The sequence below is a fragment of the Sphingomonas sp. genome (assembly GCF_023266535.1).
Taxonomy (GTDB): Bacteria; Pseudomonadota; Alphaproteobacteria; order Sphingomonadales; family Sphingomonadaceae; genus Sphingomicrobium.
The window spans coordinates 1-47,514 of record NZ_JAHFPY010000009.1 but is presented as its reverse complement, the minus strand read 5'-3'; the positions used below and the strand labels follow the sequence as shown (position 1 = coordinate 47,514).

Here is a 47,514-nt window from a genome sequence, read left to right as displayed (position 1 = left end):
AGGCCGATGACGATCGAAATCAGGACGATGACATATTCGAACATCTGCATGGCGGCCCCCGCGTTCGATCAGCGAGCGTAGCAGCATTTCTCCACCGCGACCGCAATCATCTGGTCAAGGTCGGGGAGCCGGATTTGAACGCTTGGGCAAAGTTGGAACGGGCAGGGGGCTAATTGGCCAGCATTCTCCTTCGACCCATTGCGGTCATTGTGGCGGCTGGTCAGATTATTTCAATTATCGAAACAGTGTCAGTCAAACGACGCCTATTCACTCGCATATAGGTGCGATCTAAATTGGCAAGCGGCGCAATTGGGCGTCAAATCGGTTCAATTTTGAGGTGCAGCTATGAGTGCCTTACAGAACACCGCCGAAATCCGCGCAAACCGTCGCTCGGAAGCCGCTGACCCTATCTTTGTGATGGCGCGGTTCCTCAGCAAATGGGGAGCGAGGCTTTTGGCGCCCCCCAATAATCATCAGCCAGGTTAGGCACCAGCCGATAGCGGGCTCCATCAGTCCGCGGCCGACTGCTCTGTGCCGCCGGTTGCGGCCCGAAATCAGCGATCGAGTTCTTGCCGTTATTGGGATTCCCTTTCCTTCTGCCGAGTTGCGTCCGAGACCAGTTGGTCATGGCCGCTTTTGTCGCTGAAGAAGGATGCCGCCATCAGGCCGCAGCCCAACACGACCGAAATGAAGACGCCGCCCAGGGTGGCGATGACCAGGTGAAGGTCAAGTCCGACGGTCAGTCCCAGGTACAGGATCGCTCCGCCGGCCATCAGCACGGCTATGAAGACGATCCAGTGGGCCATCCGCCAAAACTCTCCAAGCGCTTTTTCACGGTTGTTCATAGTTGGGGGCACCTCAACTGAATTGGACGTTGCTGACGTCGATGGAAACCATCAGCAGATCGAGGATTGGCTGGCCGTCGGCGCCGCGGGCATAGGCCCGGCGACGGGAGGGCAGGCGGATGCCGCCCGCCACGATCGGATCGGACACAAGCTGGGCAGCGCCGAAGCCGCCGGCGATGTCGACTTGATAGTCGTGGCGGCGAAGCAACCGATCTTCGCCGAAATAGAAATGCTGCACCCGGCTGTGGGTCTCCACACTCTCAGGGAAGGTGGCGCGGAGCACGCGCCAGGTTTCGGCTCCCTCCAGCCACGGCTCGACCTCTTCGACTTCAACGCCGTCACCGGCCAGCAGAAAGGGGGTCTTGAAATAGGTGGAGAGCGCCTCGCCGCTGAAATATGCCAGATGCAGCGGGTCCCACGGCGTGTTCATCTGGTGCCCGGCGAACGCCTCGCGGGGATTTGTCCGTTCGGCGAGGATGGCGCCGTCTGGCTGCTCGACCGCCACTCTTTCGGGGGTGAACAGCACTCGCGGGCCATCGCCCCCAATCGGAGCGATCACGGCGCGCTGCTCGTGAAGCCAAACCGTCAGCTGTCGGCGTCCGGCCAGCGGCACGCCCTTGAACGCAAAGAATCCGCCTCCGCTGTCGATTTCGGCCTCGACCTTTTCGAAGCCGTTCCAGCGATTGAGGCCGCCATGGGCCTCGATTGCCTGGCCAAGGAGTGGATTGCGGTGGGTCATTGTGGTTCTCGCGGATGGAAAAAGGGGCGGGCGCGGGCGGACCAGGGGGCAAGGTCCGGCCCGCGCCCATTCGCTCAGCGGAGCGGGCGGAAGGCCGCGCGCAGTTCCTGAGCGAAGATCCTCGGCTGTTCCCAGGCGGCGAAGTGACCGCCTTTTTCGGCCTGATGATAATAGATCAGGTTGGGATAGGCCAGTTTGGCCCAGCTGAGCGGCGCCTGATATTGCTCGCCGGGGAAGACGCTGACCGCGACCGGGATCTTGACGCCCTTCGGGTTGAAGAAGCCGCCCTTATACTCCCAGTAGAGCCGCGACGCCGACACGCCGGTATTGGTCAGCCAATAGAGCGTGATGTTGTCGAGGACCTCGTCGCGGGTGAGCTCGCCGGTGCCGCTGTAGTGGCGATTGAGCGCCTCGCTCACCGCCGCTGCAGGCTGGCCGCCACCGTCACCATGATCGAGCATGTAGGCAGCGAGGCCAACGGGTGAGTCCGCCAGCCCGTAGAGGGTCTGGGGCCGGTTCGCCATTAGCTGGTAGATGCCGATATGCCGGTAAGTGTAGGCGAGCCCGTCATAGGCGCGCTTCTCATCCGCCGACAGGCCGGCCGGGGCTGGAGTGCCGGTAAAGGCGGCCTGGTCGACGTTGGCCGGGACCACGCCTGGCATGTTGGTGTGGATGCCGAGCAGACCTTCCGGCGCCTGTACGCCCATATAATCAACCACGAACGCACCCCAGTCGCCGCCCTGGGCTACATAATGTTTGTAGCCGAGCCGTTTCATCAGCACGTCCCAGGCTTTGGCCATATGCTCCGGGCCCCAGCCGGTGGTGGTCGGCTTGCCCGAGAAACCATAGCCCGGCATCGACGGGATGATGACGTCGAAGCTGTCCTCGGCCTTACCGCCATAGGCGACCGGGTCGGTCAGCGGGCCGATCAGCTTGATCTGTTCCAGGATCGAACCCGGCCAGCCATGGTTGATGACCAGCGGCAGCGCGTTGGGGTTCTTCGACTTCACATGGATGAAATGAATGTCGACGCCGTCGATGTTGGTGACATATTGCGGGTAGCTGTTGAGCTTCTCCTCCGCGGCACGCCAGTCATATTGCGTCGCCCAATAACGGGCGAGCTCCTTCATCGTTGCCAGGGGCACGCCCTGCGACGTGTCGGTGACGGTTTCCTGTTCCGGCCACTGGGTCGCGACGATCCGGCGACGCAGATCGTTGATCGCCTTCTGCGAGAAATGGATTTTCGGGAATGGACGGATGGATTCGTCCTGGGCCGGCCGCTCGAGCGCGGCGGGCGCCGCATCGGTCGCGGCCAGCGCCGTGCCGGGCACGAAACCGAGGATCGCCCCGGCAAATGCGCTCGCGTTCAACAGTGTCCGCCGAGCGCGACGGACAGTCTGGATAGTCATCGAATTTGCTCCTGTTCCGATGACTCGCCACCATGGCGCTTGCATCGGGTTGCTATTGTCCGATGACTTGGTGTCGACCGATTGGCGGTTGAATAGCTTTGCGTCGGAAGACATTATTCCGGTTCGCGCAATAATCTCCCAAGGAGCCTGATTGGGAGTAACGTCCTCTTTTCGCCCAAAGCGGTCGTTAGCCACCCCCATTTGCCCCGCGCCTCATCGTTCCCCATATGGTCTCGATGCCGATTCAAATCCGCACCAGCCTCGCCGAGCCCGAGACTGGCGAGACGTTCGTCCCGCACCGCCCGGCGCGGCCGGACAAGGCCGAGGGCGGCAAGCGTTTCGAGCTGAAGTCCGATTATTCGCCGTCGGGCGACCAGCCGGCCGCGATCAAGGAACTGGTTGAGGGCATTTCGGACAATGGCGAAGTCAGCCAGGTGCTGCTCGGCGTCACTGGCTCCGGCAAGACCTACACCATGGCGCAGGTCATCCAGGCGACCCAGCGCCCGGCGCTGGTGCTGGCGCCCAACAAGATCCTCGCCGCCCAGCTCTACGGCGAGTTCAAGAATTTCTTCCCCGACAATGCGGTCGAATATTTCGTCAGCTACTACGATTATTACCAGCCCGAGGCCTATGTGCCGCGGTCCGACACCTACATCGAGAAGGAAAGCTCGGTGAACGAGGCGATCGACCGCATGCGCCATTCGGCAACCCGGTCGCTGCTGGAGCGCGACGACGTGATCATCGTCGCCTCGGTCAGCTGCCTCTACGGCATCGGCTCGGTCGAGACCTATTCGGCGATGATCTTCGACCTGAAGAAGGGCGAGAGCGTCGACCAGCGCGAGATCATCCGCAAGCTGGTCGCGCTGCAGTATAAGCGCAACGACCAGGCCTTCGCCCGCGGCAATTTCCGCGTGAAGGGCGACAATCTCGAAATTTTTCCGTCGCACTATGAGGACAGCGCCTGGCGGATCAGCTTCTTCGGCGACGAGCTGGAGGAGATCACCGAGTTCGATCCGCTGACCGGCAAGAAGACCGCCAGCCTCGACAGCGTCCGGGTGTTCGCCAATTCGCACTATGTAACGCCGGGGCCGACGCTCAAGCAGGCGATGGAGGCGATCAAGCTTGAGCTCGTGGAACGGCTCAAGGAACTGACCGCCGAGGGGCGGCTGCTCGAAGCGCAGCGGCTCGAGCAGCGGACCAATTTCGACCTCGAGATGATCGCCGCCACCGGCAGCTGCGCCGGCATCGAGAATTACTCGCGCTTCCTCACCGGCCGGCTGCCGGGCGAGCCGCCGCCGACCCTGTTCGAATATCTCCCCGACAATGCCTTGCTGTTCGTCGACGAAAGCCACCAGACGGTACCGCAGATCGGGGCGATGGCGCGCGGCGACCATCGGAGGAAGATTACCCTCGCGGAGTACGGATTCAGGCTGCCGAGCTGCATCGACAACCGCCCGCTACGCTTCAACGAATGGGACGCGATGCGCCCGCAATCGGTGTTCGTCTCGGCAACGCCCGGCCCGTGGGAAATGAACGAGACCGGCGGGGTGTTTTCGGAGCAGGTGATCCGCCCAACCGGCCTGATCGACCCGCCGGTCGAGATCAAGCCGGTCGAGGACCAGGTCGACGACCTCGTCCACGAAGCCAAGGAGACGGCGAGGCTGGGCTATCGCACTTTGGTCACCACGCTGACCAAGCGGATGGCCGAGGATCTGACCGAATATCTGCACGAGGCGGGGCTCAAGGTCCGCTACATGCACAGCGACGTCGAAACGCTGGAGCGCATCGAGCTAATCCGCGACCTGCGGCTCGGTGTTTATGACGTGCTGGTCGGCATCAACCTGCTGCGCGAAGGGCTCGACATCCCCGAATGCGGGCTGGTCGCGATCCTCGATGCCGACAAGGAAGGCTTCCTCCGCTCCGAGACCTCGCTGATCCAGACCATCGGCCGCGCCGCGCGCAACATCGACGGGCGGGTCATCCTCTACGCCGATACCGTCACCGGATCGATGGAGCGCGCGCTCAAGGAGACCGGCCGCAGGCGCGAAAAGCAGGTCGAGTATAATGAGGCGCACGGCATCACGCCGGCCTCGATCAAGAGCCACATCAACGACATTATGAGCGACGTGACGCTGCGCGACGGCGTGCTGGTCGAGACCGGCGACGAGGAGCGGCCGCACCTCGTCGGCCACAACCTCCGCGCCTACATCGGCGACCTGGAGGAGCGGATGCTCAAGGCCGCCGCCGACCTCGAGTTCGAAGAGGCTGCGCGGCTGCGCGACGAAATCCGCCGGCTGGAGGAGGACGAACTCGGCATTCCCGATCCCGACCGCGTCGCGCCGCGCCCTTCCGGCAACGCCACGCAGGGCAAGCCCGGTACGCGCCGCACCGGCTTCGGCAAGACGCAGCGCAGGTGGGGCGGCGGTCGGCGCTAGGAGCTAAGTGACCCAGTCACTGCACAATTGCTAACTCTTAAACGATCGCGCGTGTGATACGCCGACCAAATGAGAGCGGCTATTCAAACAACCCTGCAGCTTTTGCCCGGCACCCGTAAGGTGCGGCCATGACCCAGTTCGGCGCACCCTTTGACAATTCGCAGAATGTCCTTTATAAAGGACAGGCTATCGAAGTTCGGATGACCGAGCTTTTTGAGCGTTGGCTTATGCGGTTGCGTGATCGTGATGGCCGCGCCCGGATGCTCAATCAGATTCGCAAGCTCGGTGACGGCAATTTCGGTAGTGCCAAATCGGTGGGCGATGGCGTCCACGAGTTGCGGATGAATTTCGGGCCGGGCTACCGTGCCTATTTCGTCAATCGCGACGGTCGCCTGATCCTGCTGCTTTGCGGTGGTGACAAGTCGAGCCAGCAGCGCGACATTGAGCTGGCGAAGCGAATGGCGAAAGAAATCGATGGCAATCAGGACGAAGCCTTTTGACCCTGCGGATTTTCTCCAGACGGAAGAGGATATCATCGCCTACCTCGACGCGGCCATGGAGGACAACGATCCGGTATTCATTGCGCGTGCGCTTGGCGACGTGGCTCGATCCAAGGGCATGAGCGACATTGCCCGGAAGGCCAAGGTTGGCCGGCAGGCGCTGTACAATGCGCTGTCCGAGAACGGAAATCCGACACTCGAAACCTTGGTCGGCGTCCTCAAGGCCCTGGGGCTACAACTGACCGTGCAGAAGCGCGCCGCCTGATTGGGGCGCGTTCAGGCTCGCGCAACCCGAAGCCGCGCAATGTGTTTCATCTGAAAATTCCACAACGGAAGCGCCGCGAACGCGGCGCAAAATTTATGCGAATGAAGCTTGTCCTGATTGTTGGCGCGGCGGCGATGCTGGCCACCACCCCGCTTGCCGCCCAAAGCCCGCACGGCGACGAACCGGTCGCGGTGCCGCGCGCGATCAAGCAGGGCATCGACTTCGTCTATGTCGACCCGCAGATGTCGAGCGTCGCGCGGCGCAAGCAACGCCCGCAGAATTGGCTGTCGCGCCTGTTCAACCCGGGCGCCAGCCGCAGCGGCGCGCCCAACCCGATGTTCGACCAGCTGGCGCGCGGGTTGCAGCAATATCAGGCGAGCTGGGGCCGGCTGCCGCAAACCAGGATCCCGGCCGGGGCGGCATTGAAGCGCGGCTCGACCGGCAAGCGCGTCCAGCTGCTCCGCACCCGGCTGGGGCTCTACCCCGACGGTGGCTATGACGAGCAGCTGGCGCAGGCCGTGTCGTCCTACCAGTCGGTGCACGGGCTCGGCACGCCCGACGGGATCGCCGGCAAGGCGACCATCGCCTCGTTGAACCGCGGATCGACCTACTATGCGCGGCGGATCGCGATCAACATGGAGCGGGCCTATCGCCTGCCGGCGCAGCGCGCGTTCGACCGCTATGTGGTGGTCGATAGCGGCGCGGCCGAAGTCTATTTCTTCAACCGCGACCGCATGGCCGACAAGATGCGGGTGGTAGTCGGCGCGCCCCAGACCAAGACGCCGATGATGGCGGTGCTGATGCGCAACGCGCGGGTCGATCCTTACTGGAACGTGCCGCCCGAACTGGTGAAGAGCCTGACCGCCAGGAAGGTCGGCGAGATGGGTCTCTCCTACTTCAAGGACTTCCACTACGAAGTGCTGTCCGATTGGGGCCCCAACGCGCGGATCATCGATCCCAAGACGGTCAACTGGAAGGGTATTGCCTCGGGCAAGGTCAAGCCGACGATCCATGTCCGCCAGCTGCCGGGCCCGTGGAATTCGATGCGCAACATGAAGTTCGAAATGCCCAATGATTTCGGCATCTATCTGCACGATACGCCGCATGACGAGCTGTTCGTCCAGGACGGGCGGCACCTCAGCAACGGCTGCGTCCGGCTGGAGGATTACAAGCGCTTCGCCGGCTGGGTGTTCGGCTATGTCCCGCAGTCGCAGACCGGGCTGGAGGCGAAGGTCGACCTGCCGCGGCCGGTACCGGTCTATATGACCTATCTGACCGTCGCGGCGAGCCCCAATGGCGTGACCTTCCGCCCGGATCCTTACGGCTTCGACGCGCTGGCGATGCCGCAGATGTTCGGCGGCACCGCGGTCGGCTAAGGGCTTAGCGCAGCACCCCGGCCTTCTGCTGGCGATGCGCGTAGTAATAGAACAGACCGGTCGCGATGATGATCGCCGCCGACATCATCGCCATGCCACTGGGGTCGTCCATCGGCGGCGGCGCGGGCGGCGCTCCGAACGTCTGATAGCCGAGGCTGATCACCGCACCCAGGAACGACAACCCCAGCGCGGGGACCGCCCAGCGATGCCGGATCAACAGCAGGACCGCGCCGATCAGCCCTGTCCACACGCCCAACCCCCAGAAGAATTGCGCATAGAGCGGGAAAGCCTCGATCCAGTCCAGCATGGCTTGCGGGTCGCCGCCGCCTTGCGCCAGCCATTCCATGTTGTGCATCCGGGTCATTGTATAGTCGGTGCAGGCGAAGCCGTTCAAAAGCAGCGCCAATATGCCGACCGCCCATAAATGCCAGGGCGCCTTTGCGGTTTGAGCGTCATTCATGATGCAAACCCCCTCCATGTGCCGGCAATTGCCGCTGCCCCGGGGAACCTCACGCGGGCGCACCGCCAGCGGAGCGCATCAGCCGCCATTTGCCGGTCTCTGTCAATCGCTGAACCCTCGCCGCCCCGGCAATGCCGCGGCTGCCGCAAATCGGGTCATGTAACGCAAACCCAGCGGCGGGAACCTTTCATCGAAACCGGCATCCAATCGAGCGACGGTTGGCCGGACAGGCGGCTGGCCACAAGCACTTGGAAGGAATGTCATGATGATGCGTCGATTTGGCTTGATTGGTGCTGCGGCACTTCTCGCCGCCGCAGGAGCAGCTCCATTACTGGCCGGTAGCGGTCCCAGCGACGCCGAGATCGCGCACATCGCCTATACCGCCGGAGCGCTTGACGTCACCGCGGCCAAGCAGGCGCTGGCCAAGTCGCACAATGCGGCGGTGCGGTCGTTCGCCGAGGTCATGGTCCGCGACCATGAAGCAGTGAACGGACAGGCGCTGGCGCTGGTCAAGAAACTAGGCGTGACGCCGGTCGACAATGCGACCAGTCAGGCGCTGGCAAAACAGGCCTCGGCCACGCTCGATCGGCTGGACAAGCTCAACGGAGCCGCATTCGACCGCGCCTATGTGCAGAATGAGGCTGCCTATCATCAGGCGGTCAACGGCGCGCTGAGATCGACCCTGATTCCATCGGCCGACAATGGCGAATTGAAATCGCTGTTGGAAACCGGCCTGACCCTGTTCGGCGAGCATCAGATGCATGCCGAACAGCTCGCAAGGAAGCTGTAAGGGGCGATGCGGGTACGTACCCCGATTATCGCCCTCGCGGTGTTGTTGCTGTCATCGCCCCCGGCAGTGGCAGCACCGCAAACCCCAACACCGCAAACTCATGTCGTGGTAATCGACAAGATGAAGTTCGGAACCGTGCCGGCCTCGGTCCGCATTGGAGACCGCATTTTGTGGGTCAACAAGGACCTGTTCCGCCACACTGCAACGGCGAAGGACGGCAGCTTTGATGTCGACCTAGCGCCGGGAGCGAGGGCGACGAGCATCGTCCGAAAGGCTGGCGCATTGTTGGTCAATTGCCGCTATCATCCCGCCATGCGCGCGACCTTGAAGGTTTCGGCCTGATGGCAGCCCGTCCCGACATTGCGCTGGCGGTCCTCGGCGACGTTGATCTCGCCCGGCTTTGCGTGGCGCGCGATGCCGCTGCGCTGCGCCATGTCGTCACGGCCAATAACCAGCGGCTGTTTCGGGCGGCATGGAGTATCCTCAAGGATCGCGGTGAAGCCGAGGAGGCGGTCCAGGCGGCCTACCTCAAGGCGTTCGCCAAGATCGGCGAGTTCGCCGGCCGCTCGGCGCTGTCGACCTGGCTCACCCGGATCGCGATCAACGAGGCGCTCGGGCGACTCAGGGCAACCCGCCGCCGGAACGCGAAGTTCAAGGCGGATGGGGTGGCCGTGCTGGAGGCCTATCGGGAAACGCTGATGCGCGGGTCGGAGCCGGTCGCGCCAGACGCGGCCATGGCGCGGGAACAGCTGCGACAAATGATTGAGCGGGCAGTGGCAGGCCTGCCCATCGCATTCCGTTCCGTGTTCGTATTGCGCGAGGTCGAGGGGCTTGGCGTCGAGGAGACGGCCGAGGCGCTCGACATTCCGGCGGCAACGGTCAAGACGCGATTGCTCCGGGCCCGGAGCAAATTGCGGGAAGCACTGGCGCCGGACGTCCGGACCGCGCTCGACGGAGCGTTCCCATTCGCCGGCATGGATTGCGAGCGCATGACCGAGCGCGTCCTGGCGGCGCTTTTGGACCCTAACAAACGATAGCTACTTGCCTCGGCCCCGGGCGGGCTAGGAGGAGTCATGTCCGGCCACAGCCTGCGATTGATCCTCGGCAGCCTCGGCGTCGTGATCGTCATTTTCTTCCTCGCTTAAGCGGCGGGAGCGCCGGCAGGCGCCGGCAGGCGCCGGACTTATCGGCGGATTGGTTTGCTCGCTGCCCGATTACTACGCGGCACCGTCTCAGATTGGTGAGCGCCGCAAGCGCTGGACTAAGTAGGGGGGAAGAGCCTGTCCCATGGGATGGCATTGAGTACGGCAACCAGCCCGCCAATCAATGCCCCCACAACAGCACCGCCTCCGGCAAAAAGCGCAAGCTTGAGACGCATTCCGTCGATCTTGTCGCCTTGGGTTTTTACATCCTCGACCAGTCGTTCCACCTTCGCAGTCAGCACTCCAAGAGACTTTTGCATCTCAATCACTGCTGTCAGCGTATGGAGTCCGTAATCGGCACCATGTTGCGGCGGCGGAACATCGGGTAGATACCTAGGCGGAGTATCATGTTCCGGTGGGCCGGTTCGCGCCTTACTCATTGGACTCACCCGCGAATGACGCCGAGAGCCAATTCCAAAATTCTATTTTGGAATAACCGTAGTAATCTGCGCTTAGGCGGCAGACAAACAGGCTGCGCTTGAGGCCCGTGGCCTCTGAGAGTCGCAGCGTCAAAGCCTTCGCGCTTACATCCGGCGCTTGAACGATAAACGTCCTCTCGTTCCATTGCCTGCTGCCCGGAAATAGCTTTTCGATCTCGGAAGCGGTTGGCGTGATATCAGTCGAATAGACAATTACGTAGGTGGCCATGGCCGCTATGTAGTCGCCGAGTGGGACGATGTCATCGGGCTACTTGGGCCTTGCCGCAAGGCGGCTACTTTTGGCCTTGTGCGGCTTGTGCGGTGTCGCCAGCATCACCTTAAGCGTCGCTTCGGCTCGGCGCTTGGTTTCATCGTCGGAGTAAGTTTCGGTGCCCTTATCCGCAATTGTCATGCAGCACTCGCTCCTGATCCAGCTCGACAAACACCCGCAAGAGCGGGACTTAATCGGCAAGCTTATTCTGGCCTATGGCGAGCTGGAGTTCATGCTCCTGGACATGGTTCGCGCCACGTTGGGCGAGAATCACGATGAAGATCCAAACACTACCGTCACAGCAGTCCGAATTCTCTACCGGCTTCGCAGCGAAGCCAATCGCCTAAGCGTGGCTGACGCGATCATTCGTCCGAAGATGGCCGCGCATGACCTCCTGAAGCCATACTGCGAAGCCTTTCAGGCCATCTTTGCCTGCAAGAATATTCGCAATCGATACGCCCACGGGCAGTTCGTCAGTATCAAAGGCCACCTTCGGATTGGCGACCTTGATGCTGTCGCAAAAACGACCGGCCCAGAAGTTCAAATCAACTTTCAACTTCTGACGCTGGAGCATCTAAAGAAGGAATTCGAATACTTCGCCTATGCGGAACACACACTCATACACGCAACCAACCAGCTTAGGCTGAAGACAGGCCAAAAGCTTCCTCTCGGAGCGGTGATTCCAAAGCCTCAAAAAATACCAGCACCGAAGCTCGGTAATCGTCCAAAGGTACGCTCTCCCCAAGGGAAGAAGAAAGCGTAGAGGCCGCCTCGATCAAGGCAGCCCCCATGTCGCTGGCCTGCCCTAATTGGTTATGAGGCATGAGCCCTGCTCACTCAAGTACATGATTGTCTACAACTAACCAAATGGGTACATATTGCGCGACTCGGTCGAACCGGAGGAGCGCGCGATGGATGTGGACGAGCTGATCGATGAGTTGATCGAGCGCGAGGCTGGTTATGTGAACCATCCCGCCGACAAGGGCGGGCCGACCCGCTACGGCATTACCGAAGCGGTGGCGCGGGCGCATGGCTATGCCGGTGCAATGGCCGAGCTGTCGCGCGACGAGGCAGCGGCGATCTACCGCCGGCTCTACTGGCTGCGCCCGCGGTTCGACCAGGTTGCCAGGCGGGCGCCGCGGGTCGCCGCCGAGCTGTTCGACACCGGAGCCAATATGGGCCCGGCGGTCGCGGCCACCTTCCTCCAGCGCGCGCTGACCGCGCTCAACCGGGGCGGCAAGGATTATCCGGATTTGACGCCCGACGGACGCGTCGGCCCGGCGACCATCGCCGCGCTTGATGCATTCCTCACAGCTCGAGGGAAAAGCGGCGGCGAGACGGTGTTGTTGCGTGCGCTCGAAGCGCTGCAAGGCGAGCGCTACCTCCGCCTGGCCGAGAAGCGCCCGGCCAATGAGGCATTTCTCTATGGTTGGCTGGCGAACCGTATAGGTGAATTCAATTCGGATTGATGAACCGATAAATTCACAGAATTGGCGCCTGCCTCCATGAAATTAGCGAATCTAAGGAGCAAATGAATGGCTTTACTCGAAGCGATCGTCGGGCCGATCTCCAAGCTGCTCGACAAGATCATTCCCGACCCTGAGGCGCGCGACCGCGCCAAGCTCGAGCTGATCAAGCTGCAGGGCGACCAGGAAATGCAGGCGATCGGCGTGCAGATGCAGGCGATCGTCGCCGAGGCGCAGTCGTCCGATCCCTGGACCAGCCGCGCCCGGCCGAGCTTCCTTTATGTCATGTACACGCTGATCCTGTGGGCCATCCCGATGGGTCTGATCGCCGCGGTCGACCCCAAGCTGGCGCTGGGCATCGGCAATGGCATGACCAGCTATCTGCGCGGCCTGCCGGAGGAACTCTACATGCTCTTCGGCACCGGCTATCTCGGCTACACCGCGGCGCGGACCTGGGGTAAGGCGAAGGGAGTGGAAAGGTAAGCGCAGGGGGCAGACGCATGAAACCGGAACGGCTGAATGCCTTTACTGACGGCATCATGGCGGTGGCGATCACCATCATCGTGCTGGAATTGCCCATCCCCGCACGGCCGGGCCTCAAAGCGCTTATCCCGGAGTTGCCGTTACTTGGCCTTTACGCGCTCGCCTTCACCAAGGTCGGCATCTACTGGACCAATCACCATCACATGCTGCAGGCGGTCAAGAAGGTCGACGGCCGCGTCCTGCTGATGAACCTGCTGCTGCTGTTCTGGCTGAGCCTGATCCCGTTCGTGATCCGCTGGGTCGGGCAGGCCGGAATCACCCGTGACACGGTGGTCGCGTTCGGGACGATCATGCTGCTGTCCGCCCTGTCCTATGCGCTTCTCAAGCGCGCCCTGGTCCGCTGCGAAGGCGAGGATTCCCGTGTCGCGAAGGTAACCGGCCGCGACCTCAAGGGCCGCTTCAGCCTGATCGCTTATGCCGTCGCGCTGGTTGTTGCATTCATCACGCCGCTGGCCGCCATCTTGATCTATGTCGCCGTGTCGCTGATGTGGCTGATCCCGGACAAGAGGTTCGAGGCATTGGAATAGGGGACATCGATGAAGCCCGAACGACTGGCGGCCTTCACCGACGGCGTCATCGCCATCATCATCACCATCATGGTGCTGGAGCTGCCGACGCCGCACGGCACCGATCTCACCGCCCTGAAGCCGGTGCTGCCGCTGCTCGGCGCCTACCTCCTCGCCTTCATCAATGTCGGCATCTACTGGTCGAACCACCACCACATGCTGCAGGCCGCAAAGAAGGTCGACGGCCGCGTGCTCTGGGCCAATAACGCGATGCTGTTCGTGCTGTCGCTGGTCCCGTTCCTGATCCGCTGGATGGGGGAGGAGGGGATCCATCCGCTGCCGGTGGCGCTTTATGGCGTCGTGTTGGTGCTGGCGGCGATCGGCTATGTGCTTTTGGAACGCGCCCTGATCGCCGTCGAAGGAGAGGGATCGAAGCTCAAGGCGGCGGTCGGGTCGCGCCGCAAGGAATGGGTTAGCGTGAGCGGGTATCTGCTTGGCGCGGCGCTGGCCTTCATCTCGCCCTGGATTTCAGTCGCACTGTATGTCGCCGTGACATCGCTGTGGTTCGTTCCGGACAGCCGGATCGAGAGGCAGGCGAAAGGCCGCGGGGAGCTCTAGGCGCCCCGCGGCCCGCTTGGCTCAAGCCAGTTTCGCCGGCTTGAGCAGGTCGGAGAAGCCGACGCGGTGCAGCATGTCGCTGCGCATCCGGTCGAGAACAGTGAAGCCGACATCGGCGCCATCCTGGGTGGGGTCGTAATGAACCCGGAACGGGCGCGTGCCGAACTCCATGTCGATCAGGTCGACGATGCGGTCCGCGACGCCCTGCGGATCGGCATCCTCGGGGACGATCTCGGCAAACGCCTTCTGCACTTGAGCGCTGAAGCTGGCGTAGGGCCCGCTTTCCTCATATTCGGCCAGCCGCGTCGCATCAGCCGGGGCGCCGGAATGAGCAAAATGATTGGTCCCCTTGGTGAAGGCGCCGGGAACGACGATTGAGGTCTCGATGCCCCAGCGGGCGAGCTCGCGGGCATATTGCACCGCCAGTGCGTCCATTGCCGCCTTAGCCGCGAAATAGGGCGACAAATAGGGTGGCGTTCCACCGGCCGAGCTGCTGCTCGAGATCCACAACAACAGCCCCTGCTTTTGCGCGCGCATATGCGGCAGGGCGGCGCGGTTGACGCGCTGCGTGCCGAGCACGTTGACGTCATACTGCTGGGCGAACTGCTCGGGAGTGAAAGCCTCGGCCGGGCCGAACATCATATGGCCGGCGTTGTGGATCAGCACGTCAATCCGGCCGCTCTCGGTGATGATGGCGTCGACGGCCTGGTTGGCTGATTCCTCGGATTGAACATCGAGCTCGATCGGTCGGATATCGGTTCCCCCAATCCTGGCGAGGCCGGCGGCGTTGTTGGCGTTGCGGCCGGCGACGTCGCGCATCGAGGCGTAGACGGTGTGGCCGGCGCGGCCGAGTGCCTCGGCGGTCATCCGGCCGAAGCCGCTGGATGCGCCGGTGATGAGAATGATCTTCTTCGACATGGGAAATTCCTTTGATGGTGTGTGGTCGAGGGTCAGATGATCCCGCCATTGGCGCGGAGGACCTGGCCGTTGATCCAGCTGCCGTCGGGTCCGGCGAGGAAGGCGACCGCATTGGCGATGTCTTCCGGTCGGCCGAGCCGCTCCAGCGGCGCAGCCTTGGCGAGGTTGTCGATCACTTCCTGCGGCTTGCCGTCGAGGAACAGGGCGGTGGCGGTCGGTCCTGGCGCGATGGCGTTGACCGTGATGTTGCGGCCGCGCAGCTCCTTGGTCAGCACATGGGTCATGGCTTCGACCCCCGCTTTGGTGGCGGCGTAGACGCCATAGGTGGCAGGGCGGAGCCCGACGACGCTCGACGACAGGTTGATAATCCGGCCGCCTCCGCGCAGCCGCTTGGCCGCCTCGCGGAGCGTGTTGAACACGCCCTTGAGGTTGATCGCGACCTGACTGTCGAAGATCGCGTCGTCGCTGTCGGCGATTGACGCGAGCCTCATGATCCCGGCGTTGTTGACGATAACGTCGACGCCGCCGAACGCGGCCTCGGCCGCATCGAACATGCGCCCAACCGCCGCTGCGTCGCTGACGTCCGCCTGCGCCGGGATCGCCTTGCCTCCGTTGGCCTCGATCTTGGCGACGAGTGACTCGGCTTCTGCGGCACTGCCGGCGAAATTGACGACGACCGTGAAGCCGTCGCTCGCCAGGCGCTCGGCGATGGCGGCGCCGATGCCGTGTGATGCGCCGGTGACGATGGCGACCTTGTTGCTGTCCTTGCTCATTCTGTCCTCCTTTGAGCTGGCTCCGATGAGCCGATGGAATGCAGATGCGCGCTTTCACCTCAAAGATAATCAGGCTAGAAACAGCAACACTGTTCGGTAAATTGGAATAACAGGCATGGACCGGCTCGACGCGATGCGGCTCTTCACTCGGATTGTTGACCGGCGGAGCTTCACCCAGGCCGCGCACGACCTTGACATTCCGCGCTCAACAGCGACCCAAGTCATCAGGCAGCTTGAGGAGCGGCTCCGGGTTCGCCTGTTGCAGCGCACGACCCGGACGGTTCGCCCGACATTAGACGGTGAAGCCTACTATCGCCGCTGCCTGGCAATCCTCGACGATGTCGAAGACGCGGAAGGCGCGTTCCGCGGGACTGCTCCCAAGGGCCAGCTCAGGATCGAAGTGCAAGGCACGCTCGCGCGGCATTTCCTGATGCCCGCGATCCCCAAATTTCTTGCTGACTATCCAGACATCACCGTCGCAATGAGCGAAAGCGAGCGGTGGGTGGATGTGATTCAGGAAGGCGTCGATTGCGTGCTGCGCTACGGCGCTTTGCCCGATAGCGACCTGGTGGCCCGGCGGGTGACGATGCTCGATCGCATCACGGTGGCAGCGCCGGACTATCTCAATCGCTTCGGTCGTCCCAGCTCGCCGGATGATCTAGCCAAGCACCACGCCGTCGGCTTGAGGTCGATTACAACCGGCGCACTTCGCTCTTTCGAGTTCGTCGAGAATGGCGGCATCCGGAACGTCCAAATGGATGGGCCGCTATCGGTCACCGGCACCGAAAGCTTCCGCGACGGCGTCTTGCTTGGACTCGGGCTGGCGCAAATGCCCATATTCCATATTGCGGCCGATCTGGCGGCCGGTCGACTGGCGCGAGTTCTTGCCGACTATCCAGTACCCTCGGCTCCGGTTTCCGTCCTTTATCCGCGCAACCGGCAACTGTCGCCAAGGGTCCGCCTGTTCATCGATTGGGCCGTGCAACAGTTCACGGCTCCAGACCGCGCCTAGTTGCACGGGCTGCAATCCCTTCCCACATCCGCTCGAAACCCGAGCGGGAGCTTAAGTTGGAACAATATCATGGCACCACCATCCTGGGGGTGAAGAAGGACGGCAAGACCGTCGTTGCGGGCGATGGCCAGGTCAGCCTGGGCAATACGGTGATCAAGCCCAATGCCAAGAAGGTGCGGCGGCTGGGCGACGGCAGCGTGATCGGCGGCTTCGCCGGCGCCACCGCCGACGCCTTCACCCTGTTCGAGCGGCTGGAGAAGAAGCTGGAGGCGCATCGCGGCCAGCTGCTCCGCGCCGCGGTCGAGCTGGCCAAGGATTGGCGGACCGACAAATATCTCCGCAACCTCGAAGCGATGATGATCGTCGCCGACAAGGACACGCTGCTGATCCTGACCGGCAACGGTGACGTGCTGGAGCCGGAAGGCGGCATCGCTGCGATCGGATCGGGCGGCAATTATGCGCTCGCCGCGGCGCGGGCACTGACCGAATATGAGCAGGACCCGGAGAAGCTGGCGCGCCGCGCGATGGCCATCGCCGCCGAGGTGTGCGTGTTCACCAACGACCAGTTGACCATCGAGAGCATCAGCGAATGAACGATGCCCTGACACCCAAGGCAATCGTCGCCGCCCTCGACGAGCATATCGTCGGGCAGCATGACGCGAAGAAAGCCGTGGCGGTCGCCTTGCGCAACCGCTGGCGGCGGCAGCGCCTGTCGCCCGAGCTGCGCGACGAGGTCACACCCAAGAATATCCTGATGATCGGGCCGACCGGGGTCGGCAAGACCGAGATCAGTCGCCGGCTGGCGAAGCTGGCCGATGCGCCGTTCGTCAAGGTCGAGGCGACCAAGTTCACCGAGGTCGGCTATGTCGGCCGCGACGTCGAGCAGATCGCCCGCGACCTGGTCGAGGAGGCGGTGAGGCTGGAGCGCGAGCGGCGCCGCGACAAGGTCCGCGAAACTTCGGAGAGTGCGGCGATGGACCGGCTGCTCGATGCGCTGACCGGCAAGGGCTCGTCGGAAGCGACCCGCGCCAGCTTCCGCGCACGTTTTGCCGACGGTAGCCTCGACAATGCCGAGGTTGAGATCGAAGTCGCCGAGGCGCCCGCCATGCCGTTCGAAATCCCAGGCAACGGCGGCGCCATGGCGTTCAACCTGTCCGAGATGATGTCCAAGGCGATGGGCGGCCCTCCGAAGAAGAAGCGCAAGCTCAAGGTCCGCGATGCCTTCACCAAGCTGGTCGAGGAGGAGGCCGACAAGCGCGTCGACCAGGACGACGTCACCCGCGTTGCGCTGACCGACGCCGAGGCCAACGGGATCGTCTTCCTCGACGAGATCGACAAGATCGCGGTCAGCGACGTGCGCGGCGGCTCGGTCAGCCGCGAAGGCGTGCAGCGCGACCTTCTGCCGCTGATCGAGGGCACCACGGTCGCGACCAAATATGGGCCGATCAAGACCGACCATATCTTGTTCATCGCCTCCGGCGCCTTCCACGTCGCCAAGCCCGCCGACCTGCTCCCCGAGCTTCAGGGCCGCCTGCCGATCCGGGTGGAATTGAGTGCGCTCAGCGAAGAGGATTTCGTCCGCATCCTGTCGGCCACGCGGGCCAGCCTGACCGAGCAGTATCGCGCCCTGCTGGCGACCGAGGAGGTCACCATCGACTTCACCGACGATGGCATCGCCGCGCTGGCGCGGATTGCCGCCGAAGTGAACGACGCACTCGAGAATATCGGCGCTCGCCGCCTACAAACGGTGATGGAGCGGCTGGTCGAGGACATCAGCTTCACCGCCGAGGATCGCAAGGGCGAGACGCTGGTCATCGACGCCGCCTTCGTCGAGCAGCAACTCGCCGGAATTGCGAAGAATGCCGACCTCAGCCGTTACGTCCTCTGATCGGCCGGCCGGTAGTAGGCGACCAATCCCTGGACGAACGGCGACCACAGCGGCGCCTTGACCCCGGCGAGGCGGAGGCGGCTGGCGGCCCATTGGTTGCAAGTGTGGAAGGCGTTGGCCTTGCCGTTGCCGTGGTAGAAGGCGTCACGCGGCCCATAACCGGGATGGTCGATCCGGACCGGCTTGCCGTTGGCATCGAAAATAAACCCCTCGCGGATCGCGGCCCACAGCCGGCGATATTGCTCGGGCGTCAGGCGGATGGCGCGGGCAGCGAACGTCGGGTCTTCGACCCACTCGACATGCATCACCTGCTCGCCGCCGGTCAGCGCGACCGCGGCGGTCCTAACGCTGAGATCGCCCCAGGTCGGGGTTTCGAGATAGACCCGGCGCTCGCCGGCGCCGAACGCAATCCATTGCGCATCGGCCGGGACATTGGCCATGTCGGATTTGGGCACCAATGGCCGCCAGTCGAGGCCCTGGACGCTGGCGGGCACGACCAGGTCGGCGTGGACGCCGTTGTCGGCGATATAGATGGTGATGCCACGGTCGGGTTCGCGCCAGCCGGAATTGACCGGGACCAGGGCGCCGACCAGCGCAGCGACGATATAAGTCAGTGGAACAGCCAGGATCGCCAGGGCGATGCGGGCGGTCCAGCGATATTTGCGGGAGCGGCGGCGGGTCATTTGATCTTCAAATATCGGCCATCCCCCGGATGGTCGATATTTGAAGATGGTCGGGGCGACTGGATTCGAACCAGCGACCCCCACACCCCCAGTGTGATGCGCTACCAGGCTGCGCTACGCCCCGACCGGCCGCGCCCCATGGGACGCGGGAGCGGCGCATCTAGGGCGATGAGCATCGCTTGGCAAGGCGGGCTCCCTTGGCAAGTCGGGCTGGGGCGTGATAGGCGGCGCGCCACTTCCTGCGCTTGGGGCACATCAAGCGCGCACCAGAAGAAGAGTTTCCCCGGCCAATGACCAATCCCATGCTTCTCGCTGCCGCCGCCGCGCCGTCAGGGACGGCATTCCTGTTTTCCAACATCGCGCCGCTGCTGCTCGTTTTCGTCATCTTCTGGTTCCTGCTGTTCCGTCCGCAGCAGAAGCGGATGAAGGAGCATCAGGCGAGGATCGCGGCGGTCAAGAAGGGCGACCGGGTGGTCACCGGCGGCGGGCTGATCGGCAGGGTCACCAAGGTCGGCGACACGGAAGTGGAAATCGAAATCGCCCAAAACGTCCGGGTCCAGGCCTTGAAGTCGACGTTGAGCCAGGTCGTCGATCCGACCGCCACGCCCGCCAACGACTAAGGGACCGATTCCAAAATGTTCGATTTCCCCCGTTGGAAGGTCTGGGCGGTCAGCCTCACCATTCTCGTCGGCATTTTGCTGGCGATCCCGAGCCTGCTCCCCAAGGAGCAGGTCGAGCGCTGGCCGGGCTGGGTACCGAGCGCGCGCATCAACCTTGGTCTCGACATCGCCGGCGGCAGCCAGTTGCTGCTCGAAGCGGATATCGCCGACGCGGCCAAATCGCGGCTGCAGGCCAAGGAAGAGGAAGTCACGACCGAGCTGCGCCGGGGCGAGCCGAAAATCGCCATCGGCGATGTCTCGACCTCGGGCGGCAAGCTGAGCTTCGTCGTCCGCGATCCGACCCAGCTGGACGCCGCATTCGAGCGCATGCGGACGCTGAGCCAGCCGCAGGGCCTGACCGGCACGCGCGACTGGGACGTCAGCACGATGGACGGCAACCGCATCGTCCTGACCCCGACCGCGTCCGGCTCCAAGCAGGCGCTGAAGGATTCGCTGACCGTGGCGCGCGACGTCGTCCGGCGCCGGATCGACCCGGGCGGAACCAAGGAAATCACCGTCATCAACCAGGGCGACCGGCGCATTTTCGTGCAGGTCCCGGGCGTCGAGGACCCCGAGGCGCTAAAGCAGCTGATCGGCCAGACCGCGCGGCTCGAGTTCAAGCTGGTCGCCGCACAGCAGCCCGATGCGTCAGGACGTCCCGCACGGGGCACGCAGGTCCTGCCAATGGCCGACGGCAGCGGCGCGGTCGCGGTTGAGCGCCGGGTGATCGTGTCGGGGGAGCAGCTGGTCCGGGCCAAGCAGGGCTTTGACCAGGACGGCCGCCCGGCGATCGATTTCACCTTCAATGCCGCCGGGGCACGCCGGTTCGGGCGCGTGACGCAAGAGAATATCGGCAAGCCCTTCGCCATCATCCTAGACAACAAGGTGCTGTCGGCGCCGACCATCCAGACGCCGATTCTCGGCGGCCAAGGCCAGATCACCGGCGGCAATTTCACGGTCCAGAGCGCCAACCAGCTGGCGATCAACCTGTCGTCGGGCAAGCTGCCAGTAACGCTGAACGTGGTCGAGGAGCGGACCGTCAGCGCCGAGCTTGGCCGGGATTCGATCCAGGCCGGCACCATCGCTTCGATCTTCGCCACGCTGGCGGTGATCGGGCTGATGGTCATCACCTATGGCCGGTTCGGCATCTATGCATCGTTGGCTCTGATCGTGAATGCATTCATGATCCTCGGCATCATGGCGGTGTTCAACGCCACGCTGACCCTGCCGGGCATCGCCGGCTTCGTGCTGACGATCGGCGCGGCGGTCGACGCCAACGTGCTGATCAACGAACGCATCCGCGAGGAATTGAGACGAGGCAGGCGGGTGCTCGACGCGCTGGAGACGGGCTACAAGGAAGCCTCGACCGCGATCTTCGACGCCAATATCACCAACACCATTGCCGCCGCCCTGATGATGTATTTCGGTTCCGGCCCGATCCGCGGATTCGCGGTCGTGCTGCTGATCGGCATCATCACCTCGGTGTTCACGGCGGTGAATTTCACCCGGATGCTGGTTTCGCTGTGGGTCAAGTCCAAGCGCCCGCGCGCGATCAACATCTAACGGGAATGAACCCATGAAACTGCTCAAGCTCGTTCCCGACAATACCAACATCGACTTCATGAAGTGGCGCAACTTCGCCCTCATCGTGTCGATCATCGCCACCGTCGGCAGCCTGGTGCTGGTCGGCGTGCGCGGCCTCAACCTCGGCATCGACTTCGTCGGCGGCCAGGTCGTGCGGGCGACCTTCGCCAAGCCGGTCAATATCGAGGACCTCCGCGGCAAGGTCGCCACCCTCAACGTCGGTGAGGCCAGCATCCAGGAATTCGGCGACAACAAGACCTACCAGATTCGCCTGCCCAAGCCGGAGGGACCGGAAGCAGCCGCCAACCAGGTGGTGACCAAGGTCCGCGCGGCGATCATCCAGGACTATCCCGGCGTTCAGATCACCGCGGGCGAATCGGTTTCCGGCAAGGTCAGTGGCGAACTGGCGTGGGACGGCGCGCTGGCGATTGCCTTCGCCATGTTGGGCATCGCCATCTACATCTGGTTCCGGTTCGAATGGCAGTTCGGCGTCGGGGCGCTGGTCACCCTGTTCCACGACGTGTCGATGGTGCTCGGCTTTTTTGCCGTCACCCAGTTGCAGGTCGACCTCAACATCGTCGCCGCGTTCCTCGCCATCGTCGGCTATTCGCTGAACGATACGGTCGTGATCTACGACCGCATCCGCGAGAATTTGCGCAAGTATCGCAAGATGGAAATCGTCGCGTTGCTCAACTTCTCGCTAAACGAAACGCTGTCGCGAACGATCGTTACATCGCTGTCGATCATGCTGGCGCTGGCGGTCTTGCTGGTGCTCGGCCCGGACATCTTGTTCGGCCTGACCATCGCCATCCTGCTCGGCACCTTCATCGGTACCTATTCGTCGATCTACATCTCCTCGCCGGCACTGGTCTGGATGGGCCTCAAGCCCGACAGCTTCCTCAGAACCGAAGAGGAAGAGGATAAAACGGTCGCGAAGCCGGCTTGAGCGTTCAGGGGAGCGAAAGGCCGCTTGGACTTGTGTGCAGCCCGCGCTAGGAAAGTTTCTATGGTGAACAAGACCCGTATCGCGGCGCTGTTGCTGCTGCCTGTAATCCTGCTTCCTGTCGCCGGCTGCGCCGGCAAGAAGGTCAAGGGCGACACCGCCTATGTCGCGCGGGACGTCAACACCCTCTACACGCTTGCCAAGCAGCGGTCCGACCAGGGACGCTATGAGGAATCGGCCAAGCTGTTCGACGAGGTCGAGCGCCAGCATCCCTATTCGGTGTGGGCACGCCGAGCCCAGCTGATGAGCGCCTTCAGTTACTATATGGCGCAGAAATATCCTGACGCGGTCAGTTCGGCGCAGCGCTTCCTGACCATCCATCCGGGCAACAAGGACGCGCCCTACGCCAACTACCTCATCGCGATGAGCTATTATCAGCAGATCGAGGATGTGACGCGCGACCAGAAGATCACCCAGCAGGCTTCGGACAGCTTCAACGAGCTGATCCGCCGCTACCCGCAAAGCCGCTATGCCAGCGACGCGCGGCTGAAGCTCGACCTGATCAACGATCACCTTGCTGGCAAGGAGATGGAGATCGGCCGCTTTTACCAGCGCCAGGGCAATTGGCTGAGCGCCACCTCCCGCTTCCGCATCGTGGTCGATAGATATCAGACGACCAGCCATACTCCCGAGGCGCTCGAGCGGCTGGTCGAAAGCTATTTGAACCTCGGCTTGCCCGATGAGGCCCACAAGGCTGCGGCCGTGCTCGGCCGCAACTATCCTGGCAGCAAGTGGTACAAGCGCAGCTACGATTTGATCGAGCGGCATGTGCCCTCGGCGCTGGCTGCCAAGTCCAATAGCTAGAGCGGGATATCGGCGGCATGCTTAGGCAGCTGTCGATCCGCGACGTGGTGCTGATTGACCGGCTCGAGCTGGAATTCGAGCCGGGCCTTGGCGTGCTGACCGGCGAAACCGGCGCCGGGAAATCGATCTTGCTGGATAGCCTCGGGCTGGCGCTCGGCGTCCGGGCCGACACCGGGCTGGTGCGCAGCGGCCAGCCGCAGGCCAGCGTCGCCGCCGAATTCGAGTTGCCCGCCGATCATCCCGTTTTCGCCCTGCTGTCCGAGCAGGGAATCGAGCCCGAGCCGGGCGAGCCGTTGCTGGTCCGGCGGACACTCAAGGCCGACGGCGGCAGCCGCGCCTTTGCCGGGCCGGTCGGGGTGCCGGCGTCGCTGCTGCGCGACATCGCCAACGGCCTGGTCGAAATCCACGGCCAGCATGACGACCGGGGACTGCTCAATCCGCGCGGCCATCGGGCTCTGCTCGATCTTTACGGGCGGGTCGACGCGAGCGCTGTTGCCGCCGGTTGGGCCGAGATCGAGCGGCTGTCGAGCGAGTTGGGGACGGCGCGGGAAGCCTCGGAGGCGGCGGAACGGGACCGGGAGTGGCTGGAGCATGCGGCGAAAGAGATTGCCGCGCTGGCGCCGGAAACCGGTGAGGAAACCACCCTGTCGGAGCAACGCGCTGCAATGCAGGCCGGCGCCAAGGCCGGTGAGACGCTGACCGGGCTCGACGAGCTGCTCGGCGGCTCCGAAGGCGCGCTGGCGCAATTGCGCGCGGCGGCTCGTAAGATCGAGCGTGGTGCCGCCGATCATCCCTTGCTGGCCGAAGCGCTAGCCAGCCTCGATCGGGCGCTGATCGAGGGCAGCGAGGCCGAAGACAGGATTGCTCGCGCCGCCGAAGCGCTGGCGTTCGATCCGGCCAGGCTGGAGGCGGTCGAGGCGCGGCTGTTCGATATTCGCGGATTGGCCCGCAAGCACCGGGTCGAACCCGATGCGCTGGCGGCGCTGGGCGAAGAACTGCAGGGCAAGCTGGCACTAATAGAGGCCGGCGGCGAGCGGATCGCCCAGTTGGAGAGCGAATTGGCCGATGCTCGCACCCGCTTTGACGAAGCGGTGGGCAAATTGCGCGAAGCGAGGACCATGGCGGCAACGCGCCTCGACGAGGCGGTGGCGGGAGAGCTTCACCCGCTGAAACTGGACGCAGCCCGGTTCCGAACCGCCATCACCGAAGCCGAGCCGGGCGCCTTCGGCATCGACCGGGTTGAATTTGAAGTTTCGACAAATCCGGGCGCGCCGTTCGGTCCGCTGACCAAGATCGCGTCGGGCGGCGAACTGTCGCGCTTCATCCTCGCGCTGAAGGTGGCGCTGGCCGAAGCGGGCACCGCCCAGACGATGATTTTCGACGAGATCGACCGCGGGGTCGGCGGATCGGTCGCCAGCGCGATCGGCGAGCGGCTGGCCCGGCTGGCTGAGAAGTCGCAATTGCTGGTGGTGACCCATTCGCCGCAGGTGGCGGCGCGCGCCGCCCATCATTATCGCATTGAAAAGGCGCATGAGGACGGTGTCACCCGCACTTTCGTGCGCAAGCTGGCCCCCGACGAGCGGCGCGAGGAAATCGCCAGGATGCTGTCGGGTGCGGCGATCACCGACGAGGCCCGCGCCCAGGCGGCGCGGCTATTGGAGGCAGCATGATAGCTGGCGCGTTGTTATTGCTTGCGGCTCAGCTCGGTCCAGCAGCGACCCAGGAAATGTTTGCGGCCACCGCCGAGGATCTGAGCAATCCATGCAACGCCAAGATCGAAGGCAAGCCGTCTGAAATGCCGCCGCAGTCTTGCGCAACTGCGATCGACACCGCGAAAGCTGCCAGACAGAAGGCGATTCTCTATTTCAGCTGGGCCTACAGCTTGAATGAGGCCGGAGCGGCGCTCCAGGCGCTGCCTAGTCTCGACAAGGCGGTGGCCCTGGCTCCCAACTTCATCAATGCGCTCCACGAGCGCAGCTACACGCTGGGCGAACTTGGCTATTATGATCGTGCCCTGATCGACAGCAGTCGCGTGATCGAACTCACTCCCAATAACGCCAGCGCTTACCAGGAACGCGCGTTCGTCCGGTACAATCTGGCCGATTTCGAAGGGAGCCCGGCCGATCGCCTGAAGCAGGCTGAGCTAGGTGGCTCGAACGACGGGATTGAGATCGAAATCGTCAAAGCCTTGATGTGGTTGGGCCGCTACGACGAAGCGGCGAAGCGTCTCAATCCCTTGCCTATGACGGACGGTGACAAGGCGATTCGGGCGGACTTAGAACGTCGACGACAGTTCAAGCCTGACGGTAACGAAGCCAAGCGTTGCGACTTCCAAGAGTCCGTCAGCGATCGCGCAGCCGCGCAGAAGTTGGTCGACGATTGCACCCGGGCGTTCGACCACGAACGAGAGCCAACCAAGCGGGCGTGGTATCTAACGGTGCGCGCGCCGATGAAGGTGGTCGCCTTGCAGGACCGGGACGTAAACGTCGAAGACTTGCGGATTGCCGTCGCACTAGACCCCCACAATCCGCAGCGGCACATCAACTACGGTAATGCCTTAGTCGGCGTTCGCCACAGTTGGGCTGCCCGCAATGAGTATGAGTTGGCGCTTGCTGCTCCCAATCTTAGCAAACGGGACAGAGCCTACGTATTAGCCGGTCGCGGCCGCGCAAGAGCAAACCTCGGCGACATTGCCGGCGGTAAGAGTGATGCGACGGCGTCCTTCGAAATCGAGCCTTCGGAAGCCAACATCTGGCTTGCGGGTGATCTCGCATTTGAAGACGGCGAAAGGGACACCGCCAGGAAGATGTGGATGCAAGTTTACCGCATGGGCGTTCGCGATGATTCGCTGTTCAAGAGCCTGAAATCCGTCGGCGTTGACGATCCCGAGAAGGAACCGAAATGAGCGAACAGCGATCGATCAAGCAGGATTATGGCGGCCAGACGCTCGACCATGTGCTGGTCCATGACGGCAGCGGCAATGCCCGGCCGACTGTCCTCATCATCCCGACGGTGATGGGCGTGCAGCCGCTGGAGCTTGGTTTCGCGGAGCGGTTGGCGGACCTCGGCTACAACAGCCTGGTCGCCGACCTGTTTGGCCACCGCTTCTCGCTTGGGACCGACAGGGAAGCCGCCTTCGCGGCGATGGGTGCGCTGAGGGCCGACCGCGCCGCGCTGCGCGACCGGCTGCTGGCGGTACTCGAAACCGCGCGCGGCCTGGCCGAAGTCGAGGCAAGCAAGATAGCGGTGATTGGCTATTGCTTCGGCGGGCAATGCGCGCTGGACGTGGCGCGGTCGGGCGCTGACGTCGCTGGCGTCGCCGCGTTCCACGGCCTGTTCGACCCGCCTGGCCTGCCGCCACAGCCGATCAAGGCCAAGGTCTCCGCCTATCATGGCTGGGACGACCCGATGGTCCCGCCGCAAGCGGTAGTCGCGCTGGGGCAGGAGCTGACGGCGGCCGGCGCCGACTGGCAGATCCACGCCTATGGCCATGTTGGCCATGGCTTCACCAACCCCAATGCCGGCCAGATGGGCATCGCCGGCGTTTTCTATCATGAGGCGGCGGAGCGGCGCAGCTGGCAGAGCCTGGTGGCGTTCCTCGGAGAGGTATTGGGGTGACCGCCTATGTCGCGCTGGTCCGCGCGGTGAATGTGTCGGGGACCGGCAAGCTGCCCAAGGAAGAATTGAAGGCGATGGGCGAGGCCTGCGGCTTTGAGCAGGTCCGGACCTTCATCAACAGCGGCAATCTGCTGTTCGCCAGCGAACTCGCGGAAAGCGTCGTCAAGGAACGGATCGAGGAGAAGCTCGCCGGCTTTTTCGGCAGGCCGGTTCCGGCATTTGTCCGCAACGCGAAGGAAATGGCAGAGGTCGGCGCCAAGAACCCCTTCGCCGATGACAAGCCAACCCAGGTGATGGCCCATTTTATCGATGAAAAGCCAAGCCAGGCGATGATCGACGAGGCGCGCGATGTGCAGGAAGAGCGGTTGGCGCTTGGCCCGCGGGTCATCTACATCAGCTATGGCGGCGGGATCGCGGATTCGAAACTGAAAATGCCCGCACTGAAGCAGGGGACGGCGCGGAACATGAACAGCGTGGCCAAGATCGCCGAGCTGCTGGCGGGGATGCAATGAACGAGGCAGACGCGGCCAACCGGTTGATGCGCCTGGCGAAGCTGATCGCGCACCATGACAAGCTGTATCACGACCAGGACGCGCCGGAGATTTCGGACGCCGACTATGACGCGCTGGTCCGCGAGAATCGCGAGCTGGAGGTCGAATTTCCGCATCTGGTGAGGGCGGATTCGCCGTCGAAACGCCTCGGCGCGGCGCCGACTTCGGCGCTGGCCAAGGTGACCCATGCCCGGCCGATGCTGAGCCTCGACAATGCGTTTAGCGCCGAGGAGGTCGAGGAATTCGTCGGGCAAGTGCGGCGGTTCCTCAAACTGCCCGAATCCGAACCGATTGCGCTCACCGCCGAGCCCAAGATCGACGGGCTCAGCTGCTCGCTCCGCTATGAGCAGAACCGGCTGGTGCTGGCCGCAACGCGCGGCGACGGCGCGGTCGGCGAGGACGTCACCGCCAATGTGCGAACGATTGCCGATGTCCCGCAGAATCTGTTCTCCCGCGAAGGCGGGAGCCTAGACCAGCGCGAAGCGCTGCCTGCGGCAGCGGACTGGGCCCCTGCCTTCGCAGGGGAACAGGTACCCGACATCCTCGAAGTGCGGGGTGAAGTTTACATGTCGAAGGCTGACTTCGCCGCGTTGAACGAGCGGCAGGAGGCGGCGGGTGGCAAGATTTTCGCCAATCCTCGCAACGCAGCGGCAGGGTCGCTGCGCCAGAAGGACGCCAGCATCACCGCAGCGCGGCCGCTGCGTTTTCTCGCTCATGGCTGGGGCGAGATCAGCGTGCCGTTCGGCGCGACGCAGAGCGAGGCGATGGCGAAGCTAGCCAGCTGGGGCTTCCCGGTCAGCAATTTGCTCAAGCGCTGTGAGAGCGTGGACGAGGCACTCGATCATTACGCCAAGATCGAGCAGGAGCGCGCCGACCTGCCGTTCGACATCGACGGGGTGGTCTACAAGGTCGACCGGCTCGACTGGCAGGACCGGCTCGGGTTTGTCGGCCGTGCGCCGCGCTGGGGCCTGGCGCACAAATTCCCGGCGGAAAAGGCCGAAACCACGCTGGAGGCGATCGACATCCAGGTCGGCCGCACCGGCAAGCTCACCCCGGTCGGGCGGCTGAAGCCGGTCGGCGTCGGCGGGGTGATCGTGCAAAACGTCACGCTTCACAACCGCGACGAGATTTCCCGATTGGGCCTCAGGGTTGGCGACCGGGTACGCATCCAGCGCGCCGGCGATGTCATCCCGCAGGTGGTCGAGAACCTCACGCGTGACGAGAAGCGCAAAGCCTATATCTTCCCCGACCATTGCCCGGAGTGCCATTCGGAGGCGGTCGCCGAGGAAGGCGAGGTCGACGTCCGTTGCACCGGCGGGCTGATCTGCCCCGCCCAGCGGATCGAGCGGCTGCGCCATTTCGTCTCGCGCGGCGCGATGGACATCGACGGCCTCGGCGAAAAGAGCATCGTCGAATTCTTCGAGCTGGGCTGGCTGCACGGGCCGGCCGATGTCTTCCGGCTCAAGGACCGCCGCGGCGAGCTGATCGGCCGCGAGGGCTGGCAGGAAAAATCGGTCGACAACCTCCTCGCCGCGATCGAGGCGCGGATCGGCTTCGACCCGGCGCGCTTTCTGTTCGGGCTTGGCATCCGCCACGTCGGCATCGTCACCGCCAAGGATTTGATGAAGGCGTTCGGCTCGATCGAGGGGCTGGAGGCGGCGGCGCGCGGACCCGACGCCGAGGTAGAGCTGTCGGCGGTCGAGGGCATCGGCCCGGTGGTGGCTGAGGCGCTGGTCGATTTCTTCCACGAGTCGCACAATCGCGAGCAGCTCGCGGAGCTGCTGGCGCTGGCGCGGCCTGCCGCCTTCGTCTCGACCGCGCGCGAAACAGCATGGACCGGCAAGACAATCGTCTTCACCGGCAGCCTCGAAACGATGAGCCGCGACGAGGCCAAGGCCCAGGCCGAGCGGCTGGGCGCGCGTGCCGCCGGCTCGGTCAGCGCCAAAACCGACCTGGTCGTTGCCGGGCCGGGCGCGGGCTCGAAGCTCAAAAAAGCCGAGGAACTCGGCATCCGCGTGATCGGCGAGGGTGAATGGGCGGAGATTGTGGCGGGGGCTTAGGGAAGCAGGCTTTTCAAGCCAGGCCTACCAGCCATCTCCATCATTTTGGCCGCGACCGCTAGCTGCGATCGGCCAAGCGTGCATTGGGCGTTGCCTTCGGAGTAGCTGTAATTAGTTGCTGTGCGGCGTTCGAGAATGATCATCATTCCATCGATACAAACCTCATCCTCGCGCATCACATAGAATTGCGGATAGATCGTCCAAAGCTCGGCTTCCTCCGCCAGGCGTTGCAGCTCGGCTAAATCGGCATCGCTCACTCGAAAGCGACGATCCTCGACTATTTTTTTGCCATCATGCTCGACAAAATACCCGAATGCCTTGCCCGAGTTGTTTTGGTCAATTCGAATGCCCCACGAATTGACTGTGTGGCCGCCAATAAACAGGCGAACGCGCTGACGATACTGATTGGTAGCTGATGATGGCCAGAACGCAGGCTCTTCAAGTCGTTCCGCAAAGCCCGCGCCGCCGCCAGCATCGATGACATCCTTTGGAAACAAATCGGGAGCTGCAATGGACGGCGATGCCACGGCGACAAGTGTGGCAACACAAACGAGTGCCCTTCGGTTCATCAGCAGATGTTGAACAAACTCGTCATTCCCGCGCAAGCGGGAATCCCGATTTTCTTGAAATCAGCGGGACCCCCGCTTTCGCGGGGGTGACGACTAGAGCAGGCCCCGCCCACTCTTGCATCTTCGTCCGCCGCCATTACTCCCGCGCAACATATGGCCGACATCCTCACTCTCATTGAAACGCTGGAAAACCGCTGGATGCGGGCGTGGATCGGCGGCGACGCCAAGACGCTCAAATCGCTCACCTCGCGCAATTTCCGGCTGGTGGTCGGGTCGAAACCGTCCGTGCTGCTCGATTACAAGAGCTGGATCGATGCGGCGGCGGAGCGGTTCCCCTGCCGGGCCTATCGCTTCGGCGAAATCTATGTGCGCAACCTCGGCTCGGTAACGATTTTCGCGACGCAGCTGGAAATCGAGGCGAGCATCGACGGCCATGACTGGTCGGGCAGGATGTGGGTCACGGACCTGTGGAAGAAGGGCGGGGTCCGGCGCAGCTGGAGGATGGTCGAGCGGGTCATGTCGAGGCCAGAGGACGACAAGGACGTGCCCGCCGCGATTCGCTCGCTGCAGTTGTGGCGCAGGCCGAAGCGCTAGGCGGCCTCCAGCACTAATACCCGCCACTGGTCTGTGCCGCCTTCGACCAGCTTCATCCCCTCGGCTTCGTAAGCAGCGATAACCGCATCGGCCTGGGTATCGAGCAGGCCGGCCAGCACGACACTGGCGCCCGGCGCGACCGCCTTGGCGAAGGCCGGGGCAAGCTCGATCAATGGCCCGGCGAGGATGTTGGCGATCAGCAAATCATAGGGCGCCCGCGCCTGGATCAGCGGATGCTCCATCCCATCCGCGACCGCGAGCAACAGCTGGCCCGCGCCATGACCGAGCTTCACCCCGTTGATCGCGGCATTCTCCTCGGTCACGCGGACCGCAATCTCGTCAATGTCGGTGGCGATGGCGCGCGCCTCCGGCCACAGCGCCATGCCCGCGAAGGCTAGCAGGCCGGTGCCGGTGCCGATGTCGGCGATATTCTCAAACCGCTTCCCCACCACCTCAAGTCGGTCGAGCGCGGCGAGGCAGCCGGCGGTGGTGTCATGCTGGCCGGTGCCGAAGGCGAGGCCGGCGTCGATCTCGAAATTGACCGTGTCGGCCGGACGGTCGGCATAGTGCATCGGCGTGTGGACGAAGAAGCGGCCGGCGCGGATCGGGCCGAGGCCTGACTGGCTCATCGTCACCCAGTCGGTGGTATCCTCGAGATGCTCGATCTCGGGGTCGGGGTCCGCGGTCAGGCGGCGGAGCAGTACCAGTTCCTGCGTCGTCGGCTGTTCTGCGAAATAGGCGTGGATCCGCCAGTCGTCGGGCTGGTCGGGATCCGGCTCGTCGGCGACAATCACCGGTGGCTGGTCGGCCAGCGCGAACAGGTCGGCAGCTTCGGGGAGCGCCTCCGCTTCTTCCCGGGTGCACTTCAGCGTCACCCGCCAGCTCATAATTCCTCCCCAAGCTCGCTTGGGGAGGGGAACCAGCGCAGCTGGTGGAGGGGTAGAAAGCACATCACTTTACCCCTCCACCATCCTCCGGATGGTTCCCCTCCCCATCACCCTGCGATGGGGAGGAACCTGCTTCCTTGGCCAGCCGTTCGTCCAATTGCTTGGTCCGTTCCGCTGCATAATTCTTGCACCCATCGAGATCGAACAGCGGCAGCTTGCCGGTCATCCGTTCCTTCATGTTGCTGGCCGAGGGGTGCGGAGTCAGCAAAATCTCGCAGCGGCTGTCGGCGATCTTGGCGATCGAGGCGCGATAGGCGGCGAGATATTCGGGATGGTCGCTGAACTTGTAATCGTCGCGGCTGATCGGCGTCAGGCTGTCGGCGTAGACCATCGTCCTGCAGACGCCGCCGTCGCAGCTCTCCCAGCGCCAGCTGGTCGCGCCCGACGTGTGGCCCGGCGTCAGCATCGCGGTCAGCAGCAGATTGCCGAAGCGAACCTCGCTGCCGTCGCCGACCGTGCGGCCGACATTGGCGGCGGGGAAGGGCTTGTGCATCCCGGCCTGGGGGTCGTCGGCGCTGGCGCCGCCGCTGTTGAGGACGCGCTCGGCGGCTTGCGATGTGACCAGCGTTGCGCCGGTCAGCTGCTGCATCCGCGCTGCGCCGCCGACATGGTCGAGATGCTCATGGCTGATCAGCAGATATTTGATATCGCGGAGCTTGAAGCCGAGCTCCTTGATGTTGTTGGCGATGAGGTCGGCACCCTTCTCGGTACCGGCATCGATCAGCACATGGCCCTCGTCGCCGGTGACCAGGATCGACGAAATGCCGCAGGTCCCGACCAGATAGGTGTTGCCGTGGATCCGGACGGGCGGGGCGGGCTTGTCCCAGTCGGTCGAATCGCCGCACGCCTCGGCCCAATGCGGACCCCATTCCTCGATCGGGTGGATCGGCCGCTCGATCTGAGGTGGCTTCTTGCCAAGCGGGATGGAAATCTGCGCCGCGGCAACGCTGGCCAACAGGATCGAGGCAAGCGCGGCCCTAGCGAACATAGCTGGCGCCGTTCAAATCGATCACCGAGCCGGTCGACGCGGCGGGAGCCTCCGTCGCCAGCCAGCGGATCGCTTCGGCTACCTCGTCGGTGCTGGTCACCCGGCCGAGCGGAATGTCGGCGACGATCGCCGCACCGCCGCGGCCGGCGAGATATTCCTCGGTCATTTCCGACACGGTGAAGCCCGGCGCGACCGCGAAGGCGAGGATATTCTGGGCGGCGTAGCCGCGTGCGATGGTCTTGGTCATGCCGATGATCGCTGATTTGGATGCGGCGTAGTGCCAGTGCTGCGATGAATCGCCCCTGAAGGCCGCGCGGCTGGCAACGTTGACGATCCGCCCGCCACCGTTAGCCCGGAAATGGCCGACGGCGAGGCGGCAGAGGTCGGCCGTTGCCTCCAGATTGATCCTGAGCGTGCGGTCCCAGGCAGCGTGCCATTCATCGTCCGAAGCATCGTCGGCAACCCCTTCGTAAATGCCCGCGTTGTTGACCAGCGCGTCGATCCGCCCGCCCAACCGGTCGAGCGCGGCGTTCCAGATGGCGCGGGGCGCGGCGGGGTCGGCGAGGTCGCCGGCAATCAAACCATTGCCGCCACGCGTCGAATGGCCGGCGACATGGTGGCCGGCCGAGGTGAGCGCCTCAAGGGTGGCGGCGCCGATGCCGCGGCTGGCGCCGGTCAGGAGGATGTTCATGTGTTGGCAGTAGCGAGCCACCCTTCATTCGTCATCCCCGCGGAAGCGGGGACCCAGCAAAAGAAGAAAAACTAGGTTCCCGCTTTCGCGGGAATGACGACCCTTTGTTACGCCGCCAAGTGGGCGACGAATTCCTTGGTCTTGCGGGTGAAGTCGGCAATCTGGTCGGTGAACGTGCCAAAGCCCTGTTCGACCTGGTCGATATCCTTGGCGACTTGTTCGGTGTCGGAGCGGATCGCGGCGATGGTCGAGCTCATCGAATCGGCGGCGAGCGCGGTCTCGTCGACCGCTGCAGTGATCATCGTCACCGTCTGGGCCTGCAGCTCCATCGCCGCGCGGATGCGGTTGGCGGAGGCTTCGACCTCTTCGACCGTCGAGCTGATCGAGCCATTGGCCTCGACCGTCTGCCTGGTCGCCTGCTGGATGGCGGTGATCTTGTTGGTGATATCGTCGGTCGCCCGCGCGGTCTGGGCGGCAAGCGACTTCACTTCCTGGGCGACGACCGCGAAGCCGCGGCCGGCATCGCCGGCGCGGGCGGCTTCGATCGTCGCGTTGAGGGCGAGCAAATTGGTCTGCCCGGCAATGTCGCGGATCAGGCCGAGGATCGATTCGATCGCTTCGACGTGGTTCGACAGGGCCTTGCTGACTTCAACGGCCTTGTCAGCCTGGTCGCCGGCCTTGGTCGCGACGCCGGCGGCGACTTCGACCTCGGTCCTGGCATCCTCGATCGCGCGGATGAGGCCGGCCGCGGTCTGCGCCGCCTCGCGCATCGCCACCGCCGACTGCTCGGCCGCCGCGGCAACCTCGCTGGTCTTGCCCAGCATGCCGCGCGCCGCCGTGGCGGTCGAACGGGTGCGGTCGGTCAGGGCGCCGGCCTGGCTCCCCGTATGCTGGACAAGGGTCGCCACATGCTGCTCGAACAACAGGCCCTCTTCGCCCCGGCTGTTGGCCGCCTCATTGGCCTCCAGCAGCGCGACCTGGGCGAGGATGATGTCCGTTTCATAGGCAGTCAGTTGCTGCAGTGACGTGACGCATTGCTTGAGCACATCCTGGTCGTCGGCGAATTTGTCAAACAGCCTGGCGATGATCCCGCTGACCAGCCGGTCGCGCTTGGCGATGTAGGCCGGGACGGAGATTTTCTCGGCGTAGATGTGGCGGCCATATTCGGCGACCGACTGCATCCATTTGGCGTCGACCGGCGAGGTATAATGGGTGCGGACGCGTGTCGCGGCCTCGTCGTCGTACATCGCCCGGACTTCGCCCTCGACGATATCGCCGGCATGATCCCACAGACCACGGATGCTGCGCTCGAGCGCGCCGCCCTTGTTATAGGCTTCCAGCCGGTTGGTCACTTGATGGTCCGTCAATGGCTGCAGGGCGGTCATGGTCTTGGGCCTTCCGGTCAGGCGGCGAAGGTCGACACAAACTCACTGGTGGCGGAACGGAAATCGGCGATGCGGGTCGAGAAGCGCCCAAAGCCCTGTTCGACCTGGTCGATATCCTTGGCGACTTGTTCGGTGTCGGAGCGGATCGCGGCGATGGTCGAGCTCATCGAATCGGCGGCGAGCGCGGTCTCGTCGACCGCTGCAGTGATCATCGTCACCGTCTGGGCCTGCAGCTCCATCGCCGCGCGGATGCGGTTGGCGGAGGCTTCGACCTCTTCGACCGTCGAGCTGATCGAGCCATTGGCCTCGACCGTCTGCCTGGTCGCCTGCTGGATGGCGGTGATCTTGTTGGTGATATCGTCGGTCGCCCGCGCGGTCTGGGCGGCAAGCGACTTCACTTCCTGGGCGACGACCGCGAAGCCGCGGCCGGCATCGCCGGCGCGGGCGGCTTCGATCGTCGCGTTGAGGGCGAGCAAATTGGTCTGCCCGGCAATGTCGCGGATCAGGCCGAGGATCGATTCGATCGCTTCGACGTGGTTCGACAGGGCCTTGCTGACTTCAACGGCCTTGTCAGCCTGGTCGCCGGCCTTGGTCGCGACGCCGGCGGCGACTTCGACCTCGGTCCTGGCATCCTCGATCGCGCGGATGAGGCCGGCCGCGGTCTGCGCCGCCTCGCGCATCGCCACCGCCGACTGCTCGGCCGCCGCGGCAACCTCGCTGGTCTTGCCCAGCATGCCGCGAGCGGCGGTGGCGGAATGGCCGGCCTGTGCGCGCAGCTCGTCGCTCTCGCGGGTACAGTCCTGGACCACGCCCATCACCTTGCTGTTGAAGCTGCCGGCCTGACGCGACTGGTCCTGCTCGCTTTCCCTGCGGGTGATGGTGATGCCGTGGTGGATGAAGCAGTCGATTTCGATCGCCTGCACTTCCGACAGGGTGCGGGCGAAGCGGACCTGGCCTTCCTCATCCTCGACCCGCCTGCGCATCGCCGCATAGGCAGCCTCGGTCTCGGCGTTGATCCCGGCGAGCAGGGTCGACAGGCTGAGCCCGCCGCCGAGCGCCTTGGCGACATAGCCCTGGGCTTCATGGGTCCATTTGGGGTGGTCCAAATGCTCGAATTTGGCCTGGATGAAGGGCACGATCCTGTCGGCCAGCTGGTCGAGCCGCTGGTCGTCGAAGGTTTCCTTCACCTCGGGCGAGATGGCGTAGCGGCGCCAGAATTCGCGAGCGAAGCTCCTGGCGTCGTCCTTGATCAGCTGCCACAGCTCGCGGGCCCGGCCCGGCAAGTCGCCGCTCGTGTCGTAAAGATGCAGGCTCCGCGCCAGATCATATTCGCCGTTGGACGTTCCCTGAACCACATTCGCCATTTTAACCGGAATCCCCGCTGGAGCTGAGTTGTGGAGCCGCTATGCGGGGACAATGGTTAAAGGCGGGTTAGCTCTCGCTGAAACTTGCCAGTTGAGCGGTTGCTGCCTAGGGGTTCGGTGCCCTTCCATTCAGCGGTTCGAGGACCCATGAACAGCAAAGCCGAGCGACCCCTTTCGCCGCACCTTGGCGTCTACAGGTGGGGAGCGCACATGACCGTATCGATCCTGCACCGCGTTACCGGTGGCGCCATTACCGTCGCCGGCCTGGCCGTGCTGGCCTGGTGGCTGGTGTCGATCGCCGGCGGCGAGGAGGCCTATGCCGGCTTCGCCAAGATTGCGCAGAGCCCGGCCGGGATGATCGTCCTGGCGGGCCTGACCTGGGCCTTCTTCCAGCATCTCTTCTCGGGCCTCCGCCACCTCGTGCTCGATACCGGCGCCGGCTATGAGCTCAAGGTCAACCGCTTCTGGGCGATCATGACGCTGGTCGGGTCGCTGAGCGCGACCGCGCTGACCTGGTACATTTTGATGGGAGTGGGCAAATGAGCCTGGGCGAAAGCGCGACCCCGCTGGGCAAGGTCAAGGGACTGGGCTCGGCCCGCGAAGGCGGCGGCCACTGGCTGGAGGAGCGGTTCACCAGCGTGGCGCTGGTGCTGCTGTCCTTCTGGCTGCTTTTCTCGCTCGTCATGCTGCCGAAATTCGAGCTGGCGACGCTCAAGGAGTGGCTGAGCTCGGCCTGGACCGCGATCCCGATGGCGCTGTTCGTCGTCGCTGCATTCAAGCATGGCCTCGACGGCCTCAAGGTCGCCGTCGATGATTATGTCCATGACGAGGGCAACCGCATCGCGCTGCATTATCTGCTGACCATGTCAGCGATCGCTGGCGCCTCGGTCGCGCTGTTCGCGCTGGCCCGGATCGTGTTCGCACCGGTTGCAGCATGACCGCCTACAAGATCATCGACCATGTCTATGACGTCGTCGTGGTCGGCGCGGGCGGCTCGGGCCTCCGCGCCACCATGGGCGCCGCCGAAAAGGGTCTGAAAACCGCCTGCGTCACCAAGGTGTTCCCGACCCGCAGCCATACCGTGGCGGCACAAGGCGGCATCGCCGCCTCGCTCGGCAATATGGGGCCGGATCACTGGACCTGGCACATGTACGACACCGTCAAGGGGTCCGATTGGTTGGGCGACCAGGACGCGATCGAATATATGGTCCGCGAGGCACCGGCGGCGGTCTATGAACTGGAACATGCCGGCATGCCGTTCAGCCGGACCGGCGAAGGCAAGATCTACCAGCGCGCTTTCGGCGGCATGATGCAGAATATGGGCGAAGGCCCGCCGGCTCAGCGGACTTGCGCCGCGGCCGACCGCACCGGCCATGCCATGCTTCACACGCTCTACCAGCAGAGCCTGAAGTATGACGCCGACTTCTATATCGAATATTTCGCGCTCGACCTGATCATGGAGGATGGGGTCTGCCGCGGCCTCGTCGCGCTGTGCCTCGACGACGGGTCGATCCACCGCTTCCGGGCCCAGGCCGTGGTGCTGGCTACGGGCGGCTATGGCCGCACCTATTTCTCCTGCACCGGCGCCCACACCTGCACCGGCGACGGCAATGCCATGGTGCTGCGCGCCGGCCTGCCGCTGCAGGACATGGAATTCGTCCAGTTCCACCCGACCGGTATCTACGGCGTCGGCGTGCTGATTACCGAGGGCGCGCGGGGCGAGGGAGGCTACCTCACCAACAGCGAGGGCGAGCGCTTCATGGAGCGCTACGCGCCGTCGGCCAAGGACCTCGCCAGCCGTGACGTAGTGTCACGCTCGATGGCAATGGAAATCCGCGAAGGACGCGGGGTCGGCGAGAGGAAGGATCATATCTTCCTCCACTTGGACCATATCGATCCCAAGATCCTGCACGAGCGGCTGCCCGGCATCACCGAGACCGGCAAGATCTTCGCGGGTGTCGACCTGACCCGTCAGCCGCTACCGGTCACCCCGACGGTCCACTATAATATGGGCGGCATTCCAACCAATTATCATGGCGAGGTGGTGACGCTGAAGGACGGCGAGCCGGACAGTGTCGTCCCCGGCCTGTTCGCGGTCGGCGAAGCGGCCTGCGTCTCGGTGCATGGCGCCAACCGCCTGGGGTCCAACAGCCTGATCGACCTGGTGGTATTCGGCCGGGCCGCGGGCCTCCGTCTGGCCGAAGTGATCAAGCCCGGTGCCGCCCAGCCGCTGCTCAAGGATGGTGCGTCCGAGATGGCGCTGTCGCGGCTCGACAAGTTCCGCCACGCCGAGGGCTCACTGCCGACCGCCATGATCCGTGAGGAAATGCAGCACACGATGCAGGCCGACTGCGCCGTGTTCCGCACCGAACGGACGCTGGCGGAGGGCCAGGCCAAGATCGACGCCGTCTACAAGAAAATGGCCGACGTCCGCGTTTCCGACCGCAGCTTGATCTGGAACAGCGATCTTGTCGAAACGCTCGAGCTCGACAATCTCCTCTCACAAGCAGTGGTCACGATGCATTGCGCCGCCAACCGCAAGGAAAGCCGCGGCGCGCACATGCATGAGGATTTCCCCGAGCGCGACGACAAGAATTGGATGAAGCACACCGTCGCCTGGTTCGACGGCTGGGGCGGCCAGGGTGGCGGAGTAAAGATCGATTACCGCCCGGTCCACGCCTACACGCTCACCGACGAGATCGACTACATCAAGCCCAAGAAGCGGGTGTATTAAGCGAGGCGCCGGCGCACTTCGTCGAACGGCACTTCCATGGCAGCTAACTTCGCCTAGCCTCCGCGGAAAAGGGGAGGCGGCGATGCGGCGTTCAATCTTTCTGCTGGTGGCGATAGCCGGGCTGTTGACCGGTGCCGCGGCGCCCAAGGTCAAGCTGGTCGAGCCGAGCTACACGCTGATTCCGGGCTCGGTGCCACTCGACAAGGGGCCGGACGGCAACAGCATCTTCCTCGACGCGCCGCAGGGGCTGATCGTGGTCGATACCGGACGGCACCCGGAGCATGCCGAGCTGCTGCTGGCCTACGCCAAGCAACGCGGCAAGCCGATCGCGGCGATCGTCAACACCCACTGGCACCTCGATCACACGACCGGCAATTACGACATCCGCGCCGCCTATCCCAAGGCGCAGGTCTATGCGACCAACGCCATCGACGGGGCGCTGAAGGACTTTCTCCAGCGCGGGCGCGAGCGGGCCGACAAGCTGTTGGCCGATCCGAAGACGCCGGCCGACATTAAGGCGCAGCTGACCCGCGCGCGCTACCGGCTCGATCATCCCGAGACGCTGAAACCCACCGTGCCGGTCACCAAATCGGCCAGGATGAAGATCGCCGGGCGCAAGCTGGAGGTCCATGTCGCGCCGTTCGCCGCGACCGAGGCCGACCTCTGGCTCTATGTGCCGAACGAAGGGCTGGCGATCGTCGGCGACCTGGTGGTCGACATCGTGCCGTTCATGGATACCGCCTGCGCCGACGGCTGGAAGAAGGCGCTGGTCGAGGTGGCGGCCACACCGTTCACGACGCTGATCCCCGGCCATGGCGCGCCGATGAACCGCGCCCAGTTCCTGCAATGGAAGACCGCGTTCGATAATTTCGTCGATTGCGGCCGCTCGACCCGGGTCAAGGAAGAATGCGTCGCGGCCTGGAAGCGCGATGCGGCGCTGTTCATCGACGCCGAACATAGCGACTATGTCACTGAAGCGGCGACCTATTATCTCGACACGCGGCTGCGCAGCTCACCCGAAGAGCAGCAGAAATATTGCAAAGCGTTGAACCCTTAGCTTTTCGAGGACGCGGTTGGCCGCTAAGCCGCTCCCCCGACATGACTGATCCCAAACCTCCCAAGCGGATTTTCCCGCAGGCCTCGACCGATGCGCGGGCCGCCAAGCACGTTCCATCGTCCCCGCAAACCGAGAGCGAAGCCTATAAGCTTGCGTTCCAGGACACCGATTTCCTGCTGCGCGAGGATTTGCGGCCGGTGCGCTTCCAGCTCGAGCTGTTGAAGCCCGAATTGCTGATGAACGAGGCCAACATCGCCTCGACCTTCGTCTTCTATGGCTCGGCGCGCGTGCCCGAACCGTCAAAGGCCAAGGCGCTGCTCGAGGCTGCGCGGACCGACTGGGACAAGCAGGTCGCCGAGAAGCTCGTCGCCAAATCCCATTATTATGACGAGGCGCGCAAGCTCGCCGCACGCGTCAGCCAGCATCCGGTCGACGAGGACGGCAAGCGGCATTTCGTGGTCTGCTCGGGCGGCGGACCGTCGTTCATGGAGGCCGCCAACCGCGGCGCGCAGGATGTCGGCGTCGATTCAATCGGGCTCAACATCGTGCTGCCGCACGAGCAATTGCCCAACCATTATGTGACGCCGGATTTGAGCTTCCAGTTCCATTATTTCGCGCTGAGGAAGATGCACTTCCTGCTCCGCGCCCGGGCGGTAGCAGTATTTCCCGGCGGGTTCGGCACGTTCGACGAGATGTTCGAGCTGTTGACGCTGATCCAGACCGGCAAGGTCCGGCCGCTGCCGATCCTGCTGTTTGGCCGGGAGTTCTGGGAGCGGGTGGTCGATTTCCAGGGACTGGCCGAGGAAGGTGTGATTTCACCCCACGACCTCGACCTCATCACCTGGGTCGAGACCGCCGGAGAGGCGTGGGACGCCGTCTGCAAACATTACGAAGTCTGCTGACTTCTTACCTAGATGATACAAAAAGGGCGGCTCGAGGCCGCCCTTTTCATTGGACAGTCATGCCGGCTTATTTGGCGGCAGGCTTGGCCGGTGCGGCCTCGTTGCCTTCCGCCGCGGGCGTCTCGCCCTTTTCGTCCTTGGCGGCGGTCTCAACCGGAGCGGCGGGGAGCGGCTTGGGCGCATTGCTGTGCGCATTGAGGAACGCGATGACGTTGGCGCGGTCCTCGGGATTGCCGAGGCCGGCGAAGGTCATCTTGGTGCCGGGTGCGAACTTCTTCGGGTTCGATAGCCATTCGTTGAGGCTACTGAAGTCCCAGTTGCCGCCCTTGCCGGACAGCGCCTCGGAGAAGGCAAAGCCATTGGCGCCCTTGCCGACCGGCTCGCCCAGCACGCCCCACAGGTTCGGGCCGAGCGCGTTGGCGCCGCCATTGTCGGCGTTGTGGCAAGCAGTGCACTTCTTGAACACCTGCTCGCCCTTGGTCGGCTCGGCCGAGGCCAGGTAGAATTCGATCGGCTTGGCCGCTTCGGCAGCGCCGCCGCCTTCGACTTCGACACCCTCGATCGGATAGCCCATCGTCTCGGGACGGTGGGTGTTGAACACTTCCGAAGAGACGATCGACGAGCCCAGCGCGACGATACCGGCGAACAGGACCCAGCCGGCGATGGTGTTGTTGCGATCGTTCATGAAACCCCTGCGGCCGAGCCGAATGGAAAGAGAAACCGTGCCAGCGCCTTTAAGGCCCGATATGGCTTACTTCAAGCCGTCGACCCAATGGTCAAGCAGCGTCCGGGCAATCGCCCATTTGGGCGGCGGCTGGAACGGCGCCGCGGGTCCGCCCGCCAATGCGGCAAGCACCTCGCCGCGGCTGAACCAGCGCGCATCGTCGAGCTCGTTCTTGTCGATGATGAGCTGGTCACTTGCCGCGGTGGCATGGGCGCCGATCATCAGCGACGAGGGGAAGGGCCAGGGCTGACTGCACCAATAGTGCACGTCGTAAACCTCGATCCCGGCCTCTTCCTTGAGCTCGCGAGCGACCGCATCTTCAATCGATTCGCCGGGTTCGACGAACCCCGCCAGCGCCGAATAGCGGCCTTCGGGATATTGCGGCTGGCGGCCCAGCAGCAGGCGGCCCTCATGCTCGGCCAGCATGATCACCACCGGATCGGAGCGCGGGTAATGTTCGGCACTGCAATTGGGGCAGGCGCGCGACCAGCCGCCGCGGTTGGGTTCGGTCATCCTGCCACAGACCGAGCAATGGCCGTGGCGGCGATGCCAGTTGGCGAGGCTCAGCGCCGCGGAGAAGGTCGGTGCATCCCTGACGTCGAGCAGCGCCAGCAAATGGATGTGGGCGTAAGCGTTGGCCGGCGTGCTGCCGTCGGGCAGGGCCGAAAAGCGCGGCGCGCCCTGGTCGAAGCCGAGAAATAGCGGCGGCTCGCCCGAAATATCCTGCCACTTAAGCTTGCCCCGTTCGTCGAGAGAGGGCGCGCCATTGTCCCACACCAGCTGAAGCGCGTCGCCATGCCCAAGCAGCGCGGCGATTGCGGCCGGATCGGCGCGCAGATGGTCGGCGCGGTCGAGCCCTTCGCCGGCGAAGAATGGATCAGGCGGCAAGGACTTCCTTTCTGGCGAGGACAGCTTCGACTGCCTTCCTATAGAGGGTCGGGAGGCCGGCTTCGGCAATCCTATCGACTGGCTGCCACCAGCCGTCGCCGATCGTTTCGGCGCGGGCAGCAATGTGCAGGTCGAGCGTGAAATGGGTGAAGCCATGCGAGACGCTGGCGATCGCCGGCATTGTGGTCGGCTCATCGCCCCATTCCGGCCCCGGCAAAGCCGCCATCCCGCCGAGCATGCCCTTGGCCGGACGGCGGACCAGCCAGATCGCGCCATTGCGCTCGATCCACCAGGCTAGGCCATGGCGGTGCGGCCGCACGCGCTTCACCTTCGGCGCAGGAAATGCCCCGGGGTCGCCGCTGGCAAATGCCCTGCAGTCGCCCGCCAGCGGGCATGCCGAACATTCGGGGCTCTTCGGGCGGCAGATGGTCGCGCCCAAATCCATCATCGCCTGGGCAAAGTCGCCCGGCCGGTCCGCGGGCGTCATCCCTTTGGCAAGTTTCCGGATTTCGTCGCGGACCTGCTCCAGCGATTGTTCGAGGCCATGGTAACGAGCGACCACTCGCGCGACATTGGTGTCGATCACCACCGCCCGTTCGCCAAACGCGATCGCGGCAATGGCCGCGGCGGTATAGGCGCCAAGCCCGGGCAATTTGCGCAATTCGGCTTCAGTGCGGGGGAAGCCGCCGATCGCCGCGACCTGCCTGGCACAGGCGATCAGATTGCGGGCGCGGGCATAATAGCCGAGGCCCGCCCACTCCCGCAGCACCTCCACATCCGGCGCCGCGGCCAGCGCCTCGACGGTCGGCCAGCGCTCGATAAAGCGGCGAAAGCGCGGGCGCACCGTTGCGACCGTCGTCTGCTGCAGCATCACTTCGCTCAGCCACACCAGATATGGGTCTTGCGGCGCGCTCCCCGGCGGGCTGCGCCACGGCAGCGCCCTGGCATGCCGGTCATAATGAGTCAGGAGCCGTTCAGCAGCACTGGCGAGCATGAAAACGCTATGGCATGGTCATTCCCGATGGCGAAGTCCCCACGTCCCGAATCCAACGATAATGACGCGCGCCGCGGCCATGCCCGGCGTTGCGGCGAGCTCGTTGGCGACATCGCCGGAGCGACCTTCAAGCGATTCGGCTTCGTCCAGGGCGCGGTGGTCAGCCGCTGGACCGAAATCGTTGGCGAACGCTACGCCAAGGTTTCGACCCCGGAATCGATCCGCTTCCCGGGCGGCAAAAAGTCCGGCGGAACGCTGACGTTGAGCGTCGAAGGCGCTCATGCTCCGCTGATGCAGCATCTGGCGCCCTTGATCATCGAGCGGGTCAACCGCTTCTTCGGCTATGAGGCGGTCAACAAGGTCGCCTTCAGCCAGGGGCGCGCCCCAAGGCCGAAAGCCAATGTGCAGCGGCCCGCCGCCGTGCCGGTCCCGGCCGAGCTGGGCGAGGGCCTCCGCCAGATTGCCGATCCCGAACTTCGCACCGTGCTCGAATCGCTGGCCGGCAAGCTCGCCGGATCGCGCGGCACACCGGCCGTCGACAAGCTGCCAACCTCAACCATTCCCATCATCCGGAGCAAATGACCCCCATGAGAATCTCAGTCCTGTTCCTCGCCTCGGCGGCGCTGCTCGCCACTGCCTGCAACGCCGAGAAGGGTGCGGCCACCGCCAACGGCGCGGTCGAAGTCACCGCCAAGCCGGTCCCGGCGCCCAACAACGGCGACTGGTCGACGGTCGTGTCCAAGACGCCCGAAGGCGGGTTCGTCATGGGCAACCCCAACGCCAAGGTTAAGCTGGTCGAATTCGGCTCGCTGACCTGCCCGCACTGCGCCGCGTTTGAGGAAGAGGGAGGCAACTCCCTCGTCGAAAATTACGTCAAAAAGGGCCTGGTCAGCTGGGAATTCCGCAATTTCGTGCGCGATCCGTTCGACATGACGGCGACCCTGCTGGCCCGCTGCGGCGGCGAAGCGAGTTTCTTCGGCCTGACCCGCAACCTGTTCAAGGATCAGCGCGAGTGGGTCGGCAAGATCCAGGCGACCGATCCGGCCAAGATGCAGTCGCTGCAGGGGATGGCGCCCGCCCAGCAATTCTCGACCATTGCCGACCTTGGTGGCTTGAAGGCCTATGCGTCGATGCGCGGCGTGCCGCGTGCCAAGGGCGAGCAGTGCCTGGCCAATGAGACCGAGATCAACAAGCTGGTCCAGATGAACAGCGACGCGGTCTCGACCTACAGCATCCCGGGCACGCCGACTTTCCTGATCAACGGCGAAGTGGTCGAACAGACCGCGACATGGGAATTGCTTGAGCCCAAGATCAAGGAAGCGCTGAATAGCTGATCATGACGCTTATGGGGGTACAGCGTTGCGCTTTCGCCGGCTGAAACTCAGCGGCTTCAAGAGCTTTGTCGAGCCGGCCGAGCTGAGGATCGAGCCGGGGCTGACCGGAGTGGTCGGCCCCAACGGCTGCGGCAAGTCGAATCTGCTTGAAGCAATCCGCTGGGTGATGGGCGAAGGCTCGCCCAAGTCATTGCGCGGCGGCGGCATGGAAGACGTTATCTTTGCCGGCACGGCGACCCGCCCGGCGCGCGACTTCGCCGAAGTCTCGTTGCTGATCGAGCGCGACGCGGGCGAAGCCGACAATGACGAGCGCAGCGAGAGCGAGGTCACGCGGCGGATCGAGCGCGGTGCCGGTTCCGCCTATCGGGTCGACGGGCGCGACGTCCGTCAGAAAGATGTCTCACTGCTGTTCGCTGACGCCGCCACCGGCGCTCATTCGCCGGCGCTGGTCAGCCAGGGCCGGATCGGCGCGGTGATCGCCGCCAAGCCGGTCGAGCGGCGGATGATGCTGGAGGAAGCGGCCGGGATTTCCGGCCTCCACGCCCGCCGCAAGGACGCCGAGCAGAAATTGAGGGCGACCGAAGCCAATCTGCAGCGGCTCGATGAACTGCTGACCGAGCAGGAGGCGAGGGCCTCGGCGCTCAGACGGCAGGCGCGGGCGGCGGAACGTTATCGGGCGCTGACCGACAAGATCCGGATGGCAGAGGGCAAGCTGCTCTATTCGCGCTGGGCCGATGCCGATCGCGCCGCGGCCGAGGCGGCGGAGGAAGCCAAGGCAGCGGAAGGCGAGGTCGCGCGCCTTCAACAGGCGGTTTATGCCGCGCAGGCGCTCCAGGAACAGGCGGCCGCGGCGCTGGCCGAGCGGCGCAATGCGGCGGTGGCGGCGCGCGATGCCGGCCGCACCCTGGCGCATGAGCTGGCCACAGCCCGGGCCAAGCGCGACACGGTGGTGCGGCGGCTGGCCGAGCTGGAACGGTTGTCGCAAGCGCTGTCGGCCGAAACCGCCCGCGAGGTGGCGCTAAAGGCCGACGCGTCGAAGGCGATCGAAACGCTCGACCAGGAGCGGCGCGCGATCGAGGAACGGCTGGCCGATGCCGAGACCATCTCGGCCCGCATTGCCACCGAGCTAACCCAGGCAGAGGCGGAATCGCGCGAGGCCGAGGCGGCTTTGGCAGGCGTGCTGGCGCGCGAAGCGGCAATGCGCGCCGAACGCCGGGTCGCCGAAGCCGCGCTGGAGGCAGCCCGGACCCAGGCTGGCCGTTTTGCCGCCGATACCGAGCGGCTGAGCCAGCAACTGGCGGGGATTGGCGACGGGTCGGCCGAACGCGCATCCATCAAAGATTCTCAAAAGTGGGTCGAGGCAGCGGCCGGCCAGCTGGCTGCGGCTGAAACCGCGCTCACCAAGGCTGAGGAGCAGCGTGCCGAAGCCGCAACAGCCCGCGACGAAGCCGAAAGTGGCCTCGCCGCCGCGCGCGCGGCGCTGAGCGCGGCCAAGGCCGAACGCGATGCGCTGGCCCGCGCGCTCGACCATGGCGGCGGCGCCGCGCTGACCGAATTGAAGGCTGCGCCCGGATATGAGCGGGCACTGGCGGCAGCACTTGGCGAAGATATTGAGGCGGTATTGGGCAATGAGGGCCCGCGCCGCTGGCAAGGCAGCGAGTCCGAGGCAGGCGATCCGCCGCTTGCAAACGGTCTCGATCGGTTGCTCGACCATATCGAGGCGCCTGCGGCGCTGCGGCGCCGCCTGGCCCAGGTCGGCGTGGCCAACAGCGATACCGGACAGAAATTGGCTGTCGGGCAGCGTTTGGTGACCCGCGAAGGAGTAATGCGGCGCTGGGACGGGTTCGTCAGCGTCGGCGGCGGTGCCGCCGCGGCCGAGCGTCTGCTCCGCGCCAACCGCCTGACCGAGATCGACCGGCAGCTGCCTGGGCTGGAGCAGGCGGTTGCCGACGCGGAAGGCGCTCGCAATGCCGCAGCCCAGGCGGTCGAAACGCACCGGTCCGAAGCCGAAGCGGCCCGCAGGTCGGCATCCGAGGCCGAGCGCGCCGGCCGCGACGCGACCCGCGCTGGCGACATCGCTACCGCTGCGCTCGAACGGCTCGACGCCCAGCGCTCGGGGATCGAGGAACGCCGCGCCGACCTGGTGCCGCTGGCCGAGGCCGCGAAAGGCGCGGTCGACGTCGCCACTCGCAACCTCGCCACGCTGCCCGATCCGGACACGCTCCAGGCCGAGGTCGAGGCCGCGCGCGGCAAGGCCTCGGTGACCGGCGAAGCGGTCGCGGATTGCCGCGCCCGTTCTGCTACCCGCGCCCGTGAAACCGCGGCCGACCGCGAACGCCACGCCGCCGCCGGGCGCGAGTCGGGCGAGTGGCGGACCCGCTCGCTCCAGGCCGAGAAACGGCTGGCCGAAACCGCCGCCCGGGCGATGGCGATGGAGGAGGAACAGGAGGAGCTGGCCGATGAGCCGGCCCGCCACGCCGCCGACATCGAACGGATCGAGCGCGATGCTTCGACCAGCGAGGCCGAGATCGCCAGGACCGCCGAAGCCGAGCGCGACGCGCAGGAAGCGGTCGCGGTTGTTGCCCGGGCGCTGGCCGAAGCCGGTGAAGCATCCGCCGCGGCCCGCGAAGCCCGCGCCGGCGCCGCTGCCCGCGCAGATGCCCATGTCGAGCGGCGGATGGAGTTTGCGCGGGTATGTGGCGAGCGGTTCGAATGTCCGCCGCCGTTGCTACCTGAAAAGCTTGGTTTCGATCCCACCAATCTCGGCGACCCGGACATCGAGCGGGATACGCTCGATCGCTTGACCGCCGAGCGCGAGCGGATCGGTCCGGTCAACCTCGTCGCCGAGCAGGAACTGGCCGAGCTCGACACCAGCCGCGAGGCCAATGTCGCCGAAAAGGACGAGCTGGCCCAGGCGATCCTGCGCCTGCGCGGCTCGATCGGTAG

52 protein-coding genes and 1 tRNA gene are annotated in these 47,514 nt (G+C 64.5%); 33 read left to right on the top strand and 20 right to left on the bottom strand.

Annotation, left to right across the window (positions count from 1 at the left end; genetic code table 11):
* Positions 1-575: 575 nt before the first annotated feature.
* From Q0C64_RS02510 to Q0C64_RS02500, 3 genes are all read right to left on the bottom strand, one after another.
* On the bottom strand, positions 576-845 hold the full coding sequence (locus Q0C64_RS02510) for a hypothetical protein (protein WP_294120593.1): 270 nt from the start codon (positions 843-845) through the stop codon (positions 576-578).
* Between the two features lie 13 nt (positions 846-858).
* A complete protein-coding gene (locus Q0C64_RS02505) occupies positions 859-1,584 on the bottom strand; it encodes a hypothetical protein (protein ID WP_294120591.1) in 726 nt (241 codons plus the stop codon).
* 74 nt (positions 1,585-1,658) lie between these two features.
* The gene (locus tag Q0C64_RS02500; RefSeq protein ID WP_294120590.1) at positions 1,659-2,993 is read right to left on the bottom strand and encodes an epoxide hydrolase family protein; all 1,335 of its coding nucleotides are present in this window, start codon (positions 2,991-2,993) and stop codon (positions 1,659-1,661) included.
* A gap of 236 nt (positions 2,994-3,229) precedes the next feature.
* Between Q0C64_RS02500 and uvrB the strand changes: the two genes are divergently transcribed.
* The 4 genes from uvrB to Q0C64_RS02480 all read left to right on the top strand — a co-directional run bounded on the left by uvrB (position 3,230) and on the right by Q0C64_RS02480 (position 7,569).
* Positions 3,230-5,428: an excinuclease ABC subunit UvrB gene (uvrB, locus tag Q0C64_RS02495; RefSeq protein WP_294120589.1), complete on the top strand. Its 2,199-nt coding sequence runs from the start codon at positions 3,230-3,232 to the stop codon at positions 5,426-5,428.
* A gap of 128 nt (positions 5,429-5,556) precedes the next feature.
* Positions 5,557-5,928 (top strand): type II toxin-antitoxin system RelE/ParE family toxin, encoded by a 372-nt coding sequence (locus Q0C64_RS02490; protein WP_294120588.1) that lies wholly within the window; start codon positions 5,557-5,559, stop codon positions 5,926-5,928.
* Positions 5,903-6,193, top strand: a complete 291-nt coding sequence (locus Q0C64_RS02485) for an addiction module antidote protein (RefSeq protein WP_294120587.1) — start codon at positions 5,903-5,905, stop codon at positions 6,191-6,193. Before Q0C64_RS02490 ends, Q0C64_RS02485 begins: the two co-directional genes overlap by 26 nt.
* A 95-nt stretch (positions 6,194-6,288) precedes the next feature.
* Positions 6,289-7,569 (top strand): L,D-transpeptidase family protein, encoded by a 1,281-nt coding sequence (locus tag Q0C64_RS02480; protein ID WP_294120585.1) that lies wholly within the window; start codon positions 6,289-6,291, stop codon positions 7,567-7,569.
* A gap of 4 nt (positions 7,570-7,573) precedes the next feature.
* Here Q0C64_RS02480 and Q0C64_RS02475 read toward each other — a convergent pair whose 3' ends face one another.
* Complete coding sequence (locus Q0C64_RS02475; protein WP_294120584.1) at positions 7,574-8,029, bottom strand: hypothetical protein; 456 nt, start codon at positions 8,027-8,029, stop codon at positions 7,574-7,576.
* Positions 8,030-8,294: 265 nt separating this feature from the next.
* On the opposite strand from Q0C64_RS02475, the gene Q0C64_RS02470 reads away from it, so the two are divergent.
* Genes Q0C64_RS02470 through Q0C64_RS02460 form a run of 3 tightly spaced genes read left to right on the top strand, consistent with a single transcriptional unit; the run spans position 8,295 to position 9,856 of the window.
* Positions 8,295-8,819, top strand: a complete 525-nt coding sequence (locus Q0C64_RS02470) for a DUF4142 domain-containing protein (RefSeq protein ID WP_294120583.1) — start codon at positions 8,295-8,297, stop codon at positions 8,817-8,819.
* A 6-nt stretch (positions 8,820-8,825) separates the two neighbouring features.
* Positions 8,826-9,161, top strand: a complete 336-nt coding sequence (locus Q0C64_RS02465) for a hypothetical protein (RefSeq protein ID WP_294120581.1) — start codon at positions 8,826-8,828, stop codon at positions 9,159-9,161.
* Positions 9,161-9,856 (top strand): RNA polymerase sigma factor, encoded by a 696-nt coding sequence (locus tag Q0C64_RS02460; protein WP_294120580.1) that lies wholly within the window; start codon positions 9,161-9,163, stop codon positions 9,854-9,856. Before Q0C64_RS02465 ends, Q0C64_RS02460 begins: the two co-directional genes overlap by 1 nt.
* A gap of 224 nt (positions 9,857-10,080) precedes the next feature.
* Here the strand turns inward: Q0C64_RS02460 and Q0C64_RS02455 are convergent, their stop codons facing one another.
* The 3 genes from Q0C64_RS02455 to Q0C64_RS02445 form a co-directional block, all read right to left on the bottom strand.
* On the bottom strand, positions 10,081-10,248 hold the full coding sequence (locus Q0C64_RS02455) for a hypothetical protein (RefSeq protein WP_294120578.1): 168 nt from the start codon (positions 10,246-10,248) through the stop codon (positions 10,081-10,083).
* A gap of 145 nt (positions 10,249-10,393) precedes the next feature.
* On the bottom strand, positions 10,394-10,669 hold the full coding sequence (locus tag Q0C64_RS02450) for a hypothetical protein (protein WP_294120576.1): 276 nt from the start codon (positions 10,667-10,669) through the stop codon (positions 10,394-10,396).
* Positions 10,670-10,708: 39 nt separating this feature from the next.
* A complete protein-coding gene (locus Q0C64_RS02445; protein ID WP_294120574.1) occupies positions 10,709-10,852 on the bottom strand; it encodes a hypothetical protein in 144 nt (47 codons plus the stop codon).
* Here Q0C64_RS02445 and Q0C64_RS02440 point away from each other — a divergent pair.
* The 5 genes from Q0C64_RS02440 to Q0C64_RS02420 all read left to right on the top strand — a co-directional run bounded on the left by Q0C64_RS02440 (position 10,851) and on the right by Q0C64_RS02420 (position 13,844).
* Positions 10,851-11,474, top strand: coding sequence for a hypothetical protein (locus tag Q0C64_RS02440; RefSeq protein WP_294120572.1), 624 nt, complete (start codon positions 10,851-10,853; stop codon positions 11,472-11,474). The genes Q0C64_RS02445 and Q0C64_RS02440 overlap by 2 nt on opposite strands.
* Positions 11,475-11,622: 148 nt before the next feature.
* Complete coding sequence (locus Q0C64_RS02435; RefSeq protein ID WP_294120595.1) at positions 11,623-12,180, top strand: glycosyl hydrolase 108 family protein; 558 nt, start codon at positions 11,623-11,625, stop codon at positions 12,178-12,180.
* A gap of 66 nt (positions 12,181-12,246) precedes the next feature.
* Positions 12,247-12,660, top strand: a complete 414-nt coding sequence (locus tag Q0C64_RS02430) for a holin family protein (protein WP_294120570.1) — start codon at positions 12,247-12,249, stop codon at positions 12,658-12,660.
* A 17-nt stretch (positions 12,661-12,677) separates the two neighbouring features.
* The gene (locus tag Q0C64_RS02425) at positions 12,678-13,247 is read left to right on the top strand and encodes a TMEM175 family protein (RefSeq protein ID WP_294120568.1); all 570 of its coding nucleotides are present in this window, start codon (positions 12,678-12,680) and stop codon (positions 13,245-13,247) included.
* A 9-nt stretch (positions 13,248-13,256) separates the two neighbouring features.
* Positions 13,257-13,844, top strand: coding sequence for a TMEM175 family protein (locus tag Q0C64_RS02420; protein WP_294120566.1), 588 nt, complete (start codon positions 13,257-13,259; stop codon positions 13,842-13,844).
* Positions 13,845-13,865: 21 nt separating this feature from the next.
* On the opposite strand, the gene Q0C64_RS02415 is transcribed toward Q0C64_RS02420, so the two are convergent.
* Complete coding sequence (locus tag Q0C64_RS02415) at positions 13,866-14,762, bottom strand: SDR family oxidoreductase (RefSeq protein WP_294120564.1); 897 nt, start codon at positions 14,760-14,762, stop codon at positions 13,866-13,868.
* 32 nt (positions 14,763-14,794) lie between these two features.
* Positions 14,795-15,535, bottom strand: coding sequence for an SDR family oxidoreductase (locus Q0C64_RS02410; RefSeq protein ID WP_294120563.1), 741 nt, complete (start codon positions 15,533-15,535; stop codon positions 14,795-14,797).
* Between the two features lie 115 nt (positions 15,536-15,650).
* Here Q0C64_RS02410 and Q0C64_RS02405 point away from each other — a divergent pair, with 115 nt between their 5' ends.
* The 3 genes from Q0C64_RS02405 to hslU are packed head-to-tail and all read left to right on the top strand — an operon-like array spanning position 15,651 to position 18,435.
* Positions 15,651-16,547 (top strand): LysR family transcriptional regulator, encoded by an 897-nt coding sequence (locus tag Q0C64_RS02405; protein WP_294120561.1) that lies wholly within the window; start codon positions 15,651-15,653, stop codon positions 16,545-16,547.
* A gap of 56 nt (positions 16,548-16,603) precedes the next feature.
* Entirely contained in the window at positions 16,604-17,140 is a 537-nt protein-coding gene (hslV, locus tag Q0C64_RS02400) for an ATP-dependent protease subunit HslV (protein WP_294120559.1), read from the top strand.
* Positions 17,137-18,435 carry an ATP-dependent protease ATPase subunit HslU gene (gene hslU, locus Q0C64_RS02395; RefSeq protein WP_294120558.1) on the top strand — a complete coding sequence of 433 codons (1,299 nt, stop codon included), beginning with the start codon at positions 17,137-17,139 and terminating at the stop codon, positions 18,433-18,435. Before hslV ends, hslU begins: the two co-directional genes overlap by 4 nt.
* Here hslU and Q0C64_RS02390 read toward each other — a convergent pair.
* Positions 18,423-19,118 carry a TIGR02117 family protein gene (locus tag Q0C64_RS02390; RefSeq protein WP_294120557.1) on the bottom strand — a complete coding sequence of 232 codons (696 nt, stop codon included), beginning with the start codon at positions 19,116-19,118 and terminating at the stop codon, positions 18,423-18,425. The genes hslU and Q0C64_RS02390 overlap by 13 nt on opposite strands.
* A gap of 47 nt (positions 19,119-19,165) precedes the next feature.
* Positions 19,166-19,242: transfer RNA gene (locus Q0C64_RS02385), tRNA-Pro, on the bottom strand.
* 178 nt (positions 19,243-19,420) lie between these two features.
* On the opposite strand from Q0C64_RS02385, the gene yajC reads away from it, so the two are divergent.
* Genes yajC through ligA form a run of 9 tightly spaced genes read left to right on the top strand, consistent with a single transcriptional unit; the run spans position 19,421 to position 29,397 of the window.
* A complete protein-coding gene (gene yajC, locus Q0C64_RS02380; protein WP_294120594.1) occupies positions 19,421-19,738 on the top strand; it encodes a preprotein translocase subunit YajC in 318 nt (105 codons plus the stop codon).
* Positions 19,739-19,753: 15 nt separating this feature from the next.
* On the top strand, positions 19,754-21,340 hold the full coding sequence (gene secD / locus Q0C64_RS02375; protein WP_294120556.1) for a protein translocase subunit SecD: 1,587 nt from the start codon (positions 19,754-19,756) through the stop codon (positions 21,338-21,340).
* Positions 21,341-21,353: 13 nt separating this feature from the next.
* Positions 21,354-22,307 (top strand): protein translocase subunit SecF, encoded by a 954-nt coding sequence (gene secF / locus Q0C64_RS02370; RefSeq protein ID WP_294120554.1) that lies wholly within the window; start codon positions 21,354-21,356, stop codon positions 22,305-22,307.
* Between the two features lie 60 nt (positions 22,308-22,367).
* Positions 22,368-23,168 (top strand): outer membrane protein assembly factor BamD, encoded by an 801-nt coding sequence (locus Q0C64_RS02365; protein WP_294120552.1) that lies wholly within the window; start codon positions 22,368-22,370, stop codon positions 23,166-23,168.
* A gap of 17 nt (positions 23,169-23,185) precedes the next feature.
* Entirely contained in the window at positions 23,186-24,838 is a 1,653-nt protein-coding gene (gene recN / locus Q0C64_RS02360) for a DNA repair protein RecN (protein WP_294120550.1), read from the top strand.
* Positions 24,839-24,894: 56 nt separating this feature from the next.
* Entirely contained in the window at positions 24,895-26,073 is a 1,179-nt protein-coding gene (locus Q0C64_RS02355) for a hypothetical protein (RefSeq protein WP_294120548.1), read from the top strand.
* Positions 26,070-26,786: a dienelactone hydrolase family protein gene (locus Q0C64_RS02350; RefSeq protein ID WP_294120546.1), complete on the top strand. Its 717-nt coding sequence runs from the start codon at positions 26,070-26,072 to the stop codon at positions 26,784-26,786. The genes Q0C64_RS02355 and Q0C64_RS02350 overlap by 4 nt, the downstream gene beginning before the upstream one ends.
* Positions 26,783-27,298, top strand: coding sequence for a DUF1697 domain-containing protein (locus Q0C64_RS02345; protein WP_294120545.1), 516 nt, complete (start codon positions 26,783-26,785; stop codon positions 27,296-27,298). The genes Q0C64_RS02350 and Q0C64_RS02345 overlap by 4 nt, the downstream gene beginning before the upstream one ends.
* On the top strand, positions 27,295-29,397 hold the full coding sequence (ligA, locus tag Q0C64_RS02340) for an NAD-dependent DNA ligase LigA (protein ID WP_294120543.1): 2,103 nt from the start codon (positions 27,295-27,297) through the stop codon (positions 29,395-29,397). The genes Q0C64_RS02345 and ligA overlap by 4 nt, the downstream gene beginning before the upstream one ends.
* Here ligA and Q0C64_RS02335 read toward each other — a convergent pair.
* Positions 29,394-29,966: a hypothetical protein gene (locus Q0C64_RS02335; RefSeq protein ID WP_294120542.1), complete on the bottom strand. Its 573-nt coding sequence runs from the start codon at positions 29,964-29,966 to the stop codon at positions 29,394-29,396. The two genes, ligA and Q0C64_RS02335, sit on opposite strands and share 4 nt — an antisense overlap.
* A gap of 153 nt (positions 29,967-30,119) precedes the next feature.
* Between Q0C64_RS02335 and Q0C64_RS02330 the strand changes: the two genes are divergently transcribed.
* Entirely contained in the window at positions 30,120-30,560 is a 441-nt protein-coding gene (locus tag Q0C64_RS02330; protein ID WP_294120541.1) for a nuclear transport factor 2 family protein, read from the top strand.
* On the opposite strand, the gene Q0C64_RS02325 is transcribed toward Q0C64_RS02330, so the two are convergent.
* The 5 genes from Q0C64_RS02325 to Q0C64_RS02305 all read right to left on the bottom strand — a co-directional run bounded on the left by Q0C64_RS02325 (position 30,557) and on the right by Q0C64_RS02305 (position 35,935).
* Complete coding sequence (locus Q0C64_RS02325; RefSeq protein ID WP_294120540.1) at positions 30,557-31,447, bottom strand: 50S ribosomal protein L11 methyltransferase; 891 nt, start codon at positions 31,445-31,447, stop codon at positions 30,557-30,559. The genes Q0C64_RS02330 and Q0C64_RS02325 overlap by 4 nt on opposite strands.
* Before the next feature lie 64 nt (positions 31,448-31,511).
* Complete coding sequence (gene bla / locus Q0C64_RS02320; protein WP_294120539.1) at positions 31,512-32,495, bottom strand: subclass B3 metallo-beta-lactamase; 984 nt, start codon at positions 32,493-32,495, stop codon at positions 31,512-31,514.
* Positions 32,485-33,186 (bottom strand): SDR family oxidoreductase, encoded by a 702-nt coding sequence (locus Q0C64_RS02315; protein WP_294120537.1) that lies wholly within the window; start codon positions 33,184-33,186, stop codon positions 32,485-32,487. The genes bla and Q0C64_RS02315 overlap by 11 nt, the downstream gene beginning before the upstream one ends.
* A 107-nt stretch (positions 33,187-33,293) precedes the next feature.
* Positions 33,294-34,571, bottom strand: coding sequence for a methyl-accepting chemotaxis protein (locus tag Q0C64_RS02310; RefSeq protein ID WP_294120536.1), 1,278 nt, complete (start codon positions 34,569-34,571; stop codon positions 33,294-33,296).
* Between the two features lie 17 nt (positions 34,572-34,588).
* The gene (locus Q0C64_RS02305) at positions 34,589-35,935 is read right to left on the bottom strand and encodes a methyl-accepting chemotaxis protein (RefSeq protein WP_294120534.1); all 1,347 of its coding nucleotides are present in this window, start codon (positions 35,933-35,935) and stop codon (positions 34,589-34,591) included.
* Between the two features lie 147 nt (positions 35,936-36,082).
* Here Q0C64_RS02305 and sdhC point away from each other — a divergent pair, with 147 nt between their 5' ends.
* The 5 genes from sdhC (at position 36,083) to Q0C64_RS02280 (ending at position 40,628) form a co-directional block, all read left to right on the top strand.
* Entirely contained in the window at positions 36,083-36,478 is a 396-nt protein-coding gene (gene sdhC / locus Q0C64_RS02300) for a succinate dehydrogenase, cytochrome b556 subunit (RefSeq protein ID WP_294120532.1), read from the top strand.
* Complete coding sequence (gene sdhD, locus Q0C64_RS02295) at positions 36,475-36,873, top strand: succinate dehydrogenase, hydrophobic membrane anchor protein (RefSeq protein ID WP_294120531.1); 399 nt, start codon at positions 36,475-36,477, stop codon at positions 36,871-36,873. Before sdhC ends, sdhD begins: the two co-directional genes overlap by 4 nt.
* Complete coding sequence (gene sdhA, locus Q0C64_RS02290; protein ID WP_294120530.1) at positions 36,870-38,669, top strand: succinate dehydrogenase flavoprotein subunit; 1,800 nt, start codon at positions 36,870-36,872, stop codon at positions 38,667-38,669. Before sdhD ends, sdhA begins: the two co-directional genes overlap by 4 nt.
* An 82-nt stretch (positions 38,670-38,751) precedes the next feature.
* On the top strand, positions 38,752-39,726 hold the full coding sequence (locus Q0C64_RS02285; protein WP_294120529.1) for an MBL fold metallo-hydrolase: 975 nt from the start codon (positions 38,752-38,754) through the stop codon (positions 39,724-39,726).
* Positions 39,727-39,767: 41 nt separating this feature from the next.
* On the top strand, positions 39,768-40,628 hold the full coding sequence (locus Q0C64_RS02280) for an LOG family protein (RefSeq protein WP_294120528.1): 861 nt from the start codon (positions 39,768-39,770) through the stop codon (positions 40,626-40,628).
* A 67-nt stretch (positions 40,629-40,695) separates the two neighbouring features.
* On the opposite strand, the gene Q0C64_RS02275 is transcribed toward Q0C64_RS02280, so the two are convergent.
* From Q0C64_RS02275 to Q0C64_RS02265, 3 genes are all read right to left on the bottom strand, one after another.
* Positions 40,696-41,313: a cytochrome c family protein gene (locus tag Q0C64_RS02275; RefSeq protein WP_294120526.1), complete on the bottom strand. Its 618-nt coding sequence runs from the start codon at positions 41,311-41,313 to the stop codon at positions 40,696-40,698.
* 66 nt (positions 41,314-41,379) lie between these two features.
* Entirely contained in the window at positions 41,380-42,240 is an 861-nt protein-coding gene (gene nudC, locus Q0C64_RS02270) for an NAD(+) diphosphatase (RefSeq protein WP_294120524.1), read from the bottom strand.
* Entirely contained in the window at positions 42,230-43,234 is a 1,005-nt protein-coding gene (locus Q0C64_RS02265; protein WP_294120523.1) for an A/G-specific adenine glycosylase, read from the bottom strand. Before Q0C64_RS02265 ends, nudC begins: the two co-directional genes overlap by 11 nt.
* A gap of 27 nt (positions 43,235-43,261) precedes the next feature.
* Between Q0C64_RS02265 and Q0C64_RS02260 the strand changes: the two genes are divergently transcribed.
* The 3 genes from Q0C64_RS02260 to Q0C64_RS02250 all read left to right on the top strand — a co-directional run.
* Positions 43,262-43,816, top strand: a complete 555-nt coding sequence (locus Q0C64_RS02260) for a DUF721 domain-containing protein (RefSeq protein WP_294120520.1) — start codon at positions 43,262-43,264, stop codon at positions 43,814-43,816.
* Positions 43,817-43,821: 5 nt separating this feature from the next.
* Entirely contained in the window at positions 43,822-44,568 is a 747-nt protein-coding gene (locus Q0C64_RS02255; protein ID WP_294120519.1) for a thioredoxin domain-containing protein, read from the top strand.
* A gap of 25 nt (positions 44,569-44,593) precedes the next feature.
* On the top strand, positions 44,594-47,514 hold a 2,921-nt coding region (locus tag Q0C64_RS02250), incomplete at its 3' end, for an AAA family ATPase (RefSeq protein WP_294120517.1).

Coding starts and splice junctions, on each gene's coding strand:
- Q0C64_RS02255 (WP_294120519.1), top strand. CDS start 43,822: ATGAGAATCTCAGTCCTGTTCCTCGCCTCGGCGGCGCTGCTCGCCACT.
- Q0C64_RS02275 (WP_294120526.1), bottom strand. CDS start 41,313: ATGAACGATCGCAACAACACCATCGCCGGCTGGGTCCTGTTCGCCGGT.
- Q0C64_RS02405 (WP_294120561.1), top strand. CDS start 15,651: ATGGACCGGCTCGACGCGATGCGGCTCTTCACTCGGATTGTTGACCGG.
- Q0C64_RS02485 (WP_294120587.1), top strand. CDS start 5,903: ATGGCAATCAGGACGAAGCCTTTTGACCCTGCGGATTTTCTCCAGACG.
- Q0C64_RS02390 (WP_294120557.1), bottom strand. CDS start 19,118: ATGACCCGCCGCCGCTCCCGCAAATATCGCTGGACCGCCCGCATCGCC.
- Q0C64_RS02460 (WP_294120580.1), top strand. CDS start 9,161: ATGGCAGCCCGTCCCGACATTGCGCTGGCGGTCCTCGGCGACGTTGAT.
- Q0C64_RS02355 (WP_294120548.1), top strand. CDS start 24,895: ATGTTTGCGGCCACCGCCGAGGATCTGAGCAATCCATGCAACGCCAAG.
- Q0C64_RS02430 (WP_294120570.1), top strand. CDS start 12,247: ATGGCTTTACTCGAAGCGATCGTCGGGCCGATCTCCAAGCTGCTCGAC.
- hslU (WP_294120558.1), top strand. CDS start 17,137: ATGAACGATGCCCTGACACCCAAGGCAATCGTCGCCGCCCTCGACGAG.
- Q0C64_RS02445 (WP_294120574.1), bottom strand. CDS start 10,852: ATGACAATTGCGGATAAGGGCACCGAAACTTACTCCGACGATGAAACC.
- Q0C64_RS02490 (WP_294120588.1), top strand. CDS start 5,557: ATGACCCAGTTCGGCGCACCCTTTGACAATTCGCAGAATGTCCTTTAT.
- uvrB (WP_294120589.1), top strand. CDS start 3,230: ATGCCGATTCAAATCCGCACCAGCCTCGCCGAGCCCGAGACTGGCGAG.
- secD (WP_294120556.1), top strand. CDS start 19,754: ATGTTCGATTTCCCCCGTTGGAAGGTCTGGGCGGTCAGCCTCACCATT.
- Q0C64_RS02450 (WP_294120576.1), bottom strand. CDS start 10,669: ATGGCCACCTACGTAATTGTCTATTCGACTGATATCACGCCAACCGCT.
- Q0C64_RS02260 (WP_294120520.1), top strand. CDS start 43,262: ATGGCGAAGTCCCCACGTCCCGAATCCAACGATAATGACGCGCGCCGC.
- Q0C64_RS02310 (WP_294120536.1), bottom strand. CDS start 34,571: ATGACCGCCCTGCAGCCATTGACGGACCATCAAGTGACCAACCGGCTG.
- yajC (WP_294120594.1), top strand. CDS start 19,421: ATGCTTCTCGCTGCCGCCGCCGCGCCGTCAGGGACGGCATTCCTGTTT.
- Q0C64_RS02480 (WP_294120585.1), top strand. CDS start 6,289: ATGCGAATGAAGCTTGTCCTGATTGTTGGCGCGGCGGCGATGCTGGCC.
- recN (WP_294120550.1), top strand. CDS start 23,186: ATGCTTAGGCAGCTGTCGATCCGCGACGTGGTGCTGATTGACCGGCTC.
- ligA (WP_294120543.1), top strand. CDS start 27,295: ATGAACGAGGCAGACGCGGCCAACCGGTTGATGCGCCTGGCGAAGCTG.
- Q0C64_RS02425 (WP_294120568.1), top strand. CDS start 12,678: ATGAAACCGGAACGGCTGAATGCCTTTACTGACGGCATCATGGCGGTG.
- sdhA (WP_294120530.1), top strand. CDS start 36,870: ATGACCGCCTACAAGATCATCGACCATGTCTATGACGTCGTCGTGGTC.
- Q0C64_RS02315 (WP_294120537.1), bottom strand. CDS start 33,186: ATGAACATCCTCCTGACCGGCGCCAGCCGCGGCATCGGCGCCGCCACC.
- Q0C64_RS02350 (WP_294120546.1), top strand. CDS start 26,070: ATGAGCGAACAGCGATCGATCAAGCAGGATTATGGCGGCCAGACGCTC.
- bla (WP_294120539.1), bottom strand. CDS start 32,495: ATGTTCGCTAGGGCCGCGCTTGCCTCGATCCTGTTGGCCAGCGTTGCC.
- Q0C64_RS02265 (WP_294120523.1), bottom strand. CDS start 43,234: ATGCTCGCCAGTGCTGCTGAACGGCTCCTGACTCATTATGACCGGCAT.
- Q0C64_RS02500 (WP_294120590.1), bottom strand. CDS start 2,993: ATGACTATCCAGACTGTCCGTCGCGCTCGGCGGACACTGTTGAACGCG.
- Q0C64_RS02420 (WP_294120566.1), top strand. CDS start 13,257: ATGAAGCCCGAACGACTGGCGGCCTTCACCGACGGCGTCATCGCCATC.
- Q0C64_RS02335 (WP_294120542.1), bottom strand. CDS start 29,966: ATGAACCGAAGGGCACTCGTTTGTGTTGCCACACTTGTCGCCGTGGCA.
- Q0C64_RS02285 (WP_294120529.1), top strand. CDS start 38,752: ATGCGGCGTTCAATCTTTCTGCTGGTGGCGATAGCCGGGCTGTTGACC.
- Q0C64_RS02280 (WP_294120528.1), top strand. CDS start 39,768: ATGACTGATCCCAAACCTCCCAAGCGGATTTTCCCGCAGGCCTCGACC.
- Q0C64_RS02415 (WP_294120564.1), bottom strand. CDS start 14,762: ATGTCGAAGAAGATCATTCTCATCACCGGCGCATCCAGCGGCTTCGGC.
- Q0C64_RS02440 (WP_294120572.1), top strand. CDS start 10,851: ATGCAGCACTCGCTCCTGATCCAGCTCGACAAACACCCGCAAGAGCGG.
- secF (WP_294120554.1), top strand. CDS start 21,354: ATGAAACTGCTCAAGCTCGTTCCCGACAATACCAACATCGACTTCATG.
- Q0C64_RS02410 (WP_294120563.1), bottom strand. CDS start 15,535: ATGAGCAAGGACAGCAACAAGGTCGCCATCGTCACCGGCGCATCACAC.
- sdhC (WP_294120532.1), top strand. CDS start 36,083: ATGAACAGCAAAGCCGAGCGACCCCTTTCGCCGCACCTTGGCGTCTAC.
- Q0C64_RS02470 (WP_294120583.1), top strand. CDS start 8,295: ATGATGCGTCGATTTGGCTTGATTGGTGCTGCGGCACTTCTCGCCGCC.
- Q0C64_RS02435 (WP_294120595.1), top strand. CDS start 11,623: ATGGATGTGGACGAGCTGATCGATGAGTTGATCGAGCGCGAGGCTGGT.
- Q0C64_RS02510 (WP_294120593.1), bottom strand. CDS start 845: ATGAACAACCGTGAAAAAGCGCTTGGAGAGTTTTGGCGGATGGCCCAC.
- Q0C64_RS02325 (WP_294120540.1), bottom strand. CDS start 31,447: ATGAGCTGGCGGGTGACGCTGAAGTGCACCCGGGAAGAAGCGGAGGCG.
- Q0C64_RS02305 (WP_294120534.1), bottom strand. CDS start 35,935: ATGGCGAATGTGGTTCAGGGAACGTCCAACGGCGAATATGATCTGGCG.
- sdhD (WP_294120531.1), top strand. CDS start 36,475: ATGAGCCTGGGCGAAAGCGCGACCCCGCTGGGCAAGGTCAAGGGACTG.
- Q0C64_RS02475 (WP_294120584.1), bottom strand. CDS start 8,029: ATGAATGACGCTCAAACCGCAAAGGCGCCCTGGCATTTATGGGCGGTC.
- Q0C64_RS02465 (WP_294120581.1), top strand. CDS start 8,826: ATGCGGGTACGTACCCCGATTATCGCCCTCGCGGTGTTGTTGCTGTCA.
- Q0C64_RS02365 (WP_294120552.1), top strand. CDS start 22,368: ATGGTGAACAAGACCCGTATCGCGGCGCTGTTGCTGCTGCCTGTAATC.
- Q0C64_RS02505 (WP_294120591.1), bottom strand. CDS start 1,584: ATGACCCACCGCAATCCACTCCTTGGCCAGGCAATCGAGGCCCATGGC.
- Q0C64_RS02330 (WP_294120541.1), top strand. CDS start 30,120: ATGGCCGACATCCTCACTCTCATTGAAACGCTGGAAAACCGCTGGATG.